At 74.0% G+C, this 57,671-nt stretch carries 43 protein-coding genes (2 of these 43 only partly in view); 22 read left to right on the plus strand and 21 right to left on the minus strand.

Going from position 1 to position 57,671, the window contains the following annotated elements:
* The 4 genes from ACIBST_RS32740 to ACIBST_RS32755 form a co-directional block, all read left to right on the plus strand.
* Positions 1–1,106 carry the 3' portion of an ABC transporter ATP-binding protein gene (locus ACIBST_RS32740; protein WP_397177268.1) on the plus strand. The gene continues 733 nt to the left of window position 1, outside the view, so only the last 1,106 of its 1,839 coding nucleotides appear in the window; the start codon falls outside the window, past its left edge; its stop codon occupies positions 1,104–1,106.
* Positions 1,103–1,483 (plus strand): VOC family protein, encoded by a 381-nt coding sequence (locus tag ACIBST_RS32745; protein WP_397177270.1) that lies wholly within the window; start codon positions 1,103–1,105, stop codon positions 1,481–1,483. Before ACIBST_RS32740 ends, ACIBST_RS32745 begins: the two co-directional genes overlap by 4 nt.
* Positions 1,484–1,565: 82 nt before the next feature.
* Positions 1,566–2,417 carry an NAD-dependent protein deacetylase gene (locus tag ACIBST_RS32750; RefSeq protein WP_397177562.1) on the plus strand — a complete coding sequence of 284 codons (852 nt, stop codon included), beginning with the start codon at positions 1,566–1,568 and terminating at the stop codon, positions 2,415–2,417.
* A gap of 173 nt (positions 2,418–2,590) precedes the next feature.
* Complete coding sequence (locus tag ACIBST_RS32755; RefSeq protein ID WP_397177272.1) at positions 2,591–2,878, plus strand: YchJ family protein; 288 nt, start codon at positions 2,591–2,593, stop codon at positions 2,876–2,878.
* Here the strand turns inward: ACIBST_RS32755 and ACIBST_RS32760 are convergent.
* From ACIBST_RS32760 to ACIBST_RS32780, 5 genes are all read right to left on the minus strand, one after another.
* A complete protein-coding gene (locus ACIBST_RS32760) occupies positions 2,848–3,912 on the minus strand; it encodes a DUF917 domain-containing protein (RefSeq protein WP_397177273.1) in 1,065 nt (354 codons plus the stop codon). The genes ACIBST_RS32755 and ACIBST_RS32760 overlap by 31 nt on opposite strands.
* Complete coding sequence (locus ACIBST_RS32765; RefSeq protein WP_397177275.1) at positions 3,905–5,422, minus strand: hydantoinase/oxoprolinase N-terminal domain-containing protein; 1,518 nt, start codon at positions 5,420–5,422, stop codon at positions 3,905–3,907. Before ACIBST_RS32765 ends, ACIBST_RS32760 begins: the two co-directional genes overlap by 8 nt.
* Positions 5,423–5,468: 46 nt before the next feature.
* On the minus strand, positions 5,469–6,788 hold the full coding sequence (locus tag ACIBST_RS32770; RefSeq protein ID WP_397177276.1) for a purine-cytosine permease family protein: 1,320 nt from the start codon (positions 6,786–6,788) through the stop codon (positions 5,469–5,471).
* Between the two features lie 175 nt (positions 6,789–6,963).
* Complete coding sequence (locus ACIBST_RS32775) at positions 6,964–8,280, minus strand: hydantoinase/oxoprolinase N-terminal domain-containing protein (protein ID WP_397177278.1); 1,317 nt, start codon at positions 8,278–8,280, stop codon at positions 6,964–6,966.
* Complete coding sequence (locus ACIBST_RS32780) at positions 8,277–9,416, minus strand: DUF917 domain-containing protein (RefSeq protein ID WP_397177280.1); 1,140 nt, start codon at positions 9,414–9,416, stop codon at positions 8,277–8,279. The genes ACIBST_RS32775 and ACIBST_RS32780 overlap by 4 nt, the downstream gene beginning before the upstream one ends.
* A gap of 89 nt (positions 9,417–9,505) precedes the next feature.
* Between ACIBST_RS32780 and ACIBST_RS32785 the strand changes: the two genes are divergently transcribed.
* The 5 genes from ACIBST_RS32785 to ACIBST_RS32805 all read left to right on the plus strand — a co-directional run bounded on the left by ACIBST_RS32785 (position 9,506) and on the right by ACIBST_RS32805 (position 19,299).
* On the plus strand, positions 9,506–10,942 hold the full coding sequence (locus ACIBST_RS32785; protein ID WP_397177282.1) for a PucR family transcriptional regulator: 1,437 nt from the start codon (positions 9,506–9,508) through the stop codon (positions 10,940–10,942).
* 87 nt (positions 10,943–11,029) lie between these two features.
* Positions 11,030–11,959, plus strand: a complete 930-nt coding sequence (locus ACIBST_RS32790) for an alpha/beta fold hydrolase (protein WP_397177283.1) — start codon at positions 11,030–11,032, stop codon at positions 11,957–11,959.
* 78 nt (positions 11,960–12,037) lie between these two features.
* Entirely contained in the window at positions 12,038–14,068 is a 2,031-nt protein-coding gene (locus ACIBST_RS32795) for a M14 family zinc carboxypeptidase (protein ID WP_397177285.1), read from the plus strand.
* Between the two features lie 372 nt (positions 14,069–14,440).
* Positions 14,441–14,998: a hypothetical protein gene (locus ACIBST_RS32800; RefSeq protein WP_397177287.1), complete on the plus strand. Its 558-nt coding sequence runs from the start codon at positions 14,441–14,443 to the stop codon at positions 14,996–14,998.
* Between the two features lie 137 nt (positions 14,999–15,135).
* On the plus strand, positions 15,136–19,299 hold the full coding sequence (locus ACIBST_RS32805) for a trypsin-like peptidase domain-containing protein (protein WP_397177563.1): 4,164 nt from the start codon (positions 15,136–15,138) through the stop codon (positions 19,297–19,299).
* Positions 19,300–19,302: 3 nt separating this feature from the next.
* On the opposite strand, the gene ACIBST_RS32810 is transcribed toward ACIBST_RS32805, so the two are convergent.
* Positions 19,303–20,133 (minus strand): SAM-dependent methyltransferase, encoded by an 831-nt coding sequence (locus ACIBST_RS32810; RefSeq protein ID WP_397177289.1) that lies wholly within the window; start codon positions 20,131–20,133, stop codon positions 19,303–19,305.
* Positions 20,134–20,265: 132 nt separating this feature from the next.
* On the opposite strand from ACIBST_RS32810, the gene ACIBST_RS32815 reads away from it, so the two are divergent.
* Both ACIBST_RS32815 and ACIBST_RS32820 read left to right on the plus strand, forming a co-directional pair.
* A complete protein-coding gene (locus ACIBST_RS32815; protein WP_397177291.1) occupies positions 20,266–20,916 on the plus strand; it encodes a nitroreductase family protein in 651 nt (216 codons plus the stop codon).
* A 93-nt stretch (positions 20,917–21,009) separates the two neighbouring features.
* Complete coding sequence (locus ACIBST_RS32820) at positions 21,010–21,759, plus strand: GNAT family N-acetyltransferase (protein ID WP_397177293.1); 750 nt, start codon at positions 21,010–21,012, stop codon at positions 21,757–21,759.
* Positions 21,760–21,772: 13 nt separating this feature from the next.
* On the opposite strand, the gene ACIBST_RS32825 is transcribed toward ACIBST_RS32820, so the two are convergent.
* From ACIBST_RS32825 to ACIBST_RS32835, 3 genes are read right to left on the minus strand one after another with little or no spacing between them, the layout of a single operon-like run.
* On the minus strand, positions 21,773–22,807 hold the full coding sequence (locus ACIBST_RS32825; RefSeq protein ID WP_397177295.1) for a DUF5685 family protein: 1,035 nt from the start codon (positions 22,805–22,807) through the stop codon (positions 21,773–21,775).
* A 47-nt stretch (positions 22,808–22,854) separates the two neighbouring features.
* On the minus strand, positions 22,855–23,343 hold the full coding sequence (locus ACIBST_RS32830) for a hypothetical protein (RefSeq protein ID WP_397177297.1): 489 nt from the start codon (positions 23,341–23,343) through the stop codon (positions 22,855–22,857).
* A gap of 3 nt (positions 23,344–23,346) precedes the next feature.
* A complete protein-coding gene (locus tag ACIBST_RS32835) occupies positions 23,347–23,877 on the minus strand; it encodes a hypothetical protein (RefSeq protein WP_397177298.1) in 531 nt (176 codons plus the stop codon).
* A 455-nt stretch (positions 23,878–24,332) separates the two neighbouring features.
* On the opposite strand from ACIBST_RS32835, the gene ACIBST_RS32840 reads away from it, so the two are divergent.
* A complete protein-coding gene (locus ACIBST_RS32840) occupies positions 24,333–24,890 on the plus strand; it encodes a hypothetical protein (RefSeq protein WP_397177287.1) in 558 nt (185 codons plus the stop codon).
* A 54-nt stretch (positions 24,891–24,944) separates the two neighbouring features.
* Here ACIBST_RS32840 and ACIBST_RS32845 read toward each other — a convergent pair whose 3' ends face one another.
* The gene (locus ACIBST_RS32845; RefSeq protein WP_397177300.1) at positions 24,945–25,256 is read right to left on the minus strand and encodes an EthD family reductase; all 312 of its coding nucleotides are present in this window, start codon (positions 25,254–25,256) and stop codon (positions 24,945–24,947) included.
* Between the two features lie 77 nt (positions 25,257–25,333).
* Positions 25,334–25,804, minus strand: coding sequence for a ribonuclease E activity regulator RraA (gene rraA / locus ACIBST_RS32850; protein WP_397177302.1), 471 nt, complete (start codon positions 25,802–25,804; stop codon positions 25,334–25,336).
* 189 nt (positions 25,805–25,993) lie between these two features.
* Between rraA and ACIBST_RS32855 the strand changes: the two genes are divergently transcribed.
* The 6 genes from ACIBST_RS32855 (at position 25,994) to ACIBST_RS32880 (ending at position 43,377) form a co-directional block, all read left to right on the plus strand.
* A complete protein-coding gene (locus tag ACIBST_RS32855; RefSeq protein WP_397177304.1) occupies positions 25,994–30,439 on the plus strand; it encodes a LamG-like jellyroll fold domain-containing protein in 4,446 nt (1,481 codons plus the stop codon).
* A gap of 170 nt (positions 30,440–30,609) precedes the next feature.
* A complete protein-coding gene (locus tag ACIBST_RS32860; protein WP_397177306.1) occupies positions 30,610–37,353 on the plus strand; it encodes a polymorphic toxin-type HINT domain-containing protein in 6,744 nt (2,247 codons plus the stop codon).
* Positions 37,353–37,658 (plus strand): hypothetical protein, encoded by a 306-nt coding sequence (locus ACIBST_RS32865; protein ID WP_397177308.1) that lies wholly within the window; start codon positions 37,353–37,355, stop codon positions 37,656–37,658. The genes ACIBST_RS32860 and ACIBST_RS32865 overlap by 1 nt, the downstream gene beginning before the upstream one ends.
* Before the next feature lie 269 nt (positions 37,659–37,927).
* Complete coding sequence (locus tag ACIBST_RS32870) at positions 37,928–39,601, plus strand: BTAD domain-containing putative transcriptional regulator (RefSeq protein WP_397177310.1); 1,674 nt, start codon at positions 37,928–37,930, stop codon at positions 39,599–39,601.
* Positions 39,602–39,746: 145 nt separating this feature from the next.
* Positions 39,747–42,194 (plus strand): S8 family peptidase, encoded by a 2,448-nt coding sequence (locus ACIBST_RS32875; protein WP_397177312.1) that lies wholly within the window; start codon positions 39,747–39,749, stop codon positions 42,192–42,194.
* Positions 42,195–42,228: 34 nt separating this feature from the next.
* The gene (locus ACIBST_RS32880) at positions 42,229–43,377 is read left to right on the plus strand and encodes a helix-turn-helix domain-containing protein (protein ID WP_397177314.1); all 1,149 of its coding nucleotides are present in this window, start codon (positions 42,229–42,231) and stop codon (positions 43,375–43,377) included.
* Positions 43,378–43,431: 54 nt separating this feature from the next.
* Here ACIBST_RS32880 and ACIBST_RS32885 read toward each other — a convergent pair whose 3' ends face one another.
* Complete coding sequence (locus ACIBST_RS32885) at positions 43,432–44,400, minus strand: NAD-dependent epimerase/dehydratase family protein (protein ID WP_397177316.1); 969 nt, start codon at positions 44,398–44,400, stop codon at positions 43,432–43,434.
* A gap of 201 nt (positions 44,401–44,601) precedes the next feature.
* On the opposite strand from ACIBST_RS32885, the gene ACIBST_RS32890 reads away from it, so the two are divergent.
* Entirely contained in the window at positions 44,602–46,119 is a 1,518-nt protein-coding gene (locus tag ACIBST_RS32890) for a serine/threonine-protein kinase (protein WP_397177317.1), read from the plus strand.
* 60 nt (positions 46,120–46,179) lie between these two features.
* Here the strand turns inward: ACIBST_RS32890 and ACIBST_RS32895 are convergent, their stop codons facing one another.
* Positions 46,180–46,758, minus strand: coding sequence for a hypothetical protein (locus ACIBST_RS32895; protein ID WP_397177319.1), 579 nt, complete (start codon positions 46,756–46,758; stop codon positions 46,180–46,182).
* Between the two features lie 236 nt (positions 46,759–46,994).
* Between ACIBST_RS32895 and ACIBST_RS32900 the strand changes: the two genes are divergently transcribed.
* Positions 46,995–48,575, plus strand: coding sequence for a glycoside hydrolase family 27 protein (locus ACIBST_RS32900; protein WP_397177321.1), 1,581 nt, complete (start codon positions 46,995–46,997; stop codon positions 48,573–48,575).
* A gap of 38 nt (positions 48,576–48,613) precedes the next feature.
* On the opposite strand, the gene ACIBST_RS32905 is transcribed toward ACIBST_RS32900, so the two are convergent.
* A complete protein-coding gene (locus tag ACIBST_RS32905; protein WP_397177323.1) occupies positions 48,614–49,576 on the minus strand; it encodes an NADP-dependent oxidoreductase in 963 nt (320 codons plus the stop codon).
* Positions 49,577–49,676: 100 nt separating this feature from the next.
* Between ACIBST_RS32905 and ACIBST_RS32910 the strand changes: the two genes are divergently transcribed.
* Positions 49,677–50,288 carry a TetR/AcrR family transcriptional regulator gene (locus ACIBST_RS32910; RefSeq protein ID WP_397177324.1) on the plus strand — a complete coding sequence of 204 codons (612 nt, stop codon included), beginning with the start codon at positions 49,677–49,679 and terminating at the stop codon, positions 50,286–50,288.
* Here the strand turns inward: ACIBST_RS32910 and ACIBST_RS32915 are convergent.
* The 4 genes from ACIBST_RS32915 to ACIBST_RS32930 all read right to left on the minus strand — a co-directional run bounded on the left by ACIBST_RS32915 (position 50,251) and on the right by ACIBST_RS32930 (position 53,519).
* Positions 50,251–50,775 (minus strand): dioxygenase, encoded by a 525-nt coding sequence (locus tag ACIBST_RS32915; protein WP_397177326.1) that lies wholly within the window; start codon positions 50,773–50,775, stop codon positions 50,251–50,253. The genes ACIBST_RS32910 and ACIBST_RS32915 overlap by 38 nt on opposite strands.
* 65 nt (positions 50,776–50,840) lie before the next feature.
* Positions 50,841–51,854, minus strand: a complete 1,014-nt coding sequence (locus ACIBST_RS32920; protein ID WP_397177327.1) for an NAD(P)/FAD-dependent oxidoreductase — start codon at positions 51,852–51,854, stop codon at positions 50,841–50,843.
* A 45-nt stretch (positions 51,855–51,899) separates the two neighbouring features.
* Positions 51,900–52,421, minus strand: coding sequence for an isoprenylcysteine carboxyl methyltransferase family protein (locus ACIBST_RS32925; protein WP_397177329.1), 522 nt, complete (start codon positions 52,419–52,421; stop codon positions 51,900–51,902).
* 33 nt (positions 52,422–52,454) lie between these two features.
* On the minus strand, positions 52,455–53,519 hold the full coding sequence (locus ACIBST_RS32930; RefSeq protein ID WP_397177331.1) for a type III polyketide synthase: 1,065 nt from the start codon (positions 53,517–53,519) through the stop codon (positions 52,455–52,457).
* A gap of 126 nt (positions 53,520–53,645) precedes the next feature.
* On the opposite strand from ACIBST_RS32930, the gene ACIBST_RS32935 reads away from it, so the two are divergent.
* The gene (locus ACIBST_RS32935; RefSeq protein ID WP_397177333.1) at positions 53,646–54,518 is read left to right on the plus strand and encodes a UbiA family prenyltransferase; all 873 of its coding nucleotides are present in this window, start codon (positions 53,646–53,648) and stop codon (positions 54,516–54,518) included.
* 33 nt (positions 54,519–54,551) lie between these two features.
* Here ACIBST_RS32935 and ACIBST_RS32940 read toward each other — a convergent pair whose 3' ends face one another.
* From ACIBST_RS32940 to ACIBST_RS32950, 3 genes are all read right to left on the minus strand, one after another.
* Positions 54,552–55,739 carry an NAD(P)/FAD-dependent oxidoreductase gene (locus ACIBST_RS32940; RefSeq protein ID WP_397177335.1) on the minus strand — a complete coding sequence of 396 codons (1,188 nt, stop codon included), beginning with the start codon at positions 55,737–55,739 and terminating at the stop codon, positions 54,552–54,554.
* Positions 55,740–55,789: 50 nt separating this feature from the next.
* Entirely contained in the window at positions 55,790–57,550 is a 1,761-nt protein-coding gene (locus ACIBST_RS32945; RefSeq protein ID WP_397177336.1) for a glycoside hydrolase family 15 protein, read from the minus strand.
* Between the two features lie 76 nt (positions 57,551–57,626).
* A protein-coding gene (locus tag ACIBST_RS32950) for a YitT family protein (RefSeq protein WP_397177338.1) crosses the window boundary here: on the minus strand, positions 57,627–57,671 show its final stretch. Its footprint extends 558 nt past the window's final position; 45 of the gene's 603 nt are visible here — the last part of the coding sequence; its start codon lies off the right edge, out of view; the stop codon is at positions 57,627–57,629.

Consider the following 57,671-nt stretch of genomic DNA (forward strand, 5'->3'; position numbering starts at 1 on the left):
CCGACCTGCTGGAGGCCGCCACAGGCACCACGGTCGAGCTGGGCGTCGGCGTCGTGCTGCTGCTGGCCGCCGGGGCGATGCGGCGCGGCGAGTTCACCGTGGGCGACCTCGCGCTGTTCACCAGCTACGTCGGCTGGCTGACCGCGCTGCCGCGCACCGTCGGCTCCGTCCTGTACCGCCTGCCCCGAGCGGACGTCTCCGCCGGACGCCTGACCGCCCTGCTCGCCCCCCACCAGGGCACCTCCGACCTGACCCGCGTCCACCCCGCCCCGCTCGCGCCTGCGGAAGGGGCGCCCGCGAGCCCCGCTCCCCGCCTCCCCCCTCCGGCTGAGCCGTCGCGGCGCGGCGAGGGGGCGGCCGGGCCGACGGCGCTGGAGGTGCTGGAAGCGCGCGGGCTGAGCGTGCGGCACCCCGGTGGGCGCGGGCTGCACGACGTGGACCTGACGCTGCGGCGCGGCACGTTCACCGTCGTCACCGGGGCCGTCGGCGCGGGCAAGACCACGCTCGTGCGCGCCCTGCTCGGCCTGCTGCCCCTGGACGCCGGGACGATCACCTGGAACGGCCGCCCGGTGACCGACCCCGGCGCGTTCCTCGTGCCGGGACGGGCGGCGTACGCGAGCCAGATCCCGCGCCTGTTCTCCGAGACCCTGCGCGAGAACCTGCTCCTCGGCCTGCCCGCGGACGACGCCGACCTGGCCCGCGCCCTGGAGCTGGCCGCCTTCGAGGACGACCTGGCCGCCATGCCGGACGGCCTGGAGACCGTCGTCGGCCCCCGGGGCGTGCGCCTGTCGGGCGGCCAGGTGCAGCGCGCCACCGCCGCCCGCGCCCTGGTCCGCGCCCCGGACCTGCTCGTCGTGGACGACGTGTCGTCCGCCCTGGACGTCGGGACCGAGAACCTGCTGTGGGAGCGCGTCGCCCGGCACGGCCCCGCCACGCTGCTGGTGGTCTCCTCCCGCCGGGCCGCGCTCGAACGCGCCGACCAGGTGGTCGTCCTCGACCGCGGCCGCGTCGCGGGCCGCGGGCCGCTGGGGGAGCTGCTGGGGACGTGTCCCGAGATGCGCAGAATATGGAACGCAGAACCGATCGAGGAACGAGGGACCACATGAGGATCGACCGCCTGGACCACCTGGTGCTGACCGTCGCCGACGTCGAGGCCGCGGTGCGCTTCTACACCACGGTGCTGGGGATGGAGGCGGTGACGTTCGGCGAGGGGCGGCGGGCGCTGGCGTTCGGGCAGAGCAAGATCAACCTGCACCAGGCGGGACGCGAGTTCGAGCCGAAGGCGGCCCGGCCCGTGCCGGGCAGCGCCGACCTGTGCCTGATCACCGCCGACCCCGTCGAGACGGTCATGGACGAGCTGGCCCGCCACGGCGTCGGGATCGAGGAGGGCCAGGTGGAGCGGACCGGAGCGCTCGGCCCCATCAGGAGCGTCTACCTGCGGGACCCCGACGGGAACCTGGTCGAGCTCAGCAACTACCTCTGAGCGGCCCCACCTGGCCGAGCTGCGTCACCACCTCTGAGCGGGCGGCCTCGGCGAGCTCGGCCACTGCCTCTGAGCGGGCATGATGGAGGGTGTGGGAGAGACTGCGGCCGTTCTGGCCGGTGTGTCCGGCGTCGCCCGGCTGGCCGAGCTGGTGGCCGGGGGCGGTGTCGTGGTGCTCAGCGGGGCCGGGCTGTCCACCGAGTCGGGCATTCCCGACTACCGGGGCCCGACCGGGCGGGCCCGGCGCGCCGAGCCGATGACGTACCAGCGCTTCACCGGCAGCGCCGAGGCGCGGCGGCGCTACTGGGCGCGCAGCCACGTCGGCTGGCGGCAGATCGGCCGGGCCGCACCCAACGCCGGCCACCGCGCGGTGGCCGAGCTGGAGCGGCGCGGCCTGCTGGCCGGCATCGTCACCCAGAACGTCGACGGCCTCCACCAGGCCGCCGGGGCGCGCCGGGTGATCGAGCTGCACGGCGGCCTCGACCGCGTCGTGTGCCTGTCGTGCCGCGAACGCACCCCGCGCGCCGAGCTGGAGCGCCGCCTCAGCGCGGCCAACCCGCGCTGGGCCGCCGAGGGCCGCGTCAACCCCGACGGCGACGCCGCCCTCACCGACGCCCAGGTCGCCGGGTTCCAGGTGGTCGACTGCCGCTCCTGCGGCGGCCTGCTCAAACCTGACGTGATCTTCTTCGGCGAGAACGTGCCGAGGGATCGGGTGGCGGAGTGCTTCGCGCTCGTGGGCGGGGCGCGCTCGCTGCTCGTGCTGGGGTCGTCGCTGGCGATCAGGTCGGGGCTGCGCTTCGTCACCAGGGCCGCCGAGCTGGGGCTGCCCGTCGCCATCGTCAACCAGGGCCCGACCGGCGCCGACGCCGACGCCGCGCTCCTGCTCGACGCCCCGCTCGGGGCGACCCTGACCGCGCTGGCCGCCCGCCTCTGACCCCACAGCGTGCACCCCCGGGGGCCGCAAGGGCGGCACGGGACCGGCATCGGGGCGGCACAATGGGGGGCATGCCTCCTCGTCCATGCCCCTGCGGTCTGCCCGCGTCCTACGCGGACTGCTGCGGGAGATACCACCGCGGTGAGGGGTCGGCCCCCACCGCGGAGTCGCTCATGCGGTCCAGGTTCAGCGCGTTCGCCGTGGGCGACGAGGCCTACCTCATGGCCACCTGGCATCCCGCCGACCGCCCCGCCCGCCTCGACCTCGACAGGAAGGTCGCGTGGACGGAGCTGGAGGTGCTGGAGAGCACCGGCGGCAGCCCCGTCCACACCGAGGGCACCGTGCGGTTCCGCGCCCACTTCGTCAACCGGCGGGTGCCGGGCGTGCTCGACGAGCACAGCAGGTTCGTCCGGCTCGCCGGACGCTGGGTCTACGCCGGGGTCGTGGCCAGCGGCCGGTAGTCGCAGTCGTAGCCGAAGTACCGCGGCCCGGCCAGCTCCAGCCCGCCCGGCGAGGCCCAGCGCGGGTCGCACGGCACGCCGATGACCGTGACGCGCAGGCCGTAGCGCATGGCCTCGGTGGTGACCGGCTCGCCCGAGTCGGTGTCCAGCACGCAGATCAGGTCGGGCGTGGTGGCCACGATCTCGCCGTCCCGGCGGGCCAGCAGGTGCTCGTTCTGGAAGCTGAGCTCCAGCGTGCCGGTGCCCTCCAGGCGGGCCTGGCCGCGGGCGAAGCCGCCGGTGGTGCGGCGCTCGACGTCCACCACCTTGCCGGTGAACAGCTTCAGGCCGCCCAGCACGTCCAGGGCCGCCGCCACCGGGTCGGCGTGCCCGGCGCGGGCCAGCCGCACGGCCCGGCCCAGGTCCTCGGCCAGCGTCAGCGTGGCCGGCACGAGACCGTCGCGCAGCTGGTCGCCGCGCATGACGGTGTCGGCGCAGGAGACCTGGCAGCCCATCTGCACGCACGCCGCCCTGGCCAGGCGCTCGGCCCACACGTTGGACACCGTCTCCAGCACCAGCGTGTTGCCCTTGTCGTCGGCCAGCGCCATCGGCGTGTTCGGCACGCCGATCAGCGTCGGCAGCACCATCTGCGCCTCGGGGAAGGCGCGGCCCATCGCGTCGCCGTCCACGATCGGCAGGCCCGCCTGGGCGGCGGCGGCGATCGGGATCATCGAGTTCACCCCGCCGACCTCGATGGGCACGATGTGCGTGGCCGGACGGCCGAGCACCGCCTCCAGGGCGCGCAGCGCGGTCAGCTCCTCGGTGCCCGCCGGCAGCTTCTCCAGCAGCACGGTCGGCGCCCCCATGCCCGAGACGGCCACGACGGTCGCGTCCGCGGGCACCTCGTCGATGGCCACCAGCGGCACCGGACCGTGCCTGCGGATGGCCTCGCGGGCCAGCAGCTTGCCCACGTACGGGTCGCCGCCGCCGCCGGTGCCGAGGATCCCGGCGCCGCGCGCCATGTCGTCCAGCCGGTCGATTCCGATCTCACGCATCGATCTTCTCCAGGTCCAGGTCGCCGACGGCCTTCACCCTGATCCGGGTGGCGTCGCCGGGCAGGTAGGCGAGCGGCAGCTCCTCCACGTCCACGATCCGCACGCTGCCCGCGCGGGCGCCGCCGCGCTCGGCGCGGATGATCGCCTCGCTCTTGGCCTCCTCCAGGATGCGCTCGCGCGGGCCGGAGAAGACCCGGTCCACCTCGCCGCCGACCTGGGCGATGGCCGCGCCGACCGCGTTGGCCACCTCGAAGTGCGCCGGGCGGCGCACGTCGTCGAAGCCGGGCAGCTCCTGGATGAGCACGCTGCCGCCGCCGACCAGCACGACGGGCAGCGGCGCGGACGAGGTGCGCATGCGGTCGACCGCCTCCGAGACGCGCTCGGCGATGAGCTTGAGCGGGCGCTGCGGGTCGACGTGCGCGACCCTGTCGCGGTCGCCGATGTCGGCCAGCCCGGCGGCCACGGCCAGGTCGGTGGCGGTCAGCGTGCCGCCGCCGAACACCAGCGCCTCCTCGGTCAGCCGGTAGCCGACGCTGCGCGGGCCGGTGGTGCCGTCCTCGGCGACCAGGGAGCCGCCGCCGATGCCGATCGACAGCACGTCGGGGATGCGGAAGTTGGTGCGCACCTCGGCGACCAGCGCCTCCCCTGCGGCCTCGCGCGGGAACCCGCCGACCAGGATGCCCACGTCGGACGTGGTGCCGCCGATGTCCACCACCGCGCAGTCGGTCAGCCCCGACAGGTACGCCGCGCCGCGCATCGAGTTCGTCGGCCCCGACGCGAAGGTGGCCACCGGGTAGCGGCGGGCCTGGTCCACGTCCATGAGGGTGCCGTCGTTCTGGGACAGGAACAGCGGCGCCTCGATCCCGGCCACCCGCAGCGCCTCGCCGAAGGCGGCCACGGTCCGGCCGGCCAGCGGGCGCAGGGCGGCGTTCACGATCGTGGCGTTCTCCCTGGCCAGCAGGCCGACCCGGCCGATCTCGCAGGACAGCGACAGGTGCACCTCGGGGCCCAGCTCGGCGGCCAGGATCCGCGCGGCCTCGCGCTCGTGGGCGTCGCTGACCGGGGAGAACACCGAGGAGATCGCGACCGTGCGCAGGCCGCGCCGCCTGATGTCGGCGGCGACGCCGCGCAGCTCGTCCGGGTCGAGGGGGGAGACGGGGGCGCCGTCGTACTCGCAGCCGCCGTGGCACAGGTAGACCGCGCCCTCGACCGCCCGGCGCAGGCGGTCGGGCCAGTCCACCAGCGGCGGCAGCGCGGCGGTGGCGGGCAGGCCGAGCCGGACGGCCGCGACGGGCTCCAGCCGGGCGGCCTCCACCAGGGCGTTGACGAAGTGGGTGGTGCCGATCATCACCGCGGACACCCGGGTGGCGCCCAGGCCGGCCAGGGCCGCGGCGACGCCGCCCGTGACGTCCGCGGTGGTGGGGGACTTGACGGTGGCCAGCACCTGGCCGTCGTCGCCGATGAGGGCGGCGTCGGTGTTGGTGCCGCCCACGTCGATGCCGATACGCATGAAGGAGGACTCTCTTCTCAGACGGTGAGCGCGGGCCGCGCGACTCTCAGACGGTGAGCGCGGGCCGCTCGACGGGGACCTCGCGGGTGCCGCGGACCAGGCCGAGCCGGCCCGCGACGACGTAGCCGAGGCCCGCGAGGATCAGGGAGTTCAGGGCGGGGATGCCGATCCACTGGTAGTGGTCGCTGAGCCAGCCGACCAGCGCGGCGGCGGCCCAGATGACCAGCGTGGCGGGCACCCACGTCGGCTCGGTCTCGGGCAGCGTGCCGGTGGCGCGGGAGGCGTCCAGCACCGGACGCCAGCGCCGCACGATGAAGTACTCGGCGACCATGATCCCGGCCACCGGCGGCGTGATGACGCCGAGGATCAGCAGGAAGTCGGTGAAGCGCTCCAGGATCCCGGCGGCGGCCAGCACGCTGCCCAGCACGCCGATGCCCACGGTGACGGCGACCCGGTTCAGCCGCACGCCGATCGTCGACTCCACGGCGTTGAGCAGGCCGAGCGCGGCGGAGTACAGGTTCCAGTTGTTGATCTTCACGGTGGCCGAGATGAGGACGATGACGCCGATCACGCCGGAGGAGGCCGTGATGATCGCGATGACGTCCGAGGACTTGACCGCGTAGGCCAGCAGCACGCCGGCCAGGCCGAGCACGTACTCGCCGAGGGAGATGCCGACGAGGGTCTGCTTGACGACGTCGCCGGTGTTGCGGTTGAACCTGGTCATGTCGGGCGTGGTCACCGCGCCGATGATGTAGGAGCCGGCCACGATGGTGGCGCCGGTCGCGATGCTGATCGGCTCGCCGAACGGCGGCGAGGCCACCAGCGACCCCAGGTCATGTCGCGAAATTTCCACCCACATCGCCCAGCCGGCCAGGCCCAGGAACGCCGGCACGGTGATGAACGCCGTCATCCCCATCGCCTTGAACCCCCGGATGACCAGCAGCGTCACGCCGATGCCCGCGATCATGGCCCACACCCAGAGCGGCAGCCAGGACATGATCGAGTGCAGGCCCGAGGCGAAGACCGCGGTCTGCACGCCGAACCAGCCGAACAGGCTCAGGGCGATGATCACGCCGATGATCGTGGAGCCGTACCGGCCGAAGCCCGTCCAGCGGGCCAGCATGGAGGTGGACAGGCCCTCGCGCATCCCGGCGATGCCGACGAAGATGCACACCACCTCCAGGATCACCGAGCCGAGCGTGAACGCCCAGAACGCCCCCCAGAACGACAGCCCGGCGCCGAGCGTGGCGCCCAGCAGGAACTGCGTCAGGTCGGAGAGCTGGCCGAACCGCTGCACGGCCACGTTGAACCAGGAGTAGCGGGCGGCCTGCGGCACCCGCTCCAGCGGGTAGTCGGAGTCGGTCATGGTGGTCTTCCTTCGCGTCGGGGGGTCGTGGCGGGGGCTCACGAGCGGGGGCTCACGAGCAGGCGGTCAGAGCTGGTCACGGGGCTGGTCACGGGTCTGATCTCAGGGCTGGTCACGGGGCTGGTCACGGGTCTGATCTCAGGGCTGGTCACGAGGCTGGCCTCAGGGCGGGGGGTCACAGGAGGGAGGGCGGCCCGGCGGCGCGGGCGCGCAGCCGGACGAACGGGCCGGGCAGGTAGGCGAGCGGGATCTCCTCCACGCCGATGACCCGCACCCGCCGCGGATCGGCCCCGGCGCGCACGGCCGCCGCCCTGGCCTCCTCCGCGACGGGTTCGAGCGCCGCCGCCAGCTCCGAGCGGTCGGGCAGGCGGACGATGCGCTCGTACTGGCCGCCGACCGGGCTGACCGCCGCGCCGATGGCGCCGGCCGCCGGCCCGTGCTCGGGATGCAGCCCCTCCGGCACGGCGTGCTCCCCGCCGCCCACGACCACGAGCGGCAGCAGCCCGGCGCCCGGCTGCAGCCGGTCCACGGCCTCGGCCAGCTCGGTCGGATCGACCGGCCGCGGCACCCTGATCAGCCCGGGGATGCGCAGCCCGACGGGCACGCCGCCGATGTCCGCGCCGCCCACGGCCTCCTCCGGATACCCGCCGGCCAGCACGCCGACGCGGACGCGGGTGGCGCCCACGTCGGCGACCACCGCGTCACCGAGCCCGGTCAGCGCGCCGGCGCCGCGCAGCACGCTCGCCGGGCCGCTGCCCAGGCTGAGGCCGGGATGGCGGGCCAGGTGCTCCAGGCTCATCAGCGTGCCGTCGCCGCGCGTCACGAACACCGCCGCCCCCGGGCACAGGCCGGACAGCGCGGTGGCCAGCCCGCCGGAGACCGCGCCCGCGAACCCCGACAGGGCGGCGTCCAGCACGGTCGCGTTCTCGCGTTCCAGCAGGCCGAGCGAGCCGAGATCGGCCGACAGCGCGATCGGCACGCCCTCGCCCAGCTCCGCCCGGACGATCTCGGCCGCCTCGCGCTCCTGCTCGCCGTCCAGGGGCGAGAACAGGCCCGCGACGGCGACGGCCTGCGCGGTGCCGGCCACGCCCGCGGCGAAGCGGGCCACGGCGTCGCGGTCGAGAGGCGTGCGGTCCTCGCGGTCGAGTCCGCCGCCGCCGTCCACGACGGCGGTGCCGGCGTTCACCGCGGCGCGCAGGTCGGGCGGCCAGCCGGACAGCGGGCGCACCGCGGTCGCCGACACGCCCGCGATGCGCAGCACGGCCACCTTGCGCAGCCCGGACCGCCTGGTCACGGCGGTGGCGGCGCCCCGCAGGCCGACGGCGACCTGGGCCGGCTCGCCGTCCATCGGCAGGCGTTCCAGCGCGGCGCGCACGCCGGCCACCGGGTCGCCGGGGATCGACGCGATCTTGACGGTGGCCAGCACCCGGCCGTCGTCGGCGACGACGGCCGCGTCGGTGTTGGTCGGCCCGACGTCCACCCCGGCCCTCACGCCCCCGCCTCCCGCCCGGCGGGCCCGGAAGGCCGGGTGGATGCGGTGGACTCGGTGGACCCGATGGACCCCGTGGACCCCGTGGATTCGGTGGGGGAGGGGCTGAAGGCCGTGCCCGCCGGGGTTCCCGGCGTCGCGGGGGCAGGGGGCGCCTGCGGTGGGGGAGGGGCGGGAAGGCCCGTGAGACCGAACGCGGCGGGCCCGGCCAGCCGCAGCCCCTCCGGGGTGTGCCAGACCGGGTCGCAGGGGACGCGCACCAGGCTGACCCGCAGCCCGTACCGGACCTGCTCGGCCTGCACGACCTCGCCCGTACGCGTGTCCAGCATCGCGATCACGTCGGGCACCACGGCCAGCGGCACGCCGTCCTCGACGACGGCCAGGAACTCGCTGCCCGCCTGGACGCGGACCAGCCGCCCCTGGTCGTACCCGAGCCCTTCGACCAGGATCGACCCGGACGTCTCCGCGACCTTGCCGGTGACCAGCGGGTCGGGCAGCCGCGTCCCGAGGCGCACGGCGCGGGTGACCGACCCGAGCGCGGTGGCGCCGGCCACCTGGTCGCCGCGCATGATGTACTCGCTGGTCGCGACCTGGCCGCCGAACGCCTCCAGCGACGCCCGTACCAGCCGTTCCAGCCAGCCGCCGGTCACCCGGTCGACGACGACGGTCCGGCCGCGCTCGTCGCACAGCACGGCCGGGGTGGGCGCGATGCCGCGCAGCTGCATCACCGTCTGGTCCATGCGGGGGAAGGCGCGGCTCATGCCGTCGGCGTCCACCAGCGGCAGGCCGACGCGGGCCGCCCAGGCCACCGCCAGGCAGCCGTTCGCGCCGCCGATCTCGCTGGCCAGCACCGCGCCGACGGGCGCGCCGTACAGCTCCTCGATCTTGTCGCGCAGGTAGACGGGCTCGTCGGTGCCGCCGACGCGCTCGGACATGACGGCCGAGGAGCCCGCGGTGCCCACGGGCATGACCAGCAGCTCGGGGTCCAGCTCGGCGGGCTGCACGACGCGTACCGGCCCGTGGTCCTCCAGCGCCTGCAGCGCCGCGGCGCGGGCGATGGTCACGGGACCGCCGCCGCCCGAGCCCAGCACGGCGCAGCCGCGGGCGAAGGCGGGCAGCAGCCCGGTGTCGATGTCCATGCTGTCGAGGTTACGAAGCCGCAGGTCGAGAGGGATGTTCCCGCCGCACCTTTTTGCCGGGCTTCGTGTGCCGATGGCACACTGATGGCATGTTTCTGCTGGAAGAGCTGCGTCCCGCCGTACGCCGGCTGGCCGGGCCGGCGGTGCCGGCGGCGGCCTCGGGCGTGCGCCTGGTGGAGGACCTGGGCGGGATCGCGGGCCAGCCGCCGGGGTCGGTGCTGGTCCTGACCGGCGCGGCCGCGCGGCAGGCGGCCGGCTACCGGCTCGACGTCGCGCTGCGCGACGCCGCCGCGGCCGGCGCCGTGGCGCTCGTGCTCACCGCGGAGTCCGGGCCGGCACTGGAGGCCCTGGAGGCCGCGGTCGACCGGAGCGCCGCCGCGCTGGCCGAGCGGGGCGGGGTCGCGCTGCTGGCGGCCGGCGGGGACCTGGCGGAGCTGGTGGTGGCCATCGACCGGGCCATCGCGGGCGACGCCGCCGAGGCGCTGGTCCGTACGGCGCGCGCCGCCGAGGCCGTGACGGCGGCGGGCGGCGTCCCCGAGCGCATCGCCGAGGCGGCCGGCGCCGCGCTGGGCCGTCCCGTCCGGGCCGACGGCGGCGCGTTCACCGTCCAGGACGGCGGGCCCGCCGGCACGCACTTCGACCTGGCCGCCGGGATCGTGCTCAGGGTCGCCGCCCTGGCCGCCGCCGCTGGCCCCTCCGACGAGCTGCCCGGACGGTCCCGCGCCCAGCTCCTCACCGAGCTGCTGGTCGCCCCCGAGAACCAGGCCCAGGAGCTGGCCCCCCGCGCCAGGGCCCTCGGCCTGCCGATCGACGACTGGCACGTCGTCCTGCGCCTGGAACCCGCGAAGGACCCCGCCAAGACCCAGGACGCCGCCGCCGACGGCGCGGCCGACGGCGGCCAGGAACGCTACGCCCTGCTGGAGACCGCCGCCTCGCGGGCCGTGCGCGCGGCCCGCGAGCTGAGTGGCGCCGCCTGGAACGCCGCGCTCGCCGGCGACGCGCTCGTCGTGGTCCGCAGCCAGCGGCGCGACCAGGGCAGGGCGGGCCTGCGCGAGGCCGTGCGCGACGCCGCCCGCCTGCTGGAACGGGTCCGCCCGGCGGGCGCCGAGCTGCGTTGCGGGGTCAGCACCGCCCACCAGGGCCTGCTCGGCCTGCGCACCTCCGCCTCCGAGGCGCGTACGGCCCTGCGCCGCAGCACCCTGCCGCTGGCCACCTACGACCTGGCCGGCCTCGACCGCATGCTGGAGGAGTGGTACGCCTCCGACGCCGCCCAGCACGCCGTCAGGGAGCTGCTGCAGCCGATCCTCGACCTCGGCGGCGAGCGGGCCGCCCACCTGCTGGCCATCCTGCGCGCCTACCTCGACCACAACGGCTCGCCCGCCCGCGCCGCCGAGGAGCTGCACCTGCACCGCAACGCCGTCAGCAGGAACGTGCGGCGCATCGAGACCCTGCTCCAGGCCGACCTCGCCGACCCGCGGCAGCGCCTGGCCCTCCAGCTTGCCTGCCGGGCGGCCTCCTCCCGCTGAAGGACCGCCTTCCGGTACCCCGCTCCCATCCCGCGTTCGCCCGCCAGGACGAGGAAACCGGGCGGCCGGGTCCCTAGATTCGACGGCATGACGAGAGTGCGGCGGCTGGCCGCCTGGTGCGCGTCGCTGGTGCTGGTGGCAGCCTGCGCGGGGCTCGGCTACGAGACGGCCGCCCGGCGCGGCGACGCCACCCGCCACCCGCCCCCGGGCCGCCTGGTGGACGTCGGCGGCCACCGCCTGCACCTGCGCTGCACGGGTTCCGGCGGCCCGGTGGTGGTGCTGGAGGCGGGCCTGGTCGAGTCCAGCGCGAGCTGGGAGGAGGTCCAGCGGCGGCTGTCGTCCGGGCTGCGCGTGTGCTCCTACGACCGGGCCGGCTACGCCTGGAGCGAGGAGGGGCCTGGGCCGCGCACGGCGGGCCGGGCGGCGGGGGAGCTGCGCGCGCTGCTCGCCGCCGCGGGCGAGCCCGGCCCGTACGTCCTGGCCGGGCACTCCTACGGCGGCCAGATCGTCCGCCTGTTCGCCGCGCGGTACCCCGACGTGACGGCGGGCCTGGTGCTGATCGACGCCACCGACGAGGAGGCGGTGGCGGCCATGCGGGTGTCCCGGCCGCTGATGGCCGCCCAGCTCACCGTCAACCAGGCGCTGGCCAGGATCGGTCTGCTCCGGCTGGCCGGCGGTCTCCTGGTGCCCGGCGACGCCACCCCGGCGGCCCGCGCCGCCGCCCCCGTCGTCTACGGGCCGGGCAGCATGGCCGCGGCCAGGGCCGAGGCGTGGGCCTCGCTGGACAGCGCGGCGGAGGTCGCCGGGACGGCGCAGGAGGCGGGCGGCCCGCCGGTCGTGGTCGTCATCCCGTCCGGCGGGCCGCGCGGCGCCCTGGACCAGGCCCGGCGGGTGGCCGCCCGGTCCACGCGCGGGCGGGTGGTGGTGGCCGGCACCTCCGAGCACTACATCCAGTACCGGCAGCCCGACCTGATCGTCACGGCGATTCGGGACGTCGCCGCCTCCACAGAAAGGTGAAACTGGGTCTTGCCGGTTGGGTCAAGTCGGCTTTCAATGATCGGGATACCGGTGATCCTGGAGGAGCCGATGCGTGGCTTGAGGGCGTCCGCAGTCATCCTGATGATCGTCGCCTCGACGTTCCTCGCCTCCGGGCCGTCGTCGCTGCCGGCGGTGGCGGGGCCGGCCGATCCCGAGCCGGCGTCGCTGGTCACGCTCTCCGTGCCCGACAGGGCCGCGATGGAGCGGCTGGTCGCCTCCGGCGCGGACCTGACCGAGCGGGTGCGTCCGCAGGCCGACGGCAGCGTCCAGGTGGACGCCGTGGTCACGGCCGGCAAGCTCGCCGAGCTGAGGGCGATCGGCGTGGGCCTGGCCGCCGGCACGCCGCCCGCCGCCCGGCAGGCGCCGTCCGCCACCGCCGCGCAGGACCAGATCGTCATCGAACGGGCCGTCTGGTACAGGTCGCGGGACGGGTACTTCCTGTCGGTCGAGGCCGGCAGCAGCGCGGGCGAGAGCGCCGCCCTCACCGCCACCTGGACGGGCCGACGCGGCGCCACCGGCCAGGTCGCGATGGTCCCGTACGTCGACGCCGGCGCCTACCTGGGCCACCAGTTCAGCACGCCGGCCCCGGTGCCGGCCGAGCCGCAGCGCGTCACGGTCACCTCGGCGACCGGCGGCAAGGCCGAGGCCCGCGTCCGGGAATGGCCCGGCGGGGAGCGCCCCGACCGCCGGGCGCCGGGCTACCAGACGGACTTCGTCAGCCAGTACATGCCGCCCGCCCAGCTCAACGAGCGGATCCAGGCGCTGCACCGGCGTTACCCGTCGCTCACCGACGTCATCCCGCTGCCCAACCTCACCAACGGCTACCGCCGCCGCGCCCAGGCGCTGATCGGCACGCCGCCCGGCGCCGCGATCGTGGTCACCTCCGACGCCTACGGCTCCGAGGGCGGCAACGACCTGTCCGTCGAGCTGGCCGCCCCCGGCGCGCCGGACCGGCCGCTCCAGGTGAGCGTGGCCGGCAAGCAGGTCACGGTGAGCCTGGCCACCGACGGCTCCGGCACGCCGGTCAGCACCGCAGCCCAGGTCGTCGCCGCGATCAACGCCACCGCGGGCGCCGGGCTGAAGGCCGCCGCCTACCGCACCGACCCCGGCGCCGGCGTCATGGCCGCGGCCCCCGCCACCCGGCTCACCGACTCGCTCAAGGCGCCCGCCGACGTCTCCCGCAAGCCCATGCGGGTGCTGGCGCTGCGCGTCGGCGTCCACCGTGACGGCTCGCGCACCGGCGTGCTGGCCTACGCCCAGGAGCACGCCAGGGAATGGGTGGCGCCGCTGGTCACCGTGGAGGCCGCCGAGCGGCTGCTGCGCAACTACGCCCGCGACCCCGCCACCCGCAGGCTGCTGCAGCGCACCGACATCTTCATCGTCCCCACCGTCAACCCCGACGGCGCGAACTACAGCTTCTACGACTTCAACGGCCAGCGGAAGAACATGACCAATCACTGCCCGGCCGCCCAGTCCGACCCGGCGCAGCGCAACACCTGGGGCGTGGACGTCAACCGCAACTACGCCGTCGGCTCCCTGTCGGACGGCTACTTCGGCGCCTCGGCCAACTGCCAGAGCGGCACGTACGCCGGTCCGGCCGAGCACTCGGAGCCGGAGAGCCGCAACGTGATGTGGCTGGCCGAGACGTACCGCAACATCCGCTTCGCCATGAACGTGCACAGCTACGGCGGCTACTTCATGTGGCCGCCCGGGGCGTACAAGCTCGACGGCCGGGTGGCGCTGCCCAGGCCGAGCGCCCAGGAGGAGGCGTACTTCATGCGCTCGGCCCGCACCATCGAGCAGGCCATCGCCGCCGAGCGCGGCACGGTCATCTGGCCCCAGCAGACCGGGCCGGTGACCGACGTGCTCTACTCGGCGGCCGGCAACTCCGCCGACGAGCTCTGGTACGACCACGGCGTCTACGGCTGGGACTTCGAGGTCGGCGCCGACCTGTGGAACCCGGCGGCGCGGACGTGGGAGGGCGTCGGCTTCCAGCCGCCGTTCGAGGAGGGGCACGCCGAGGCGATGGAGTTCGCCGCGGGCCTGATCTCGCTGGTGGGGGTGGCGGCCGACTACCGCAGGCCGTGACCGCCGCGCAGCTCATGCCCAGGTCATGGCGTCCGCGGGGGGCGGGAATGCCCGCGCGTTGCCCGGGGTTTGCATACGGACACCCCGCGACAGTGACCTGGGCTTTTGCCCATGCTGGGGTGACTTGCCCGGGGTTTACGGTTCAGCGGTAGGTCTTTGCCCGTTTTGGGGTGTTAGGTTTGCGTTTGTCCGTTTCTTGGGTTAGTGTTGTACCTATCGGCGGGTGAGAGACCCTTCCTTTCCCGGGTCCGCCCCCCTTTGCGCTCCACGTAGCGACCGATGGCGTTGGTGCCCGGCTACGGCCTTCATGTCTTGTCTGAGTCAAGCGAGCGCATGCCGCCCTGATGATCGATGTCACCAAGGAGACTGCTGATGACTGCTCGCCTGCGTTCTTTCGCCATGCTTTCCGCCGCTGCCCTGTCGGCGCTGACGATCGGTGCCGCCGCCCATCCGGCGCATGCCGATGCGGATGTGAACGGCCGGGGTGTGCTGGCCGGTTCGACGACGGCGTCCTATTTCTGGGACGACTCCTCCGGTCGTGCGGGTGACACGGGTCTGCCTGCGGCCGGCAAGCCGATGCAGAAGGGTCTGGCGGCTTCGCCGTCGTGGCCGCTGATGACCGAGGGTTACGTGGTCTATCAGGGTAAGAAGCTGCCGTTCTTCGTGGGTGACCGTGGTCCTGGTGACCCCTCCAGTCGTGGGGTGATGCTGGACCTGGACGCCAAGACGTTCGCCGAGCTGACCGGCGGCCGCTTCAACCCCGACACGCTGGGTGTGGACGGGGTGAAGGGCGAGGGCCACATCAAGATCCAGTACGTGGTCACCAAGTGGGGTGACGGCGTGGGCAGGAAGGCTGCTCCGGTGGCGTTCGAGACGGGCGCCTGGCGTCAGCAGGACACCGGCACGGCTCCGGTGTCGGTCAAGAAGTAGCGCGCGCGAACAGCAGAAGGGCGTCTCCCGCCGAGGGACGCCCTTCTCGCATGTCAAGGAACGGCAAACACCGCCCGCGTCCAGCGGCCATACTGGCTCCGCTGACGACCTGGAGTGACGGGCGGTGACCGTAAGTGATGGATGCAGGGCCCGACGAGGCGCTGAACCTGGCCGTCCTGCGCGTGCGCGGCCCCGAGGGGGCCGTGGCGGGCGCGGGCTTCCTCATCGCGCCCGACCGCGCCCTGACCTGCGCGCACGTCGTCTCCGGCGCCCTGGGCCACGCCGACGGGCCGCCCCCGCCGGACGCCTGGGTCACCGTCGAGCTGCCCTTCGCCGGCGACCCCGCCCCCGTGCGCGCCCGCGTCGAGCACTGGGTCCACACCGCCGCCGACGGCTCGGGCGACATCGCCGTCCTGCGCCTGGACGCCGCGCCCCCGGGCGGACGCCCGCTTCGCATGGCCGAGCCGCGCAGCCTGTGGGGCCACCGGGTCGTCGTGGCCGGGTTCCCGCCCGGCCTGCATGGCGGCGGCTGGCACACCGGGCGGCTGCTCGGCGGCACCCAGCAGGGCTGGCTCCAGTGCGCCCCCGACGACCCCCATGGCGTGCCGATCGAGAGCGGCTTCAGCGGCAGCCCCGTCTGGGACGCCGAGCTCGGCGACGTCGTCGGCATGGTGGTCGCGGCCCAGCCCGGCGGGCCCCGCCAGGCGTTCGTGATCCCCACCCGCTCGCTCACCCGCGCCGTCCCCGCCCTGGCCGCGACCGTACGGCCGGCCTCGCCGTTCCGCGGGCTGTCGGCCTTCCGCGAGGGCGACGCCGCCGTCTTCTTCGGCCGCGACGTGGAGACCGCCCGGATCGCCCGCCTCCTCCAGGCCCACCCCGAGCTCACGCTCACCGGCCCGTCCGGCTGCGGCAAGTCCTCGCTGGCGCTGGCCGGGGTCGTGCCCGCCATGCGCCGGCAGGGCTGCCAGGTCGTCGTCCTGCGGCCCTCGGCCGTGCGGTCCTGGCCCGGCGCGCTCGCCGCCGAACTGGCCGCCCTGTCGCACCCGGGCCTGACCGGGGCCGACGCGCTGGCCAGGGCCGACGCGCTGCGCGAGCCGCTGCGCAACGGCCGGCTGCCCGATGTCGTCGACCAGGTCCTGCGCGACACCGGCGCGACCGGCCTGCTGATCGTCGTCGACCAGGCCGAGGAGCTGCTGGTTGGCGACCCCGGGCAGGCGGACGACGCGGCCGGGGTGCTGGCCGCGGCCCGCGCCTGCCCGGCCGTGCGGGTGCTGTTCACGCTGCGCGCCGACTTCCTGCCCGCCGCCCTGTCCCACCCGGCGCTCGGCGGCGCGCTCGGCCGCGAGACCTACGGGCTCACCCCCATGACCCGCGACCAGCTCCGGCAGGCCATAGAGGCGCCGCTGGACGCCGTCCCCGCCGTGACCTACGACCCCGGCCTGGTCGACCGCATCCTGGTCGACGCCGGCGGCGCGCCCGGCGCCCTGCCGCTCATCGGCTTCCTGCTGGACCGCCTCTGGCACGAGCAGGAGGGCGGCCGCATCACCCACACCTCCTACGAGGCGTGCCGCGGCGTACGCGGGGCTCTGGGCGAGCAGGCCGAGCAGGTGTGGGCGGCGTGCGTGCCCGAGGAGGACACCGCGGCCGGGGAGGAGCTGCTGTCCAGGCTCGTCCGGGTCGCCGCCGGGGCGCACGCCCCGCTGCGCCGCCGGGTCACCCGCGAGGAGGCGGGGGAGCGGCGCTGGCGGACGGCCGGCCGGCTGGCCGCCGGACGGCTGCTCGTCATGGACACCGGCGAGGACGGCCGCCAGACCGTCGAGCTGGCCCACGAGGCGCTGATCACCGAATGGCCGAGGCTGGCCCGGATCGTCGCCGCCGACCTGCAGTTCCTCGAATGGCGCGACCTGCTCCACCAGGACATGGGCCGCTGGCGGCAGGCCGGGCGCGCCCCCGACCGGCTCCCCGGCCCGCTCGAGCTGGCCGCCGCCGCCCGCTGGCTCGCCGAACGGCCCGGCGACCTGACCGAGGACGAGCACGACTACCTGCGCCAGGGCCGCCGCCGCCGGCAGCGCCGCACGCTGCGCCGCCGGGGCGCGATCACCGGCGCGGGGGTGGCGCTGCTGACGGTCCTCTCGCTGGTCGCCTGGACGCTCTACCAGGGCCGGATCGGCGAGCAGCGGGCCGCCGAGTCCCGCTCCCGCGCCCTGGCGGGGGCCTCGGCCGACCTGGCCGAACGCGACCCCGAGCTGTCGTCGCTGCTCGCCGTCGGCGCCTACCGCGCGGCCCCCACCCAGGAGGCCAGGGTCCAGCTCCTGCAGCGCTACGTCGAACACCGGTACACCAAGGGCGTGGCCACGGGCGCGCTCGGCTCGATCACCGCCGCCGACGCCAGCGACGACGCCCGCGTCCTGCTGGCCACCACCACCTCCGCCTCCGGCCGCGCCACGCTGTTCACCCGCGGCCCCGACGGCCGCTACCGGCCCGCCCACCTGCCCGACCGGGGCGGCACCAGCCGGCCCGCCGTCTCCGCCGACGGCGGCCTGATCGCCTACGCCCTCGACGACGGCGGCATGGTCTGGCACCGCGTCGACCCGCGCGACGGCGAGCTGCTCGACCAGGGCCACGTCCTGGCCCGCCAGGACCGGCCGGCCCCGGCGCTGCCCGCCGACGAGCCCGTCGCCGACGTCAGGGCGGACGGCGACGACGGCTGGATCGTCACCGCGGGCCCGAAGAAGCTCGTGCTCCAGTCGCTCGGCGCCGCCGGCACCGCCCGCACCTGGGTCTACGACCTGCCCGCCGACCTGGTCCGGTTCGGCCCCGACGCCACCACCCTGGTCGTCCGGGAGAAGGGCGTGGCCAAGGTGTACAGCAGCAAGGGCAGCCCGGTGTGGCGGCAGCTGACCATCCGCGAGCTCGGCCCGGCCGACGGACTTGCCGTCTCCGGCGACGGCGCCACCGCCGTGACCTGCCGGACCAGCGACGACGGCCGCGCCGCCACGTACACGGGGTTCGCGGTGCGCGACGGGAAGCGGCTGGGCGGCTTCCCGGCCGGACGCCCGTGCGGCGCGTTCGTCGTCGACCGCGAGGGAAGGCGCGTGGCCGAGCAGGGCGCCTCCGGCTGGGAGCTGGTCGACCTGGCCGCCGGCCGCACCCTGTCGCGCGCCTGGATCGACGCCCAGCCGAGCGCCGCCCCCGTCGCGCTGGTGGGCGCGCCCGGCGCGCAGGAGCTGCTCACCAGGTCGCCCGACACGCTGGTGCTGACCGCGCTGCGCGACGGCGAGCAGCTCATCGGCAACCCGGCGCTGCTCCAGGGCGGCGCCCGGATGGTCGCCCAGGCCGACGGCGGGGCCCGGCTGCGCCTCATGGAGACCGGCGAGCCGCAGCGCACCCTGGCCGACGTCGTCCGCGCCGAGAGCCCGAAGGGCCTCGACACCGACGGCGACCCCGTCGTGGACGAGTCGGGACGCCTGCTCGCCGACGCTGTCGCCCCCGCGAAGGTCGCCGTCCGCGCGCTGCCCTCGCTGTCCCCCCTCACCGAGGTCACCACCGCCCGGCCGCCCGAGGGCACGCACCTGACCTGCTTCTTCAAGGACGGCGACCTGTTCACCCTCGCCGGCCGCCGCCTGGAGCGCTGGGAGCCCGCCACGGGCCGCCGCAAGAGCGCCTTCGACGTCGCCGGCCCCGGCGCGGTCGTCACGGAGGTGCAGGTCAGCCCGTGGAGCGCCGGCCACCTGATGGTCGCCGTGCAGGGCGCCGACCACCTGCGCACGATCGACCTGCGCACCGGCGAGGAGGTCAAGGACCGGCGGCTGACCGTGGGCACCGACGTCGTCAGCGGGTTCGTCTTCGACCACACCGGCACCCACCTGCTGCTGTTCCGCAACGGCATGCTGCCCGAGGTGTGGCTCACCCACCCGCTCAGGAAGGTGCTCGGCCCGCTGCGCTCGTCGGGCGAGAACATCCGCGGCGGCGAGCGCATGACCTCGATCATGCCGCGGAACGCGGGCCGGCTGTTCCTGTTCCGCGAGCGGGAGATCAGCGTCTTCGGGCTCGGCGAGAGCGGGGTGTCCTACGCGGAGGGCTACACCTTCCGCCAGCCCCAGGACTTCCTCGACATCTCGCCCGACGGCTCGCTGCTGCTGCGCCTCAAGGGCGGCGACGGCGCCACCGGCTACTCCACCGATCTGCTCCGGCTCGACCCCGGCACCTGGCGGGCGCGGCTGTGCGAGGTGTTCGGCCGCCGCTTCACGCCCGGCGACCGGCAGCAGGTGCCGATCGCCCTGCCGGACGCGGTCTGCTGACCGTCACGGCTTGCGCCCGACCCCGCCCAGGAAGGTGTGGTACGTGATGCCCAGGGCCGGGTGGTAACCCGGCTCCGGCCGCCACTCGGCCAGCGGCACCAGACCGGGCTCCAGCAGCTCCAGGCCGTCGAAGAAGCCGAGGATCTCCGCGCGGGTGCGCCACCGCCCGGTGCCCATGGTGTCGTTGAACAGCCGCTCGGCCTCGAACGCCTGCCGCGACACCTCCGGGCGTTCCTCCATCGGGTTGTGGAAGTGGGAGACGGCGACGTGGCTGCCCGGCGCGAGCCGTCCGATCAGGCGGGCGGCGATGCCGGCCGGGTCCTCCTCGTCCGGCAGGTGGTGCAGGATCCCGAACAGCAGCAGGCCCACCGGCTCGTCGAGGTCGAGGAGCTGCCTGGTCTCGGGATGGTCGAGGATGTCGTCGGGGCGGCGGATGTCGGCCTCGATGACGGTGGTTCCGTCGTCGACGGCGAGCAGGGCCCGGCCGTGGACCAGCACGATCGGGTCGTGGTCGACGTAGACCACCCGGCAGCCCGGGGCGGCGGCCTGGGCGATCTCGTGCACGTTGCCCTGCGTGGGCAGCCCCGACCCGATGTCCAGGAACTGGCGGATACCGGCCTCGACGACCAGGTCGCGGACGACGCGCGCCAGGAAGTCCCGGTTCGACCGGGCCGCCTGCGGGGCGTCCGGGGCGATCCGCAGCGCCATCTGGGCCACCTCGCGGTCGATCTCGAAGTTGTCCTTGCCGCCGAGCATGTAGTCGTAGACCCGGGCGACGCTGGGCTTGGTGGTGTCCACGTCGAGGGCGGGGGAGCCCTGCTCGTCGTCGGCCACGGTCGGCTCCTTCGGTTGCGTCGGGCGAGTCCGGCTGGCGTGATCATACGTCCCGGAGGGCGGAAAAATCAGGCCCGGGCCGGGCCGTACGGGCTACGGGATTCCGGCGGCCCGCGTTGACATGATGACCCCATGACGATCGAACCACTGGCCCCGGACACCCTGCTCACCACCACCCGCAGCGTGCGCAGGCGCCTCGACCTGTCCCGCCCGGTCCCGGCGGAGCTGGTCCGCCAGAGCCTGGAGGTCGCGCTCCAGGCGCCCAGCGGCGGCAACCGGCAGGGATGGCACTGGATCGTGGTCACCGACCCCGAGCGGCGCAAGGTGATCGGCGAGTACTACCGGCGCTCATGGAACAGCTACTCCACCTCCGGCGGCTCGGCCCGCTCGATGTTCCGGGACGACCCGGCGCGCGCGGCGGCCCAGGAGCGCGTCAGCGGCAGCGCCGCCTATCTGGCCGAGCACATGGGCGACGTCCCGGTGCTGGTGATCGGCGCGATCGAGCTGCCCGGCGGCCGCCTGCCCGAGGGCAACCAGGCCGGGCTGTGGGGCTCGCTGCTGCCCGCCGCGTGGAGCTACATGCTCGCCGCCCGCGCCCGCGGCCTGGGCAGCGCGTGGACCACCCTGCACCTGGAGTACGAGAGCGAGATCGCCGAGCTGCTCGGCATCCCGGCCGAGGTGCGCCAGGGCGTGCTGCTGCCCACCGCGTACTTCACGGGGGAGACCTTCCGGCCCGCCGCGCGGCAGCCGCTCGACGAGGTGCTGCATCTCGACCGCTGGTGACCCGGCGCCCCTGCGGGGCACCGGGAAATCCGCTTGTCCGGCGGTGGGCGCGGCCCTACCTTGTGACGGTCACGTCAACCGAGAGGACTTCACTTGCTGGGCGCCCGTGTGCACGCATACCTTCGAGCGGCGGCCGGAACCCGGGCACACCGGGCCGGGCCGTTCCTGATCCGCTTCGACGAGCACGACGACGCGCCGCCGTTCAACTACGCCATCCCCGACGACGACCTCGCGCCTGCCGGCGAGCAGGTGGCCGCGCTGGCCGCCGCCTTCCGCGAGCGCGGCAGGACACCCCGGCTGGAGTACGTGCCGCAGGTCGCGCCCAAGGTGGAGCAGGCCCTGCTGGCCGCCGGGTTCGCCGTCGAGGGGCGCTTCCCGCTGCTGGTGTGCCCGGCCGGGGAGCTGGCCGAGCCGCCCGCCGACGCCGCCGTCCGCCTCGCGCTGGTGACCGACGACCCGGGCCTGTGGCAGGTCGCGCGGGTGATGAACGCGGCCTTCGACGCGCCCGAGGCCAACGAGCACGACGTCGCGCGGCTGCGCGGCGTGCTCGGCCGCGGCGGCCTGGTGGCCGCGGCCACCGACGCCGCCACCGGCGAGGTCGTCGGCGCCGGCCAGCTCGGCGGCCCGCAGGAGGGCGTGGCCGAGGTCGCCGGCATCGCCGTGCGCGACACGCACCGGCGGCGCGGCATCGGCGGAGCCGTCACCGCCCTGCTGACCAGGGCGGGCCTCGACGCCGGCGTCACCATGCCGTTCCTCACCCCGGCCGACGACGCGGCGGGCCGGGTCTACGCCCGCGTCGGCTACCGCAAGGCGGGCGAGGTCCTGCACATCTCGGTCCCCTGACCCTCTCGCCGGCTCAGCCGCAGTCGCAGCAGCCGCCGCAGTCGGGGCAGTCGCAGTTGCTGCAGTTGTCCAGGTAGCAGCGCTCGCAGCAGGGCCGTCCCGCCTTCTTGCTCCACCTCGGCCGCCAGAGCCCGCAGGTCAGGAACGTCGCCACCCCGGCCCCCGACCTGCGGATCCAGCCGGGACGCCGGTAGGAGGCCGCGCCGAACGCGCGCTCGACCGCCCGGCGCACCTCGGCGCCGAGCAGCCGTTCCACCAGGTGCCGCTCGTCCAGCTCCAGGTCGGCCACGGCCAGGGCGAGCCCGTGGGCGGCGTCGTCGCACAGTTGCCGCGCCCGCTCGCGGCCGGTGCCGGTGGCGGTCAGCGGGTTGAACGCGCCCCGCTCGTCGTCGGCCGCCTGGTCCTCGACGGCGTCCAGGAGGTGCGCGACGCGGCCGAAGAAGCGGCCGGCCTCGGCCAGCGGCGCCGCGTTCCCCGGCCGCCCGGCCAGCACCGCGGTGTGGGCGAAGGCCGCCGCCACCGCCTCCTCGGCGGGCGCCGTGAGGTCGAGCAGGTCCATCGGTGCGGCCAGGGCCCGGCGCTCGCGTTCGAGCTGCCGGTCCACCGTCGCCGACAACACGGCGGTGTCGAAGCCGACGCCCGACGCCAGCCGGGCGCCGCCGGCCTCCCAGCGGGCCGCGAGCAGGCGGCGGGCCGGAGCCGTGGCCGGGGCGGCGTCCCCGTCGGCCACCTGGTCGCGCAGCCTGCCCGCGGCCAGGACGAGCGACACCCCCGCCGCCAGGCGGGCGCCGCGGCCGCGGGCGTCCACCACGTCGGCGGAGCGGAACCCGCGCAACGCGCACGGCCCGGCCGTCCGGTGCGGCACGGCGGCCGGGAGCTGGGCCTCGGTCAGCACCGAGAGGATCAGCGTGTCGTAGTTGGTGGTCAGCCGGGCGGCGTGCCCCTGCCCGTCCCGCAGTGTCAGGCAGAGCCCGCACAAATGCGCCCGCCACGCCGCGCGTACCGCCGCGCACCCGTGCTCGCCGCACGGACGGATGATCCCGAACACACCGACCTCACAAGATCCGGAAAACGCTGGAGGAATCGTACGGGCGATCATCCGTCCGCGGCACCGCGGGGTTCAGGCGCGGGTTCAGGCGCGGGTTCGGGCGCGGGTTCGGGCGCGGGGCGGCGTGCCCGTCCGGCCGCCACCGCCAGCACGGCCGCCCCGGCCAGCGTGAGCAGCGCGGTGAACAGCCACTCGTCCGAGCCCTCCGGCCCGTAGACGCGGGTCAGGCGGCCCGTGTCCACGGCCGCGGTGGCCTGTCCCGCCGCCAGGGTGCCGCGGTCGCTGCCGTACAGCTCGACGTCGCGCCGCCGGATCCGTCCGTCGCCGGAGGTGAAGTCCCCGGCCCAGACGCAGGACTCGTGCCCGGGATGTCGTACGCACCGCAGCTCCCGGGCGGTGAACGCGCCGCTCACCCCGTCGGCGCGGGCGGCGCGTACGACGGGGCCGAACTCCGGCACGGAGACCGACAGCAGCAACAGCCCCACGACGGCCAGCGCCACCGTGAACCCGCCCGGACGTCGTCTGGTGACCGCCATGAGCTAGTGCGCCACCGCGCAGGTGCAGGCGGCCCCGCCGTGCTCGGCGGCCCGGCGGTGGAGCAGCATCGCCACCACCATCGGCGCGAAGACGACCGCGTTGTAGAACAGGTGCAGCTCCATCCGGGGCAGGAAGATCTGCAGGACGCTGGTCGGGACCGGCCGTCCGAGCAGGTAGAGCCCGGTGATCTTCTGTACGAGCAGCAGCAGGTGCTCCATGTGGTGCCAGACCTGGATGCCCAGGGAGATGTTCCACCAGGTTCGCGAACGGCCGGCGAACCCCTTGCGCAGCATGATCAGGCCCACGAGCATGAGCAGCGCGTACCCGTAGTGCATCCACTCCGAGGTCACCAGCCACGGGAACGGCAGGCCGAGCACCCCGCGGGCCTCGCTCAGCGGCCACCCCCAGACGTAGACCTGCACGGCCTGCACCAGGTGCTCGGCCCAGTGGGCCACCACGATGAGCATGAAGAGCGTGAGTGCCGCCTTGTGGTGCCGTCCGTTGAGCGTGGACGCGCTGATCGTCGTCGCCATTCCTCACCTCGTGTCTGTCGCGCTGACGCTGGCGCGATGATCTCGGACGGCACTGGGAACGGGCTTGCATCCTCTTTGCAGTTGGCTGGGAGCCCGGGGGGCGGCGCCGGCCCCCTGACGAACGCGCAGGTCATGGGGGAATGCCGGGAGCTTGCCCGTGGTTTACCTACTCATACCCCGTGGGCTTTGGCAGTGGTTGATGCTGTTTGCCCGGGGTTTACGGTTCAGCGGTAGATCTTTGCCCGTTTTGGGGTGTTAGGTTTGCGTTTGTCCGTTTCTTGGGTTAGTGTTGTACCTATCGGCGGGTGAGAGACCCTTCCTTTTCCCGGGTCCGCCCCCCTTTGCGCTCCACGTAGCGACCGATGGCGTTGGTGCCCGGCTACGGCCTTCATGTCTTGTCTGAGTCAAGCGAGCGCATGCCGCCCTGATGATCGATGTCACCAAGGAGACTGCTGATGACTGCTCGCCTGCGTTCTTTCGCCATGCTTTCCGCCGCTGCCCTGTCGGCGCTGACGATCGGTGCCGCCGCCCATCCGGCGCATGCCGATGCCGATGTGAACGGCCGGGGTGTGCTGGCCGGTTCGACGACGGCGTCCTATTTCTGGGACGACTCCTCCGGTCGTGCGGGTGACACGGGTCTGCCCGCGGCCGGCAAGCCGATGCAGAAGGGTCTGGCGGCTTCGCCGTCGTGGCCGCTGATGACCGAGGGTTACGTGGTCTATCAGGGTAAGAAGCTGCCGTTCTTCGTGGGTGACCGTGGTCCTGGTGACCCCTCCAGTCGTGGGGTGATGCTGGACCTGGACGCCAAGACGTTCGCCGAGCTGACCGGCGGCCGCTTCAACCCCGACACGCTGGGTGTGGACGGGGTGAAGGGCGAGGGCCACATCAAGATCCAGTACGTGGTCACCAAGTGGGGTGACGGCGTGGGCAGGAAGGCCGCTCCGGTGGCGTTCGAGACGGGCGCCTGGCGTCAGCAGGACACCGGCACGGCTCCGGTGTCGGTCAAGAAGTAACACGCGCGAACAGCAGAAGGGCGTCTCCCGCCGGGGGACGCCCTTCTCGCATGCTCAGAGCATCGAGCTCGACGGCCCGGTCGTCATCGTGACCCCCGACCCGGCGAACTCGCCCACGTCGGCGACCGCCGCCTGCCCCTCCTCGCTGCTCATCGCCGCGATGAACGCCTGCTCGTCGTCCCAGGTCAGCACCGCCACCAGGTGGTAGGCGGGCCGCTGGCCGCCGCCGGCCACCGGCCGCTGGACGGTGTAGGCCCGCAGGCCGGGCAGCTTGGCCGCCAGGGGCGCGTGGATCTCGTCGTAGTGCCGGTCGAAGGCCGCGACGTCCTCGGGGTGGTGGTAGAGAACGATGAGCTGGAATGCCATGGTCCGCCTCCGGATCGTGATGTCCTGTCACGAAACCACACCCCGGCGTCCGCGTGGAAGCCCGCGCGGCGGCCCGGTCAGCCCGGTACGCGGGTGACCAGGATGCCGTCGTCGTCGCCGAACAGCTCGGCCCCCGGCGAGAACGTGGCGCCGCCGAACGTCACCGGCACGTCCCGCTCGCCCGCGCCCGTCTTGCCGCTCTTGCGCGGGTTGGAACCCAGGGCCTTGACGCCGAGGTCGAGCTCGCGCAGCGCGGTCACGTCCCGGACAGCTCCGTGGATCACCACGCCCGCCCATCCGGCCGCCACCGCCGCGCCCGCGATCATGTCGCCCATCAGCGCGGCGTGCAGCGAGCCGCCGCCGTCCACCACCAGGACCCGGCCCTCGCCGGGCTCCGACAGGACCGCCTTGAGCAGGGCGTTGTCCTGGTGGCAGCGCACGGTGGCGATCGTGCCGTGGAAGGCGCGGCGGCCGCCGTACTGGCGCAGCTGCAGGTCGCAGGAGTCGAGCTCGTCGCCGCGCTCGTCGTACAGGTCCGCGGTGTTCATGGGGGCCCTTCCCGGCGGGGGTGTCAGCGGTCGCGTTCATGCTGCCACGCCGGGCCCGCCGGAGAGGGGCCGGGCGGGAAGCGTTTCCCACGTTTTCCCAACCGGTCGCCGCGGCCTACCCCGGCGGCTCGGCCCGATCGATGCTGTGGCGGAACGCAGGCCACGTGATCGTGCACCAGGGGAGTACGCATGGGGTTACGAAGGTGGACGGCCGTCCTGGCAGCGGCGTCGCTGGCCGTGGGCGGCCTGGCCGGCACGGTGTGGACGCCGCCGCGGGCGGTCGCCGAAGCGGCGGACGCCGAAGCGGTGGACGCCGCCACCGCGTGGATGGTCAAACCCCTGTTCCGGCTACGGGGCACCACCGGCACCGACAACACGCTGTTCACCTCCTGGGAGACGGAGTACGACAGCGCGGTGACGAAGTGGGGTTACACCCCTGAGGGCCAGGTGCTGCACGTCTCCCGCGAGGCGGTCTCCGGGCTGTCGCCGGTCTCCGGCCTGCGCAAGGCGGGCGGCGACCGCATCTTCACCCTCGACCAGGGCGAGCGCGACCAGGCCGTCGCGCAGGGCTACGTGGACGAGGGCGTCCGCTTCCACGCGCAGGCCGCGGGCGGCGACGGGCTGCTCCCGGTCCACCAGCTCATCAAGGGCCCCTCCCACCGGTACGCGGTCGGCGAGGCGGAGAAGGCGCGCGCGCTCGCCGAAGGCTGGACGTACCAGAAGGTCGCCTTCTACGGACGGGGCTCGTTCAGCAAGAAGCTGCTGCTCAACGGGGAGTTCACCACGGACGCCACGTCATGGGAGGCCGCCGGGCCGGCCACGGCGGCGGTCGAGGACGGCGTGCTCAAGGTCACCGTGGCCGACGGCACCACCGAACCGGGGCAGGCCCACCTGCGCCAGCTCGGGCGCACGTTGCAGGCCAAGAAGACGTACACGCTCTCCTTCGACGCCCACGCCACCGCCGCGGCGACCATCAGGGCCGTGCTCTGCGAGGACGCCGAGACCTGCCCGGAGATCTTCGCCACGGACGTGGAGCTGCCCGACCAGCCGCAGCACTTCTCCTACACCTTCGACTCCACCGCCGACACCACCACGGGGGCGCTCACCTTCCAGCTCGGCGGCCAGGGCGCGCTGACGGCCTTCCTGGACAACGTCTCGCTGACCGAGCAGAAGTGGACCGTTTCCACCGACCCCAAGCAGAGCGAGGCCGAGGCGCTGGCCGCCGCCGAGGCCACGGGGCAACTGGTGGAGGTGCTGGCCGAGCGGGGCGAGACGCGCGAGGTGTACGCCACCCCCGAAGGCACGATGTACGTCAACGACCGGCTCGCCCCGATCAGGCGGAAGCAGGGCGACACGTGGGTCCCCCTGTACAACGGCCTGCGGTTCCAGGACGGGACGGTCCGGCCGTACTCCTCGCTGGTGGACCTCAGGCTGTCGGCCGGCGGGACGGGGCCGATGGCCACGCTCACCCGCTCCGGCCACACCATGTCGCTGACCTGGCCGGCCGCGCTGCCCACGCCCAGCCTGGACGGCGACACCGCCGTGTACGCCGGCGTGCTCGGGCCGGACGTCGACCTGCGCGTGCGGGCCACCGCGGACGGCTTCGCGCACACCCTGGTGGTGAAGACCCCCGCCGCCGCCCAGGACCCCCGGCTGGCCAGGCTGACCCTCGGCCTGTCCGCGCCGACGCTGACGGTGAGCACCGGCGCCGACGGCACGCAGGAGGCGGTCGACCCCGACAACGGCGCGGTGATCTTCGAGGCGCCCAAGCCCGTCATGTGGGACTCGGCGGCCGCGCCCCCCGCGGCGGGCACGGGCATGGTGGGCGAGGACGGCCCCGTCGACCCGCCGACCACCCACGCCACGGACGGCGCCCCCGGCGACGCGTCGAAGATCGCCACGATCGGCGCCGACCTGGCTCAGGGACAGCTCACGCTGACCCCGGACCCGGCCATGCTGACCGCGGCCGACACGACGTTCCCCGTCTACATCGACCCGATGTACCGCACGCCGATGAGCTCGGCGAACCTCATGGTGGCCAGCAGCGGGTTCGAGATCTACAACTTCACCAAGGACCAGGGCATGGGCCGGTGCCCGATCGGCCTGCCCTCCAGCGGCAAGAGCTGCGGCTCCCCGCACAAGAAGCGGCTGTTCTACCGCATCCCCACCGGCTGGCTGGCCGGCAAGCAGGTCCTGTCCGCCGAGTTCCACGTACGGGAGGTGTGGGCCGCCTCCGGCAGCAAGCGGCCGGTCGACATCCACCTGGCCAAGGCGTTCGGCAAGAACTCCACCTGGAACTCCACCTCCGACAACTGGCTGCGCAAGCTGGACGGCCGCAACGTGGCCAAGGGCTGGTCGGGATGCGCCGCCAAGTCCTGTCCGGCCGGTGACGTGCTGTTCAACGTGACCTCGGGCGTCCGGGAGGCGGCGCAGAAGGGCTGGCGGGACACCACGTTCGGCCTGCGCGCCGCCGACGAGGGCGACCAGCTCGGCTGGAAGCGCTTCGAGTCGCGCGCCTACCTGCGGGTGCACTACAACCGGCCGCCGCTGCAGCCGAGGATGAGCCAGCTGGAGATGGAGCCGGGCGGCCCGTGCAAGGGGCCGGGCAACCCGTCGGTGTTCAACTGGTCCACGCCCAAGCTGATCGCCAAGAACCTGCGCGACCCCGACACCTACAACCGCACGGCCGACAAGGTGCAGGCCGAGTTCCTGGTGTCGTGGAAGAACGCCGCCGGCCAGAACAAGGAATGGCGGTACCTCACGCCGGCCAAGAGCGCCAGGTCCGGCAAGGCGGGCAACAGCTTCATGGCGCAGGTGCCGCGCGGGCTGCTGCCGGAGAACACCGTCGTCAACTGGCAGGTCCGCGCCCAGGACAGCCGCAAGGGCAAGGGGCCGTGGAGCTCGGCCGGGGCGGCGACCGCCTGCTACTTCGTCTTCGACACCAAGGCGCCGCCGCTGCCGGTGATCACCTCGTCGGCGGCCGACGGGTACGTCGCGGAGAACCCCCTCGACCCGGCGCAGACGCCGCAGGACGGCATGGGCCGCCACGGCCGGTTCGTCATCACCTTCGACCCGTCGGTGACCGAGTGGGCGTACGCGGTCAACGACGACCCCACCGTGTTCCGCAAGCGGACCGCGGGCAGCGCCACCGAGACGGTGCAGATCCTGCCCAAGGTCGTCGGCAGCAACAGCCTCTACGTCCGCGTCAGGGACCAGGCGGGCAACTACTCCAAGGGCTCGGCCGTCTACCGGTTCCGGGTCGCGCCCGGCCGCGGGCCGAAGGCCCACTGGAAGCTCAACGACCCGGCCGGCGCCACCACCCTGGCGGAGACCGGCGGCCGTTACCCGGCCCGCGTCGCGGGCGCGCCGCAGCTCGGCGTGGCCGGATCACGCGGCACGGCGATGGCCGGCAACGGCACCACCGCCTACGCCCGCACCGACGCCGCGGTGCTCGACACCACCAAGAGCTTCACGGTGACGGCGTGGGCCAAGCTGCCGGACGTCCTGCCCGCGTCCTACGCCACCGTGCTGGCCCAGGACGGCGCCAACGTGTCCGGCTTCTGCCTGCGCTACGACGCGCCGAACCGCAAATGGGTGTTCTGGCGCATGAACGCCGACTCGACCTCGGCGGCCTCGTCCAGCGCGTGGTCGGCGAAACAGGCCAGACCCGGCGAATGGACGCACCTGATGGGCGTCTTCGACGCGGTGGCCAAGAAGGTGCGCATCTACGTCAACGGCGAGCCCGGCACCGAGATGGACTACACCAGCGCCTGGGCGGCCAACGGCCCGCTCACCATCGGCCGGGTCCTGTGGGGCGCCCAGCAGCTCGACCACTTCCCCGGCAAGATCGACGACGTCCGCGTCTACGACCGGATCGTCAGCGTCGAGGAGGCGGCGGCGCTGTCCAAGGAGATGCTGACGGTGACGCACAAGTGGCACCTCAACAACGTCCCCGACGACAGCGGCGAGGCGCCCAGAACCCCCGTCAAGCTGTACGGCGCGGCCCGCTTCGCGGCCAGGACCCCCATGAGCAACAGCGCCGTGCCCGGCTCCCTGCGCCTGCCGGGCGCGACCGGCGACTACGCGGCCGTCGAGTCGGCCGTGCTGGACCCGAGGGAGAGCTTCACCCTGTCGGCCTGGGTGGAGACCAGCGGCCAGGCGCGCAAGGCGATGACCCTGCTGAACCTGCCCATGGCCACCGGCAGCGCGCTGACGGTCACGTTCGACCCCGCCCGCGGCGACCCGGACATGGGCGAGACCGGCCGGTACGTCGTGGAGCTCCCCGGCGGCGCCGCCGTGGAACACCCCGCCTTCCACACCGGGTTCGGCGACTGGGACCACCTGGCGGTCGTCTACCGGGCCCGCGAGAAGACGCTGGAGTTCTGGGTGAACGGCGCCCTCGAAGCGGCTCCGGAGGCCGAGGTCAAGTCCTACCGCAACGACGTCACCCTGGCGGGCCCCATCACCTCGGCCCAGCTCGGCCGCGGCGGGACGGGCCTGAACTGGGCGGGCCACGTCGACGACGTGTGGGTCCTGCGCGGCCCCGCGGACGAGAGCCTGATCGACCTGTTGTCCCTGTGGTCGGAGATGACGACCGTCTCCGAGGACGCGCTCAACGACAACACCCCTGACTGACCCCGGTGCGGGGGCGTCGCGCCGGCGCCCCCGCCGTCCCTCCTGCCGCTTCCGCTCTCTTCCCTGGGAGGTACGGCATGCGCGTCCATGCCGCACGCCGACGTCGCTCTTCCTGGTCCCGGCCGCTCCGCGCGGCCCTCACGTTGCTGCTCACGGCCGGCCTGATGGTCGTGCCCGCGACGCTCCCCTCCGCGAGCGCCGCCGCCGAGCGAGATCGGCCCAAGCCCGTCGACCGGGAACGGGTCGTGCCCGGCCGGCCCGCGGCGGTGAAACCACGGATCACCGAACGCAAGGCCCCCGACCCCGTGGCGGCCTGGCCTACGCCCGGCACGGTCGAGGTGGATCTGGCGGCGCCGCCGGCGTCCGCCCGCAAGGCGGGCGCCCTGGCGGCCACGTCGGCCGACGCCTCCGCCGCCGGGCGGGCGCGGATCCAGACCCACGACCGCGCGGCCTCGCAGCGCGCGGGGGTCGGCGGCCCGATCTTCACCGCGGCCCGCACGTCGGGACCGCCCGGCAAGGTCACGATGAAGGTGGACTACGCCCCCTTCGCCGAAGCCTACGGAGGCGGCTTCGGTTCCCGGGCGCGCCTGGCGGCCCTGCCCGCATGTGCCCTGACCAGCCCGGACAAGGCCGAGTGCCGCCGGGCCGTGCCGCTGAAGGGCCGCAACGACACCGCGGCCAGGACGCTCAGCGCCGACGTCGACCTCGCCGCCGAGCCGATGGTGCTGGCCGTGACCTCCGGGACGTCGGGGGACAAGGGCGACTTCGGCGTCACCTCGCTGTCGCCGTCGGCGACCTGGCAGGTCAGCCCGCAGACGGGCGACTTCACCTGGTCCTACCCGCTGCGGGTGCCGCCGGTGCCGGGCGGGCTGGTGCCGAACCTGGTGGTCAACTACTCCGCGGCCGCCATCGACGGGCGCACCGCGACCACCAACAACCAGGCGTCCTGGCTCGGCGACGGGTTCGAGCTGTCGCCCGGGTACATCGAGCGCAAGTACAAGTCCTGCAAGGACGACGGCGTCCCCAAGGACCCGACCTACCAGGTCGAGCCGATGGACCAGTGCTGGGCCTACGACAACGCCACGCTCGCCCTCGGCGGGTCGGGCGGCGAGCTCGTCCCGACCGGCCCCGACACCTGGGTCCTGGCCAGGGACGACGGCACCCGGGTCCAGCGCCTCACCGGCACCGCCGCCGACACCGCCAACGGCGACGAGGACAACGAGTACTGGCGCGTGACCACCGCCGACGGCACCCAGTACTACTTCGGCAAGAACCGCCTGCCGGGCTGGACCTCCGGCAGACCCCAGACGAACTCCGCCTGGGACGTCCCGGTGTTCGGCGACGACGCCGGCGAACCCTGCCACAAGGACGCCTTCAAGGACTCCTGGTGCCGTCAGAGCTGGCGGTGGAACCTCGACTACATCGAGGACACCCACGGCAACGCGGTGACCTTCTACTACGCCAAGGAGCAGAACCGCTACGGCCGCAACCTGCGCGCCGCCGACGACACCGCCTACGACCGCGGCGGCTACCTGACCTCCATCCAGTACGGCCTGCGCCGCGGCGACCTCTTCCCGGCCACGCCGCCCGCGCGGGTCGACTTCGCCAACGCCGAGCGCTGCCTGCTGACCGCCGCCGAGTGCGCCGACATCTCCGCCCATCCGGCCCGCTGGCCCGACGTGCCCTGGGACATGAACTGCGACGAGGGCACCGAGTGCAAGGACGGCAAGGGGACGGCCTCGCCGAGCTTCTGGACCCGCAAGCGCCTGACGAAGGTCACCACCAAGGTCGTCAACGCGGCCGGCACCGGCCACCGCGACGTGGACTCCTGGGAGTTCAAGCACCTGTGGGGCATCGCCGACGTGGACCGGCAGCTCAAGCTCACCGACATCGTCCACACCGGGCTCGCCGGGGCGGCGCCGGTCACCATGCCGCCGGTGAGCTTCGTCTACCAGCAGCTGGCCAACCGGGTGGACAAGCTCGGCGACGACGTCGGCCCGTTCGTCAAGGAGCGGGTGGCCTCGATCCAGAACGAGACCGGCGGCAAGCTCGACGTCACGTACTCGGGGATGGACTGCAGCCCCTCCGACCTGCCGCAACCGGCGACCAACCGGCGGCTGTGCTTCCCGACGTTCTGGCAGAACTCCAACGGCGGCGCCGACCCGAGCCTGGACTGGTTCCACAAGTACGTCGTCCGCGAGCTGATCCAGACCGACCTGACCGGCGGCGGGTCGGACATGGTCACCCGCTACGACTACAGCATCGGCAAGCCCGCCTGGCACTACGCCGACGACGACGGCATCACGCCGGAGAAGTTCAAGACGTGGTCGAACTGGCGCGGCTTCGACAAGGTCCGGGTGATCGGCGGGGCCACCAGCGCGGCCAGCGGCGGCACCCCGTCCCAGACCGACTACTGGTACTTCCAGGGCATGAACGGCGACCGCGCGTCGGTCTCCGGCGGCGCCAAGACCGTCACCGTGGACGACGGCGAGGGCGGCACGTACCCCGACCACGAGTCCCTGCACGGCACGACGCTGCGCACCGTGACCTACGACAAGGCCGGCGGCGTGCCGGTGAGCAAGTCGGTCAGCACGCCGTGGTACCACCAGACGGCCTCCAGGTCCCGCCCGTGGGGCACGATCACCGCCAACCTGACCGGCACCAGGTCCACCCGCACCTTCGGCCTGGTCGGCCTGTCCTGGCAGCAGACCCGCTCGACCGTGACCGAGTTCGACCTGACCACCGGCGCCGCGCTGACCACCGACGACGAGGGCGAGGTGGGCGTCGCCGGCGACGAGGAGTGCACCAGGACGGAGCTGACCGCGGACGGGGCGCGGGTGCTGCGCCTGCCGGCCCGGGTGACCACGGTGGCCCGCCGCTGCGCCGACACCCCGAACCTGCTCACCGACCTGATCGCCGACGCCCGCACCTACTACGACGGCAAGGCGTTCAAAGCCGCGCCGGAGCACGGCGACGTGACCAGGACCGAACGCGGGAACGCCGCCTCGGCGACCGCCATCACCGGCTACCAGGTGATCGCCCGGTCGACCTACGACGACCTGGGACGCCCCGAGACCGTCGCCGACGCCGCCGGGCTGACCACCTCCACCGACTACACCGAGGCGCACGGCGTCACCACGCAGGTGGTCACCACCACCCCGCGGGCCCGCGCCGACGACCCCGACTCGGCCATGGTCACGACCCGGGTGCTCGACCCGGCGTGGGGCCTGGCGACCAAGGAGACCAGCGCGGCCGGCAAGGTGACGATCGCCCAGCGGGACGCGCTGGGCCGCACCGCCAAGGTCTGGGGGCCGGGCCGCACGACCAGCATGACGCCCGACAACGAGTACCAGTACCTCGTCGACGCCGGCGCGATCGTGGCCGTGGGCGCGAAGACGCTGACCAACGAGGGCGGCCAGCAGACGTCGTACACGCTGTTCGACGGCTGGCTGCGGCCCAGGCAGTCGCAGGCCCCCGGCAAGAACGGCGACACCAGGGGCCGGATCGTCTCCGACAGCGTCTACAACGGTGCCGGCCAGGTGCACTACACCTTCGCTCCCTACTACGCCGACGGCGATCCCGAGCCCAAGCGGTTCGGGGTGGCGACCGTGGGCGCGGTGGAGTCGCAGCTGTGGAACACCTACGACGGCCGCGGGCGGCTGCTCGCCGAACGGCTGCTGTCCGGCAACAGCGACGGCGACGTCAACGAGCTGTGGAACACCCGCTACGAGTACGGCGGCGACTGGACCAAGGTCGTCCCACCGTCCGGCGGCACCCCGGTCACCACCTACACCGACGTGCACGGGCGTACCCGGGAGATCCGGCAGCAGACGGCCGCCGGGGCGGTCGTCACCACGTTCGCCTACAACCACCGCGGTCAGCAGGAGTCGGTGACCGGCCCCGGCAACCAGGTCTGGTCCTACAGCTACGACCTGCTCGGCCGCCGGGTGCAGTCGAACGACCCCGACCGCGGCGTGGAGAAGACCGCCTACGACAACCTCGACCGGCCGGTCCTGATGACCGACGCCCGCAACCAGAAGATCGGCATCGAGTACGACGGGCTCGACCGCATGGTCGCCAAGTACGACGCGACCACGTCGTCGCCCGGCACCAAGGTCGCCGAGTGGGTGTACGACACCGTCCGCAAGGGCCAGCTCACCAGCTCCACCCGCATCGTCGGCGCCGACCGGTACACCACGCAGGTGGAGGCGTACGACAATCTGGACCGCCCGCAGCGCAGCAGGGTGGTCCTGCCCGCCGTCGAGGGCGGCCTCGCGCCCGCCCAGGGGTACGTCTTCGACACCAGCTACAACCTCGACGGCAGCGTGGCCGCGAGCAGCAGCCCCGCCGTCGGCGGGCTGCCGGCGGAGAACATCGCCTACACCTACGACGACCTCGGCCGCCTGGTCTCCACCAAGTCCCAGCTGTCGACCTACCTCGTCGGCACCGACTACACCAAGACCGGGCGGGTCATCGGCCTGCGCATGCAGTCCGGCGGCGACGGCAAGCAGATCGACCAGACCTTCGACTACGAGTTCGGCACCGGCCGCCTGGCCAAGGCCACCACCTGGCACTTCGGCATGACCGGCACCGACCGCAGCACTCAGTACGCCTACCAGCCCGCCGGGAACATCACCCAGATCAAGGACACCTCCCGCGACGGCGTCGACAACCAGTGCTTCCGCTACGACGAGCTGTCGCGCCTGTCGGAGGCCTGGACCCAGGACGGCGACGCGGCCTGCGCCGCCACCGGCGCGAACGCCACCGTCGGCGGGCCGGCCCCCTACCGGGCCGCCTACACCTACGACGACACGGGCAACCGCCGCAGCGAGTCCCTCTACGGCGCCGGCCCGGCAGGCGGCGTCCAGCAGTCGGACCGCACCTACGTCTACGACCCGGCCAAGGCCCACCGCCTGACCACGGTCCCCGGTGCCGCCTCCTTCGCCTACGACGCCTCCGGCAACACCGTCGAGCGCCGCACCCAGGCGAGCAACCAGACGCTGACCTGGGACGCCGAAGGCGAGCTCGTCAAGGTCAACGACGACAAGAAGGGCGAGACCCGCTTCCTCTACACCGCCGACGGCGAGCGGCTCATCCGGCGCGACAAGGACGGCACCACCCTGTACCTGCCCGGTCTGGAGGTGCACCTGGTCAAGGGGGCCACCAGCCCCACGGCCAGCCGCTACGTCGGCAACGCCATGCGGACCACCACCGGGGTCACCTACGTCCTCGGCGACCACCACGGCACCGCCGAACTGGCCATCAACGCCGAGACCGGCGCCCTCAGCCAGCGCCGCTACACCCCCTTCGGCGCCCTGCGCGGCAGCCAGGGCGCCTGGCCCCAGGACCACCAACGCGGATTCGTCGGCGGCATCAACGACACCAGCACCGACCTGACCACGCTCGGCGCCCGCAGCTACGACCCGCTCACCGGCCGCTTCATCTCCGTCGACCCCCTCATCCAGATGGGCGACTCCCAGCAGATGAACGGCTACAACTACGCCAACAACAATCCCCCCACCCTGGCCGACCCCACCGGCAAGAAACCCTGCTGCACCGGCGTCGGCTGCTTCCACTCCATCGCGCCGCCCTGCGCGCCCGGGGACTACGACAGCCCCGACTGCGAGGGCCCCTGCGATCCGGGCGGAGCCAAGAAGAACCTCGGCAACGCCCGCGACTCGCAACAGAACGAGCGGCAGCAACACCAGCAGACCGCCAAACGGAACGCGGTGCTCGAAGCCTTGAAGGCCGCAGGCATCGGATTCATCAAAGATTTCCTGAAAATAGATGACATAAAAGGCTGTTTAGGCGGCAGCGTCGGCAGTTGCGTCAGCCTGATCCTGGAATTCGTGCCGGCCAAGAAGATCGGCGGCCTGATCTGGAAACTGGCCACCAGGGTCCGGATGGGCATCAAGATCTACAAAAAGGTCCAGGGCGTCATCAAGGCGGCCCGCCGCGCCATCGAAGCCATCGACGCCAAGATCGACGACATCAACAAGAAAATCGCCGCCCTGGACGGCCTGATGGCCCGCGTCGCGAAACGCAGCAAGAACCCCTCGGCGGGCGGCTCCTGTCCCTTGTCCAACAGTTTCGTCCCGGGAACCAAGGTCCTGCTCGCCGGCGGCCTGACCAAACGCATCGACCAGCTGAAACCCGGCGACAAGGTCATGGCCACCGACCCGGAGACCGGCCGTACCGAGGCCAAGGACGTCACCGCCACCATCGCCGGTGAAGGCCCCAAGAACCTGGTCACCGTCACCGTGGACAGCGGCGACGGCAGCACCCGCGACATCGTCGCCACCGACGGTCACCCCTTCTGGGTGGCGGACGCGGGGAGCTGGCGCGAGGCCAAGGACTTACGTCCCGGCCAACTCCTCCGTACGGCCGCCGGCACGTACGTCCAGATCGAGGCGGTCAATGCGTGGACCGCCCACGCCCGCGTCCACAACCTCACCGTCGCCGACCTACACACGTACTATGTGGTGACCGGGGACACCTCGGTCCTCGTTCACAACTGCGGAATCATCGCCGACAACAACCTCATGGTGAAGGCGATAGGGGGTCACGAGCAGGCGCTGGCCGAGATCCAGAACGCCTCGACGGTGTACATCACGCCGAACCAGCGACACGAATTCCTCAACGTCACCAACGGGCTAAACGCAAGGCGTCGTTTCCTCGAGGAGAACAACATTCAGACGATCACCGGTCAGCAGGCCGAGGAGTGGGCTTCCTCCTCGGAATTCCGGACGGCCTTCAACGCCGTGGTGGGCGCGAAGGGACGGGGTGACGCCGCGTTGGTGGGCTTCGCGGCTGCCAGCGGGATGACCGCGGTGACGATGGAGCGGAACCTGACCAATTTCGTCACGCAGACCCTCCGGCTCCCAGGGGTGTCCCTCCGCAGGGTGATGCCCTGATGGGCAGCTACAACCTGCTGTCCTTCACGGAAACGTGTCCCAGGTGCGGATATACCGGCGAGGCCGAGGCGGAGTTCCAGTTCGGACTTCTCGAACTGCGGCCTTACCGGGTGGGGGACCGTGTCGAGTGGGGGACGAAAGGCCTGCGATTTCCCTCGGCACGCCCCGAAGGAGGCGATTTCGAAGGCGCCGGCTATGTCGAGTGCGAGAACTGCCGGAAGGATTACTGGGTCGCCATATCCGTCGAGGCGGACATCATCTCCGGGGTGCGCGTCGATCACGGCAGAAGGGGCTACGTGGATTAGTGCCTGCCCCGCACGCCGGAGGGACCGGCTTCACCCGTGAAGCCGGTCCAGGGTGCCGGGGAAACGACTTCTGGATGTCTCCGAGCCGCGCTGTTCATGTTCGAGGCAGCGTTACGGAATGTGACTTGCCTCCTCTCGGCAGTTGGTTGGTCTCAGTCGGATATCGCTCACGCATCGGAGCCGCCAAGGTTTCTCCGAAGAATGGGGGGATTTGTCTCGGTTGAATATCGGTTGACCGCGAGGTTCGACAGTCGGTCAATCATGGGGGCGTGATCAATTCACCGTACGACGGCATTCGGGTGTTGGGGGCGGTCGAGTTCGGGTGGGCGGGGGCGCCCGTGGTGTTGCGCAGGCGGCAGCAGCGGCTCCTGCTCGGCGTGCTGGCTCTGTCGGCCGGTCGGGTCGTCCCGCTCCAGCGCCTGGTGGAGGTGCTCTGGCCCGAGGGGGCGCCGCAGGGCGCGCGCAGGCAGGTCCAGGTGCTCGTCTCCCGGCTGCGCGGCCTGCTCGCGGACGCCGCCGGGAGCGACGTGGAGGTGCTCGCCACCGGATCCGGCTACGGGTTGCGCATCGATCCCATGGCCGTGGACGCTCACCGGTTCGCCGTGCTGAGGGAGCGGGCCGGGGGCAGCGACGACGACGAGGAGAAGGCCGGGCTGTTGCGGCAGGCGCTGGAGTTGTGGCGTGGGCCGGTGCTCGACGAGGCGGCGGTCGGGGCCGCCCGGGACACGCTGTGCGTCCGGCTGGAGGAGGCGCGGCGAGAGGCGCTGGAGGAGCACGCCGAGGCGTCGTTGCGGCTCGGCCGGCACCGGCAGGTCCTCGGCGCGCTGGCCGAGGAGGTGGCGGCCGCCCCCACGCGGGAACGGCTGGTGGGCCTGCTGATGCTCGCGCTCTACCGCTCCGGGCGCATCGCCGAGGCCCTGGACGTCTTCGAGCGGTCGCGCGCCCGTCTCGGCGAGGAACTGGGGCTCGATCCCGGCCCCGCCCTGGTACGGCTGCGCCTGGACATCCTGCGCGGCGACCCCCGCCTCGGCGGCCGGTCCGGGCCGGGCGGCATCGGGGGCGCCGAGACCGTCAGGAGGTCCGGCGACCTGGAGGGGGAGGGGCTGGTGATGCTCGGGCTCGGCCGGATCCGCTTCGCCCAGGACCGCTTCGCCGAGTCCGTCGCCGCCTACGAGGAGGCCCGGCGGGCCTTCCAGCGGCTCGGCGACCGGCGGCACCTGGCGGCCGCCCTGTCCGGCCTGGGCACCGTACGGGCCGAGGGCGGGTGGTTCGCCGAGGGGGAGACCGACCTGCTGGAGGCGGCCTCGCTCTTCTCCGCCCTCGGCGACCAGGCCGGGCACGCGCACGCCATCTACATGCTGGGCTTCGTGGAACGCGAGCGCGGCGACGACGAGCTGGCGCTGTGGCTGCTCAGCCGGGCGCTGCAGACGTACCAGAAAATCGGTGACCTGCGCTGCCAGGCTCTGCTCCAGCGCAGCATCGGGCTGGTGCACCGGGCGAGGGGCGAGTACGGGCACGCCGCGACCAGGACGCGCGAGTCCCGCCGCCTGTTCACCGTCCTGTCCGACCCGCACGGGACGGCCTACGCCGACCAGTCCCTGGCCAAGATCCGGATCCGCCTGGGCGACCTGCCGCGGGCCGAGCGGGCGCTCCAGGCGAGCCTGCGCGTCTTCACCCGCCAGGACGACCGCTTCGCCCGCGCGCTCGGCCTGCGGACGCTCGGCGAGCTGCGCCTGGAGCAGGACGCGGCGGCCGAGTCCAGAGCCGCCCTGTCCGCCTCCCTCGATCTGTGGGACACGCTGGAGCTGCCGCTGTGGCGCGCCCGCACGCTCTCCGTGCTGGCCCGCCTGGAGTCGCGCAACGGCGAGGCCGCGCACGCCGGCGCCGCCCGCCAGGAGTCGACGGCCATCTTCAGCCGGATCGGCAGCCGCGAGGGCCGCTGACGGCCCTGGCATCCCCTCGGAGTCCTGGATATCCCGGCATCACCGGCATGCCGGGCGGAAGGCGCTGACGTCGCTGGCAAACGGGTGGCAACAGGGGCCGCGTACATTGCGCGGGCGTCTTCGTCCCGCGCCGAAGGAGAGCCTCATGAGGCGATCAGCCACCGTCACGGCGGCCATCCACCACGTGCTCGTCCTGACGGCGATCCTGCTCTCCTCGGTCGCCGTCGCGACCGGCGCATCGGCCGCCTCGGCGGGACAGGGGGCGGCGCGACAGTGGGCGGCGGGGGAGCGGGCGGACGCGGGGCCGTGGGTGGAGCCCGGACTGGCCCGCAAGCTGGACTCCGGAGGCAGGCTCCGGGTCAACGTCGTGACCAGGGACCGCGACGAGCTGGCCGCCGTCTCCGGCGCCGGCGCCGGCCAGGTGCTCCAGACGCTGTCCCGCCTGCCCGTGGTCACCCTGCGGACCGACCAGGCGGGCCTCCAGCGGCTCGCCGCCAGGCCGGGCGTGCTCAGCGTGTCCGAGGACCGGCCGGTGCCGCCGGCCCTCGGGCAGAGCGTCCCGCTGATCGGCGGCGACCGCACGAGGGCGGCCGGACTGACCGGCGCGGGCACCGCCGTGGCCGTGCTGGACACCGGCGTCGCCACCGGCCACCCCTTCCTCGGCGGCCGCGTCGTGGCCGAGGCGTGCTTCTCGCCCGCCGACCCCGACTACTCCGCCACCAGCCTGTGCCCGGACGGCGCCCCCAAGCAGGACGGCCCCGGCTCGGCCGACGCCGAGAGCGGCGGCTGCTCCGACGAGCTGCTGGACTGCTCCCACGGGACGCACGTGGCCGGGATCATCGCCGGCGACGGCGAAGGGATCGACGGTGACGGCGGGAGCGGGGTCGCGCCGGGCGCCGGCCTGGTGGCCATCCAGATCTTCAGCCGCTTCGACTCCGACGACTTCTGCGGCTCCGGCGGCGCGCCCTGTCTGCTCAGCTTCTCCAGCGCCCAGCTGGCCGCGCTGGAGAAGGTCCAGACGCTGAAGGCGACCCTGCCCATCGTGGCGGTGAACCTGAGCCTGGGCAGCGGCATGCACACCGCGTCCTGCGACACCGACCCGCGCAAGGCCGCCATCGACGCCCTGCTGGCGGCCGGGGTCGCCACCGTCGTCGCGGCCGGCAACGACGGCTACACCAACGCGGTGGCCGCCCCCGCCTGCGTCTCGTCGGCCGTCGCCGTGGGCAGCACCACCGACGCCGACGTCCTGTCCTCCTTCAGCGACCGCGGCCCGCTCCTGGACCTCCTGGCCCCCGGCAGCGACATCGTCTCCTCCGTGCCCGGCGACCGGTGGGCGTCGATGAGCGGCACGTCCATGGCCGCGCCGCACGTCGCCGGGGCGTTCGCGGTGCTGAGCCAGGCGTTCCCCGGGCTCGGGCCCGCGGCACTGGAGGCCAAGCTCAAGGAGACCGGGCGCGCGATCGTCTACGCCGGCGCCACCACGCCCCGCGTCCAGCTCGACGCCGCCGCCCTGGACGCGACGCCCCGGCCGGGGCCCGACCAGTACTTCCACTCGCGGGGCAGGGTTCTGGACAACGTCCGGATCAGCGCCAACTCCGCCATGACCGTGCAGGTGGCGGGCGTGGCCGGGCTGCCCGCGCAGGGCGTGCGGGCCGTCGCGCTCAACGTCAGCGCCAAGGGCGACTTCTTCAACACCGGGACGATCACCGTGCACGCCTCCGACGAGCAGGAACCGGACGGCAAGGTGCTCGCCTACGACGCCTCCCGCTACGCCGCCACCATGATCATCGCCAGGGTCGGCGCCGACGGGAAGATCAAGGTGGTCAACCGCGGGACGGGCCCCGTCAAGGTGACGCTCGACGCGCACGGCCACACCCTCGACAAGGCGGGAGCCGCCGTGGGCGGCGCCTACTTCCCCGTCACGCCCGCCCGGGTGGCCGACCACACCGTCATCCCCGCGCTGGGCAACTATGAGCTGTCCGTCGCCGGGATGAACGGCCTGCCCGCCACCGGGGTCGCCCAGGTCGCCCTCACCGTGGTGCTGAAGAGCCCGTCGAGCGGCACCGTACGCGTGTACGCCGCCGGGGACCCCTACCCCGTAGACGCCAACGTCGACTACCCGGCGAACCTCGCCACGCAGTTCCACACGATCGTCAAACCGGGCCAGGACGGCAAGATCAACGTGCACAACCTCGGCTACGACGACGTCGAGATCTCCGTGGACGTCACCGGCTACTTCTCCGCCGAGCGGCGCGGCGCGCTGGTCAAGGCCGTCCGCCCCACATCGGCGGGACGGGCCCTGGCGATCCCGGCGGGCGGCACCAGGACCGTGCGCTTCACCGGCCTGCCCGCCTCCGGCGTCGCCGCGGTCGCGCTGACCGTGGCCGCGCGGGGAGCGGCCGCCGGGACCGTCTCGGTGCTGCCGCAGAGCGGGCCCTCGACCGCCCGCGTCGTCTCCTACCCGCCGGGCAAGGACGCCGTCGGGTCCATCATCGCCGCCGTACGCGCCGACGGGTCGGTGGTGCTCAAGAACGAGGGCACCGGCCAGGTGAGCGTCGACGTCGACCTGTACGCCTACTTCGCCAACGCCTGACCCGCGGGCGAACACCGGAAAAGGAGGCGGGCGAATGAGCCCCGCAGTGGTGAACGGCATCCACGCCCGCATGCTCGCGGCCGAACTCAGCCTGCTCAAGGCCGCCTCCGGCCTCGGGCTGGTGCAACTGGCCGGGCACACGCACTGCAGCAAGTCCTCGCTCCAGCGCTACCTCAGCGGCAAGCTGCTGCCGCCCCGCCAGGCCGTCGAGGCCATCAGCAGGGCGTGCCGCGGCGACACCGCGCGCCTGGTGGCGTTGTGGGAGCTGGCCGTGGCCGGTCCGCCCGAGCGGCCGCGTCCGGCGCAGCTCCCGCACGACGTGCCGGGCTTCACCGGCCGTTCCGCCGAGCTGGCCCGCCTGGCGGGCCTGCTGCCGGGCTCCGGCAACGCCATCGCGATCGCGGTGATCGACGGCGTCGCCGGCGTCGGCAAGAGCGCGCTCGCCGTGCACTTCGCGCACCGGGTGGCCGGCCGGTTCCCGGACGGCCAGCTCCACCTGGACCTGCGCGGCTCCGACGCCGGAGGTGGGCCGCTGCCGCCCGCCGAGGCGCTGGCCCAGCTCGTCCGGGCCCTCGCGCCGGACCTGCGGCGCCTGCCCGGCGACGCGGGGGAGCGGGCGGCCCTGTTCCGCAGCCTGATCGGCGGCCGGCGCATGCTCGTCCTGCTGGACGACGCCGCCTCCACGGACCAGGTCCGCGCGCTGCTGCCGGGCAACCCCGGCTGCCTGGTGCTGGTGACCAGCCGCCACCGGCTGGGCGGGCTGGTCGCCCGTGACGGCGCCCACCATCTCGCCCTCGGCCCCCTGACCGCCGCCGAGTCCGCCGACCTGCTGGCCGCCGCCGCCGGTGCGGACCGCATCGCCGCCGAGCCGGGGGCCGTCGCCGGCATGACGCGGTTGTGCGGATATCTCCCGCTGGCCCTGCGCATCGTGGCCGAGCACCTGGTGGTGAACCCGTCGCTCACCGTGACCGACCTCGCCGGTGACCTCGCCGGTGGCCTCGCCGGTGGCCTCGCCGGTGGCCTCTACGGCGAGCTCCCCGCCGAACACCGCCCGTACGGCGGTGGCCCGGACCGGCCCGCCGCCGTACGGGCGGCGTTCCCCAGGTCCTACCGCGGCCTGCCGCCGCAGGCCGCGCGGGCGTTCCGGCTGCTGGGCAGGCAGGGGTGCCTGGACCGGCGCTGAGCAGCCGCCGGGTGCCACATGCGCCGCGGGGCCGGGCACGGCGGATCGGCCCGGTCAGCGGTCGTGGCCCGCGCGCAGCCAGGAGACGTAGTCGGCGATCCCCGAATCGGTGTCGTAGGCGGGCTCGAAGCCGGTGTCCTCGCGCAGCCGGGTGACGTCGAGGCACAGGTCGCGGCCGGGGCCGGCGGGGTCGCGGCCCTCGCGCAGCTCGACGTCCGCGCCGGGCACGGCCCGCCGGATCGCCGCGGCGACCTCGCCGTTGGCGGTCATCCGGCCGGTGGCGACGTTGTACGTGCGGTGACGCAGCCGCTCGGCCGTCTGCAGCAGGGCGATCGCCCGTCCGCAGTCCTTGGCGTAGCACAGGTCGCCGCCGTCCCCGGCGTACGCGCCCCACGCGGGGCTCGTCAGGTCCGGCGCGGCGCCTCGCACGGCGGCGTGCACGAGCTGCGGCAGCAGGAAGAACGGCGAACGCGCGTGGCCGAGCGGCCCCCAGATCGCGCCGATGCGGAGGTTGACCACCTCCAGCCCGGCGGTCTCGGCCAGATGGCCGGCCACCAGCTCGCCGATCTTCTTGAACGTCGGGATCGGGTGGCCGGCCGACATCGTCAGCGGCAGGTCCTCGGCCAGCGGGCCCGGGGACTCGACGCCGCCGTAGACGCCGATGGTGCTGGCCAGGCCGAGCCGGGACACCTGCCATTCGGTGGCGGCGTGGAAGACGTTGAGCAGGCTCGCGACGGACTTCTCCACCCCCTCGACCGGCTCGTGCGCGCCGACCGGCCAGGGCATCGAGCCCGCCAGGTGCACGATTCCAGTGATCTTGTGCCGGTCGCCCAGGGCGAGCAGCGCCGCCCGGTCGGTGAGGTCGGCCCGCTCGACGACGAGCCGCCCCTCGGCCTCCCCGGCCAGCGACGCCGGCACCTCGGGGGCCCGGCGCTGGACGAGCACGACGGACTCGCCGAGGTCGAGCAGCGCCCGCGCGGTGTGCGTGCCGATGAAACCGAGCCCGCCCGTGATGAGGATCATGACCCCAACTCCTTAATCGTCAGTGCCACCGATCGTCAGTAGCGCTGATGATTACCGTAGTATGCGAACCCGGCGGCTGTCCAACGGGCGCAGGACGGGTCCCGCGCCGAACGGCGAGGTGAACCTGAGGGCGGCGGATCCTGATTCATCCCGCTAAAGTTCATGATTCGGTACCGCTGCTGTCCCAGGAGTCACCGCCTCATGCCGAACGCCGAGCCCTTACGTCCTGGAGATCCCACGTCCTTGGGGGCCCACCGGATCACCGGATGGCTGGCCTCCGGCGGGCAGGGGGTCGTCTACCTCGGCCAGCGGCCGGACGGGCGGCCCGTGGCCGTCAAGGTCCTGCATGGGATCGTGGCCGGTGAACGGTTCGCCGCCCTGACGGAGGCGGCCCGGCGGGTGGACTCGCCGGGCGTCGCGCGGGTGCTCGACGCGGCCTGGGGGCGGCTGTCGTACATCGTGAGCGAGTACGTGGAGGGGCCGTCGCTGGCCGAGGTGGGCCGGCTCGGCGGCGGCAACCTGCGGCACCTGGCGGTCGGCACGGCCACGGGGCTGGCCGCGGTGCACCGGGCGGGGCTCACGCACGGCGACCTCAAGCCGTCCAGCGTGCTGCTCGGCCGGGACGGCGCGCGCCTGGTCGGCTTCGGCACCGCGGGAACCGGCCCCGGTTCCGGCCGCGCCGGCGCGGGCACCGGGCCCGGCCACGGCTCCGACGGCGGCGCGGTGGCGTACATGGCGCCGGAGCAACTGGACGGCCGCACAGCGGGCGCGACGGCTGGGGCGACGGCGGACGTCTTCGCCTGGGCGTCGGTGATGGTGTTCGCGGCCACGGGCCGGCCGCCGTTCGGCGACGACGCCCCGGCCGCGGTCGCCGGACGCATCCTGCGCGGCGAGCCCCAGCTCGGCGACCTGCCGGACCCGCTGCGCGACATCGTCCGCGCCTGCCTGGCCAAGGATCCGCAGGACCGCCCGCCCATGACGGCCGTCCTGCCGCTCGTCCTGGGCGAGCCCCGCCCCGCCGGCCCGGAGCCTGCCGAGGACCACGAGGACCACGAGGACGCCCCGGCGGGGACGGCCGATGATCCGGCCGCCGCGCCGGCGGCCCGGTCCAGGTGGGCGGCGGGACGGCGGTCGCCGGTGCTGGCGCTGGCGGCCGGGGCGGTGGCCGTGTCGGTGGCGGCCGGCGTCGTGGTGTGGAACTCCGGCAAGCGCCAGGCGGACGCCGAGGTGCGGTCCGCCCGCGAACCCGTGCGCACGTCCGCCTCGGCGGGGCCGTCCAGGCACGGCACGGCCGCGTCGCGGCCCACCAGGACGCCGCAGCACCGCGCGACCCGTCCCACCCCCTCCGCCACAGGCCCGTCGGAACGCTCCACGACGCCGCCCGCCACCACCCGCAGGGCCTCCTTCGCGCTGGCGTACGTGCGCGTCCAGGGCCCCTCGACGGTCAACTCGGCCGGGGTCGCCTGCTACACCGGCGCGGTGAACTTCGCCGCCGGGGTGAACGCCACCCGCCCCGGCGCCGTCTACTCCTACCAGTGGCTCTACGACGGCAGGGTGATCGAGCGCGGCTCGTCCCGCTTCCCCGCCGACAGCCGCAGCGGCTACGTGAGCTCCAGGAGGCTCATCACGCCCGCGGCCGGCAGGCACACCGTCACCTACCGGATCCTGACCCCCTCGCCCAGGACGAAGTCGGTCAGGTTCACCAAGTGCGCGCCGTAGGCGGGCACGAGAAGGGCGGGCCCGCATGGTGCGGACCCGCCCTGATGGCAGCCATCGGCATCACAGCCCGTAGCTGACCACCCAGTATCCGTTGTACCGTCCGCCGTAGCAGGACAGCCTGGTCGGGCTGTGCCAGCTGCGCATCACGACGCCACCGCCGATGCGGCAGCGCAGCGAGGTCACGTACCGGTAGTTGTAACCCCAGTCGCGGTCGCCGTCCCGGTAGCGCTCGTCGTCGTCGCGCTCCTCGTCCCGGTAGCGGTCGTCGTCCCGGTAGCGGTCGTCGTCGTCGTAGCGGTCGTCGTCCTTGCAGCGGTCTTCGTCCTCGTACCGGTCGTCTTCCCTGTACCAGGCGTGGTCCCTGCCGTGGTCCCGGTCGTGGTCGTCGTCCTTGCAGCGGTCGTCGTCCTTGTCCCCGTCCCAGGTACGGTCGCCGTCCCAGTGGCGGTCGCCGTGGTGACGGTGGTGGTCGTGCCACCACGGGTTGTCGGCGCCGAGGTACGGACCCCTGATGTCGTAGCCCGGAGCCGTGTACGAGAACGGCTCAGGACGCGGGTCGGCGGCAGCCGGACCGGCGGTGACGAGCGGAAGGGCGCCGGCGGTGGCGCAAGAGACAAGTGTTGCGATGAGTCGTCGCATCACACCGATCCAATCACTGTCGATGATCTAACCGCTACAGATAGTAACCGCAGGTCAGCGACTTGAAACGCGGCCCGGAGGGCTCCGTGTCACCCCGTCGGCAGCCCTTTGCGCGTCGAACGGCAGGCAACAGAATCCCTCAAGACCCCTTGACTCCACACGCAAATCGCCGGACGATCCTGTTTGATTTAGTCGGATCATGTTGGGTCCTCACCCCTCGGTGTTGAAGGAGTCCCATGCGTGCGATCCTTCGGTCAACCCTCGCCCTGGCCCTCGCCGCGACCTGCCTGACCGCCCTCTCACCCCCCGCCGCCGCCCTGGACAACGGCCTGGCCAGAACCCCCCAGATGGGGTGGAACGACTGGAACAGCTTCGGCTGCTCGGTCAGCGACACCCTCGTCAGGCAGACGGCCGACGCCATGGTCTCCTCCGGCATGGCCGCGGCCGGCTACAGCTACGTCAACATCGACGACTGCTGGTCCACCAGGAGCCGCAACGCGGCCGGCGACCTCGTCCCCGACCCCCAGAAGTTCCCCGGGGGCATCAAGGCCGTCGCCGACTACGTGCACGCCAAGGGGCTCAAGCTCGGCATCTACTCCTCGGCCGGCACCACGACCTGCGCCGGCTACCCGGCCAGCCTCGGCAACGAGCGCAGGGACGCGGCCCTGTGGGCGTCCTGGGGCGTGGACTACCTCAAGTACGACAACTGCGGCGACCACCTCGGGCAGAGCGCGCAGCAGCGCTACACCGCCATGCGCGACGCGCTGGCCGCCACCGGCCGGCCCATCCTCTACAGCCTGTGCAACTGGGGCCAGGACGACGTCTGGACCTGGGGCATGCCGGTCGGCAACTCCTGGCGCACCACGGGCGACATCCAGGCGAACTGGGGCTCGGTGATGGGCATCCTGGACAGCCAGGCGGGGCTCGCGGCGTACTCGGGGCCGGGCGGCTGGAACGACCCCGACATGCTGGAGGTCGGCAACGGCGGGCTCACCGCCACCGAGTCGCGGGCCCACTTCAGCCTCTGGGCGCTGCTCAACGCGCCGCTCGTGGCGGGCAACGACCTGCGCTCGATGAGCGCCGAGACCCGGACGATCCTCACCAACGCCGAGGTCATCGCCGTCGACCAGGACTGGGGCGGCCGGCAGGGGCACAAGATCGCCGACAGCGGCGACCTGGAGGTCTGGCGCAAGCCGATGGCCGCGACCGGCACGGGCACGGGCTCGGTCGCCGTCGTCCTGCTCAACCGGGGCGGCGCCGCGGCCACCGTCTCCACCACCGCCTCCGCGCTCGGCCTCGGCGCCGCGGCCGGCTACTCCGTACGCGACCTGTGGGCCCACGCGACCGGCTCCTCGGCGGGCACGATCAGCGCCTCCGTCCCGGCCCACGGAGCCGCCATGTACGTCGTCACCGGCGGCGGCACGCCCCCCGCGGCCACCGCCCTCAAGGGCGCCGGCTCCGGCAGGTGCCTGGACGTGCCCGGCGCGTCCCAGACCAGCGGCACCCAGGTCCAGATCTGGGACTGCAACGGCGGCGCCAACCAGCAGTGGACCCCCACCGCCGCGGGCGAGCTGCGCGTCTACGGCGGCAAGTGCCTCGACGTCTACGACCGCGGCACCGCCGACGGCACCCGCGTGATCATCTGGGACTGCAACGGCCAGACCAACCAGCAGTGGCGGCTCGGCGCCGACGGCACGGTCACGGCCGTCGGCGCGAACAAGTGCCTCGACGTGCCGGGCAACGCCACCGCCAACGGGACCGGGCTGGTCATCTGGACCTGCAACGGCGGCGCCAACCAGCGCTGGACCCGGACCTGACCCGCTCAGGCCGCGTTCGGGCCCCGCTCAGGCCGCGTTCAGGCCACGCGTAGGACGATCTTGCCCTGGATGTGGCCCCGTTCGGCGCGTTTGTGCGCCTTCGGGGCCTCCTCCAGCGGGAAGACGCTGTCGACGCCGACGCGCAGCCGCCCGGCGTCGATCAGCTCGGCCAGCGCGGCCATCTGGGCCCCGTCGGAGTGCACCTGGCCGCCGCGGCGCACGATGCCGCGCCGGGCCAGCTCCTCGTCGTGGTACTCGCCGAAGAAGACCGGGCTGAGCGTGCCGCCGTCCTTGAGTACGGGCAGCAGCGTGTGGCCGCCGGGGCCGCCCACGGTGTCGATCAGGCAGTCCACGTCGCGCACCGCGTCCTGCGGCCGGACCCGGGTGTAGTCGACGAACTCGGCCACGCCCAGGTCCTTCAGGAACGCCTCGTGCCGGCCGGAGGCGACGCCGATGACGTGCGCGCCGAGGTCGGCGGCGAGCTGGACGGCGAAGTGGCCGACGCCGCCGGCCGCGCCGTTGACCAGGACCCGGCTGCCGGGCCGCAGCCCGATGACGTCGTGGACGAACTGGTAGGCGGTCAGCCCGGCCATCGGCACCGCGGCGGCGGTGACGTGGTCCACCGAGGCGGGCTTGCGGGCCAGGTGGCCGGCAGGGGCGGTGGTGTACTCGGCGTACCCCCTGCCGCCCTCGTCGCCGATGCGCGGGAAGCGGACGAGGCCGTACACCTCGTCGCCCTCCCGCCACTCGGTGACGCCGGGGCCGAGGGCCGTGACGACGCCCGACACGTCCGAGCCGGGGGTGAAGGGCAGCGCGACCTGCGGCCGCTTCGACGGCGGGATGTCGGCGAACCCCCGCCGGGCGTACCAGTCGGGCGGGTTGAGCGCGGCGGCGCGCACCTGCACCAGGACCTCGCCCGGCCCCGGCGCCGGCCGGGGCACCTCCTCCAGGCGCAGGACCTCGGGGCCGCCGACCTCGTGCACGCGGATGGCCTTCATCATCGATTCTCCTCGGGGAGACGGGCGCCGCTATGATGCGGAGCAGTGTTCCGGATCATAACCGGAGCACTGCTCCGATTGTCAATCGCCCGGAAGGTATCGGATGACCTCCACACCCCGGAACCAGCGCGCGGACGCCCAGCGCAACCGGGAGCGCATCCTGGCCGTGGCCGCCGCCGTCATCGAGGAGCAGGGCACGGAGGCGTCCCTGCGCGACGTCGCGCGCCGCGCCGAGGTCGGGCTGGGCACCCTCTACCGGCACTTCCCGACCAGGGAGGCGCTGCTGGAGGCGCTGCTGCGGCAGCGCTTCGACTCGCTCGCCGAGCGCGCCAGGACGCTGGCCGGCGCCGCCGCGCCGCACGAGGCGCTGCTGGAATGGCTGCGCTCGTTCGTCGCGGGCGCGGGCGCCTACCGGGGGCTGGCCGCCTCGATGATGGCCACGATCAACGACGAGGGCTCGCCGCTGCACGCCTCCTGCCACGCCATGCGCCAGGCGGGCGGACGGCTGCTGGAACGCGCCCAGGCCGCCGGCGAGGTGCGCTCCGACGTGACCGGGCTCGACCTGTTCGCGCTGGCCAGCGCGCTGAGCTGGATCGCCGACCAGGCCCCCTCGCTGGCCGCCCGCGGCGACCACCTCTTCGGCCTGGTCATGGACGGCCTGCGCCCCCCGGAGCGGCTCACCGGCCCGGCGCCCACCCCAGCGGCACCAGCCTGAGGTCGAACTCGACCTCCTCGTACGGCCCCTCCATCCCCCAGCCGCGGGCGCCCGGCACAGGCCGCCGCGCCAGCTCCTCCTTGACCGCGAACGCGGCGTCGGAGCCCAGGTAGGGGTCGCCGGCCAGGAGGTCGCGTTCGGGCCCCTCGCTGATCCACGCGCCGGGCTCGCGCCCGGGAGCGGGGGAGTGGAAGGGGCCCTCGACCGAGGACGGCGTCATGTTCTCCGGGCCGGCGTGGTTGACGTCGTCCACGGCGGAGGTGAGGCCGAGCATGTCCGACAGCGGCACGAACTCGTCGCGGTCCGGCGTGCACCACCTGCCGGTCTCGGCGAGGAAGGCCGGCCCGGCCCGCCACTCGGCCTCGGTGGGGCGCACCTCGTCCACGAACGCGTGCGGGTGGGCGATCAGCGCGCGGACGAGTTCGCCGACCCGCGGGTCGGGGGCGTCCACCTGGTCGAGCACCTGCCGCACGAGCTTGTCTGTCATGGCGACCGTCCTTGGGGGGACCGTGGGGGTTCATCGTCGGCGTGCGGCCGGGGCCCGGGGAAGGCTCAGGCCAGCACGCGGACCACGCCGGCGAACAGGCGGGGCAGCCGGCGCGCCGCCGGGACCACCAGGCGGGCCGTGCCGGGACGGCGGGCGGCCTGCACCAGCGCCGCCGTCAGCAGCCGGTGGGTGCGCGACAGGCGCAGCCACGCGCCGTCGTAGTCCTGCGGACGGTCCGCCGCCAGGCAGCCGACCAGCAGCTCCGCCGAGCGCACGGCCAGCGAGACGCCCTCGCCGGTGAGCGCGTCCACGTAACCGGCGGCGTCGCCGACCAGCAGCACGCGTCCGGCGCGGCGGGAGCGCACCGCCTGGCGCAGCGGGCCCGCGCCGCGCACCGGGGTGACGGCCGGGCCGCTCAGGCGGCGGGCCAGCCCGGGGAAGCCGCGCAGGTGCTCATCGAAGCCGCGCCGCGCCGAGCTGAGCACCGCGACGCCCACCAGGTCCTCGCCGACCGGCGTGACGTACGCCTCGCCCGCCCCCGACCAGTGGACCTCGACGAAGTCGCTCCACGGCTCGATCCGGTAGTGCCTGCGCAGGCCGTACCGGCGGGGGCCGCGTACCGGCAGGTCGAGGCCGAGCGAGCGGCGCAGCGGCGAGTGCAGGCCGTCGGCGGCCACCAGCCAGCGGGCCCGCAGCCCGATCGCGCTCACGCCGTCGCGGTCCTGGTCGGCGCGCGTGATCCGGCCGGTGACCGTCTTGACGCCCAGCTCGGCGGCCCGCTGCCAGAGCGCGGCGTGCAGGCTCGTGCGCCGGACGCCGAGCCCCGGCCCGGCGGCGAACGCGGCCCGCGCCTCCCGCCGCCCGTCGAGGTAGTGGATGCCGCGGAACCCCCGCCCCTCGACCGGCGCGCCCATCGCCGCCAGCGCGGCCACCCCGCCCGGCATGACGCCCTCGCCGCACGCCTTGTCCACCGGCGCGGCCCGCGGCTCGACGACGACCGCCTCCATCCCGGCCAGCGCCGCGTGGATCGCCGTGGCCAGCCCCGCCGGCCCGCCCCCCGCCACCAGCACGTCGATCACCGGCCCGCCTCCCGGCCACTCGTCGCGAGCACGTCGATCACCGGGTCATCCCCTGGTCGCGAGGGCGAGCGCGGCGTTCTCGCAGCGGATGCGCACCACCATCAGCGCGGCGTTGAGCAGCGTGAACGCCAGCGCCGTCAGCCACGCCGTGTGCACCAGCGGCAGCGCCAGCCCCTCGGCCGCCACCGCCACGTAGTTGGGGTGCCGCAACCACCCCAGCCGGTACGGCCCCCGCCGCACCAGCGGCAGCCCCGGCACCACGATCACCTGGGTGTTCCAGCGTGGCCCGAGCGCGGCGATGCACCACCACCGCAGCGCCTGGGCCGCCACGACCACCGCGAGCATCGGCCAGCCGAGCGCGGGCACGAACGGCCGCCCGGCCAGGGCCACCTCCAGCGGCGCGCACACCAGCAGCCCGGTGTGCAGGGCCACCATCCACGGATAGTGCCCCCGCCCGGTCACCACGCCGCCGCGCGCCATGCTCCACGCGGCGTTCCGCCTGGCGACGACCAGCTCGGCCAGACGTTCCAGGCCGACGAGCACGATGAGCACCAGATACCAGGTCACAGGCCAACCACCAGCCGATCGCAGGGACGGGGACTACCAGCGCAGCAGCACGAGCTCGGAGCAGAAACCGGGGCCCATCGCGATGAGCAGCCCCCAGCTCCCCGGCGCGGGCGGCTCCCCGGCCAGGGTGTCGCCGAGCACGTGCAGGACCGAGGACGACGACAGGTTGCCGTTGGCCGCCAGCGAGCGCCACGTCACGTCGAGCGCGCCCACGGGCAGCTCCAGCACCTCCGAGACCGCCTCCAGCACCTTCGGCCCGCCCGGATGGCACACCCACGCCGTCACCTCCCCGGCCGTGATCCCGTGCTCGGCCAGGAAGCCGTGCACGTCGTCGGCCAGGTAGCGGCGCACCACGGCGGGGACGCTGGCGTCCAGCATGACCCGGAACCCGGTGTCGCCCACCTGCCAGCCCATGACGTGCTCGGAGCCGGGATACAGGTGGCTGCGGGTGGCGACGACCGTGGGCCCGGCGGCGGGCCCGGCCGGGCCCCGCCCGCCGCCGCTGGCCACCACGGCCGCCGCGCCGTCGCCGAACAGCGCGCTGGCGACCAGGTTCGCGGGCGAGGAGTCGCCGCGCTGCAGGGTCAGCGAGCACAGCTCCACCGACAGCAGCACGGCCACGTGGTCCGGCCAGCCGCGCAGGTAGTCGTGCAGCCTGGCGATGCCCGCCGCGCCCGCCACGCAGCCCAGGCCGAAGACGGGCACCCGCTTGACGTCGGGACGCAGCCCGAGCGCGGCGGCCAGCCGGGCGTCCACGGACGGCGCGGCGATGCCCGTCACCGACGTGAACATGATCAGGTCGACGTCGGTCGGTTCCAGCCCGGCGGCGTCCAGGGCGGCCTTCACGCTCTCCAGCCCCAGCTCGACCGCGACGGAGACGAAGGCGTCGTTGGCCGCGCCGAAGCCGTTCAGCTTCTCGTAGCGGTCGATGGGGAGGGCCAGGTTGCGGTGCTCCACGCGGGCGCTGCGGTGCAGGCGGTCGAGGAGGCGGCGGTCGGCGCCGTCGGGCAGGCACAGGCGGGCGGCCATGTCGGTGAGCTCGGACTGCGGGTAGCGGTGGGGAGGGAACGCACAACGGACTGCGGCGATTCGGGTCATGCAGTGCTCCCTCGACAGGTCGCCCACAACACTCACTCCCCGCACGCTTCCCGCAAGGATGGTCATCTAAGCCATATGCGGCGCGTGGGAATTCTCCTTCCGGATCTGCCGGTCTACGATCACCGTGTGACCGACCCGGATCCCACGGCCGCCGCCGTCGCGCGCGGCGGGCCGGTCCGCACGGCCGTCGCGCTGGCGCTGGCCTGCCATCCGGGCCCCACCGTGGCCGTGACCGCGCTGGTCACCGCGCTGGCCGTGGCAGCCGGCCGGGACCCGGCCGGCTGCGTCCTGGTGGCCGCCGCGGTGCTGGCCGGGCAGTTGTCGATCGGCTGGTGCAACGACGCGCTCGACGCCGGGCGCGACGCCGCGGCCGGGCGCACCGGCAAACCGGCCGCCGACGGCACGGTGAGCGTGACCGCCGTGCGGGTGGCCGCGCTGGCGGCGCTGGCCCTGTGCGTGCCGCTCTCGCTGGCCTCGGGCCGTACGGCGGGGCTGGCGCACCTGGCGGGCGTGCTGGGGGCCTGGGGGTACGACTTCGGCCTGAAGGCCACCGTCCTGTCGTGGGCGCCGTACGCCGTCGGGTTCGGGGTGCTGCCGGCGTTCGTGACGCTGGGCCTGCCCGGGGAGCCGTGGCCGGCGTGGTGGGCGGTCGCGGCGGCGGCGCTGCTGGGCGTGGGCGCGCACCTGGCCAACGTGCTGCCCGACATCGAGGGCGACCTGGCGACCGGCGTGCGCGGGTGGCCGCAGCGGCTGGGGGCGGCGCGCGTACGGGTGCTGGCGCCGGTGCCGCTGCTGGCCGCCACCTGCCTGCTCGTCCTCGGGCCACCGGGCGCGCCCGGGGTGGCGGGGTGGGCGGCCATGGCGGCCGCGGCGCTGCTCGCGGCCGGGGGAGCGCTGCTGGCCGGCCGGTCCGCGCGGGCGCCCTTCGTCACCGCCGTCGCCGTGGCGGCCGTGGACGTGCTCCTCCTGCTCGCCAACGGCGCGGTCCTCACGGCCTGAGCCACGGTCCTGCCCTGACGGCCCGTCCCTGGGTCAGCCGCGGCGGGGGAGGCGTGCCGTGCCGCGCAGCCAGCGCAGGCCGACCGCCAGGGCCAGCGGTGCGGGCACCGTCCCGGCGCCGAGCCCGACCTCCACCAGCAGGTCGAACACCTCCTTGCGGCGCGCGGCGGTCGCGATGGCCGCGTCGATGAACCCCGGCGACTGCGCCAGCCGGGCCAGCACGTCGGTCGTGCGCAGGTGCCGCCCCAGCGCGCCGCGCAGCTTGGCCCGGTACCGGGCCAGCGGGTCGCCCGCCGCCGCACCTCCCGCCGAGGCCCCCTCGGCCGCCTCGACCACCGCCTCGGCCGCCAGCCGCCCCGACAGCAGCGCGTAGTAGATGCCCTCGCCGGTCAGCGGGTTGATCAGCCCCGCCGCGTCCCCGGCCAGCAGCACCCGCCCGCGGCCCGGCGCGGGCCGCCCGGTCGACAGCGGCAGGTGATGGGCGCGCAGGTCGCGCGCGGGCCGGTCGGGCAGCAGCTCGGCCAGCCAGCCGTGCAGCACCTGGCGGCCCGGCGCACCCGCCGCCCGCAGCCGGGGCAGCAGCATGCCGAACCCGACGTTCGCGGTGCCGTCGCCGATCGGGAACGACCACGCGTAGGCCGGCCAGCCCGCCCGCTGCATCGCGATGAGCTGCACGTCGTCGGCTTCGGGCACGTCGGCGTAGCCGCGCACGGCCAGGGCGGTGTGCCGCTCGCCCGCTGCGGGCAGCCCGATCAGCCGGCGCACCGCCGAGTAGGCACCGTCGGCCGCCACCACCGCGCGGGCCCGCAGCCGCCCGTCCAGGACGACCCAGGACCCGTCCTGGGCCAGCTCCCTGACGCGGTGGCGGCGCACCTCGACGCCCCTGGCCCCGGCCGCCGCCACCAGGCGCGCGTCGAACACCCGGCGCGGCACGACGTGGTTGGGCCGGGCCGCCTCGGCCGAGACGCGCAGCCCGCCCGGCGAGACCACGGTCAGCCGGGGCGTGGGCCGGTAGTCGTCGATGAGGCCGGGCAGGCCAAGCCGGTCCAGCTCGTCGCGGCCGTGCGCGGCGATGCCGTCGCCGCACGGCTTGTCGCGGGGGAAGCCGGCCCGGTCGAGCAGCACCACGCGCAGGTCCGGCCGGAGCTGGACGGCCCGCAGCGCCGCCGCCGAGCCGGCCGGTCCCGCGCCCACGACCGCCAGGTCCCATTCCTCACCCATGCGAGGTCTTGTCCCACTCGGCGCGGGAGCGGAAACCCGTTCCCGCCGGGTCAGGCCCGCGACAGCGCGCGGGCGGCGTGGATCAGGGGCACGTGGCTGAACGCCTGCGGGAAGTTGCCCACCAGGCGCCCGTAGCGCGGGTCGTACTCCTCGGCCAGCAGCCCGACGTCGTTGCGCAGCTCCAGCAGGCGTTCGAACAGCTCCCGCGCCTCCTCCTTGCGGCCCTGCATCGCCATCACCTCCACCAGCCAGAAGCTGCACGCCAGGAACGCGCCCTCACCGCCGGGCAGGCCGTCGACGTCGTTGTCGGCGGCCAGCGGATAACGTAGGACGAACCCGTCGGACATGAGCTCCTTCTCGATCGCCGCCACCGTGCCGGTCACGCGGGGGTCGTCGGGCGGCAGGAAGCCCACGACCGGGATCATCAGCAGCGCCGCGTCCAGCTCCGACGACCCGTACGACTGGGTGAAGGTGTTGCGGTGGGGGTCGAAGCCCTTGTCGCAGATCTCGGCGTGGATCGTGTCGCGCAGCTCGCGCCACTTGTCGACCGGGCCGGTGCGGCCGAAGCTCTCGACGTACTTGACGGCCCGGTCGAGGGCGACCCAGCACATCACCTTGGAGTGCACGAAGTGCCGGCGCGGGCCGCGCACCTCCCACAGGCCCTCGTCGGGCTCGTCCCAGTGCTCCTCCACGTAGTCCAGGAGCTGGCGCTGGATCGACCAGGCGCGTTCGTCGGCGGCCAGGCCGCGGGCGCGGGAGACGTACAGGCAGTTCATCACCTCGCCGTAGACGTCGAGCTGGAGCTGCTGGACCGCCTCGTTGCCGATGCGGACCGGGCGGGAGCCCTCGTAGCCGTCCAGCCAGTCGAGGCGCAGCTCGGGCAGGCGGCGCTCGCCGGCGACGCCGTACATGATCTGCAGGTCCTGGGGACGCCCGGCGATGGTGCGCAGCAGCCAGGACCGCCAGTCGGCGGCCTCGTCGAGGTAGCCGGAGCTGATCAGCGCGTCGAGCGTCATCGTGGCGTCGCGCAGCCAGCAGAACCGGTAGTCCCAGTTGCGCACGCCGCCGATGTCCTCGGGCAGGGACGTGGTGGGCGCGGCCACGATGCCGCCGGTCGGCGCGTACGTCAGCCCCTTCAGCGTGATCAGCGACCGGGTCACCGCCTCCCGGTAGGGGCCCTCGTAGGCGCACTTGCCGACCCACTCGGTCCACATGGTCTCGGTCTCGGCGAGCTGCTCCTCGGCGTCGATGCGCGGCGGCATCGGCTCGTGGGAGGGGTGCCAGGTGAACACGAACGGCAGCCGGTCGCCCGCCTTGACGGTGAACGTGGCCCGGTGGGCGTAGTCGCCGCCCTTGAGCGGGACGGGGGAGTGCAGCCACACCGAGTCGGGGCCGCCGACGGCCTGGAGGTGGCCGTTCGTCCGGCGCACCCACGGCACGATGCGCCCGTAGTCGAAGCGCACGCGCAGCTGGGTGGAGACCTCGACGCTGCCCGAGACCCCCTCGACGATGCGCACGACGTCGGGGTTCCGGTCGCGCGGGGGCATGAAGTCGATCACCCGGACGGTGCCGGTCGGGGTGTCCCACTCGCTCTCCAGGATGAGCGTGTCGGGCCGGTAGCGGCGCCGGGTGGCCGGCCGGCGGGCCGTCGGCCCCAGCCACCAGTGGCCGTTGCGCTCGCTGCCCAGCAGGGCCGCGAAGCACGAGGGGGAGTCGAACCTGGGCAGGCAGAGCCAGTCGATGGAACCGTCCCTCGCCACCAGTGCGGCCGACTGCATGTCTCCGATCAGCGCGTAGTCCTCAATCCGCATGCGCAAGACGCTACTCGCGCGCGGGCGATCCCGCGCCGGGCCGGGCCTGTCGCGTCAGGACGGACCCGGCGCGGGATCACGACAAGGGGAACCAGCGGGTGAACAGCTGGGTCAGCGGGCC

The sequence above is a fragment of the Nonomuraea sp. NPDC049684 genome (assembly GCF_044465345.1).
GTDB lineage: Bacteria > Actinomycetota > Actinomycetes > Streptosporangiales > Streptosporangiaceae > Nonomuraea.

Excerpts from the sequence above, each read along its gene's own strand:
- ACIBST_RS32745 (WP_397177270.1), top strand. The coding sequence starts at position 1,103 with ATGAGGATCGACCGCCTGGACCACCTGGTGCTGACCGTCGCCGACGTC.
- ACIBST_RS32750 (WP_397177562.1), top strand. The coding sequence starts at position 1,566 with ATGGAGGGTGTGGGAGAGACTGCGGCCGTTCTGGCCGGTGTGTCCGGC.
- ACIBST_RS32755 (WP_397177272.1), top strand. The coding sequence starts at position 2,591 with ATGCGGTCCAGGTTCAGCGCGTTCGCCGTGGGCGACGAGGCCTACCTC.
- ACIBST_RS32760 (WP_397177273.1), bottom strand. The coding sequence starts at position 3,912 with ATGCGTGAGATCGGAATCGACCGGCTGGACGACATGGCGCGCGGCGCC.
- ACIBST_RS32765 (WP_397177275.1), bottom strand. The coding sequence starts at position 5,422 with ATGCGTATCGGCATCGACGTGGGCGGCACCAACACCGACGCCGCCCTC.
- ACIBST_RS32770 (WP_397177276.1), bottom strand. The coding sequence starts at position 6,788 with ATGACCGACTCCGACTACCCGCTGGAGCGGGTGCCGCAGGCCGCCCGC.
- ACIBST_RS32780 (WP_397177280.1), bottom strand. The coding sequence starts at position 9,416 with ATGGACATCGACACCGGGCTGCTGCCCGCCTTCGCCCGCGGCTGCGCC.
- ACIBST_RS32785 (WP_397177282.1), top strand. The coding sequence starts at position 9,506 with ATGTTTCTGCTGGAAGAGCTGCGTCCCGCCGTACGCCGGCTGGCCGGG.
- ACIBST_RS32790 (WP_397177283.1), top strand. The coding sequence starts at position 11,030 with ATGACGAGAGTGCGGCGGCTGGCCGCCTGGTGCGCGTCGCTGGTGCTG.
- ACIBST_RS32800 (WP_397177287.1), top strand. The coding sequence starts at position 14,441 with ATGACTGCTCGCCTGCGTTCTTTCGCCATGCTTTCCGCCGCTGCCCTG.
- ACIBST_RS32805 (WP_397177563.1), top strand. The coding sequence starts at position 15,136 with ATGGATGCAGGGCCCGACGAGGCGCTGAACCTGGCCGTCCTGCGCGTG.
- ACIBST_RS32815 (WP_397177291.1), top strand. The coding sequence starts at position 20,266 with ATGACGATCGAACCACTGGCCCCGGACACCCTGCTCACCACCACCCGC.
- ACIBST_RS32830 (WP_397177297.1), bottom strand. The coding sequence starts at position 23,343 with ATGGCGGTCACCAGACGACGTCCGGGCGGGTTCACGGTGGCGCTGGCC.
- ACIBST_RS32835 (WP_397177298.1), bottom strand. The coding sequence starts at position 23,877 with ATGGCGACGACGATCAGCGCGTCCACGCTCAACGGACGGCACCACAAG.
- ACIBST_RS32840 (WP_397177287.1), top strand. The coding sequence starts at position 24,333 with ATGACTGCTCGCCTGCGTTCTTTCGCCATGCTTTCCGCCGCTGCCCTG.
- ACIBST_RS32845 (WP_397177300.1), bottom strand. The coding sequence starts at position 25,256 with ATGGCATTCCAGCTCATCGTTCTCTACCACCACCCCGAGGACGTCGCG.
- rraA (WP_397177302.1), bottom strand. The coding sequence starts at position 25,804 with ATGAACACCGCGGACCTGTACGACGAGCGCGGCGACGAGCTCGACTCC.
- ACIBST_RS32855 (WP_397177304.1), top strand. The coding sequence starts at position 25,994 with ATGGGGTTACGAAGGTGGACGGCCGTCCTGGCAGCGGCGTCGCTGGCC.
- ACIBST_RS32865 (WP_397177308.1), top strand. The coding sequence starts at position 37,353 with ATGGGCAGCTACAACCTGCTGTCCTTCACGGAAACGTGTCCCAGGTGC.
- ACIBST_RS32875 (WP_397177312.1), top strand. The coding sequence starts at position 39,747 with ATGAGGCGATCAGCCACCGTCACGGCGGCCATCCACCACGTGCTCGTC.
- ACIBST_RS32880 (WP_397177314.1), top strand. The coding sequence starts at position 42,229 with ATGAGCCCCGCAGTGGTGAACGGCATCCACGCCCGCATGCTCGCGGCC.
- ACIBST_RS32885 (WP_397177316.1), bottom strand. The coding sequence starts at position 44,400 with ATGATCCTCATCACGGGCGGGCTCGGTTTCATCGGCACGCACACCGCG.
- ACIBST_RS32890 (WP_397177317.1), top strand. The coding sequence starts at position 44,602 with ATGCCGAACGCCGAGCCCTTACGTCCTGGAGATCCCACGTCCTTGGGG.
- ACIBST_RS32895 (WP_397177319.1), bottom strand. The coding sequence starts at position 46,758 with ATGCGACGACTCATCGCAACACTTGTCTCTTGCGCCACCGCCGGCGCC.
- ACIBST_RS32900 (WP_397177321.1), top strand. The coding sequence starts at position 46,995 with ATGCGTGCGATCCTTCGGTCAACCCTCGCCCTGGCCCTCGCCGCGACC.
- ACIBST_RS32905 (WP_397177323.1), bottom strand. The coding sequence starts at position 49,576 with ATGATGAAGGCCATCCGCGTGCACGAGGTCGGCGGCCCCGAGGTCCTG.
- ACIBST_RS32910 (WP_397177324.1), top strand. The coding sequence starts at position 49,677 with ATGACCTCCACACCCCGGAACCAGCGCGCGGACGCCCAGCGCAACCGG.
- ACIBST_RS32915 (WP_397177326.1), bottom strand. The coding sequence starts at position 50,775 with ATGACAGACAAGCTCGTGCGGCAGGTGCTCGACCAGGTGGACGCCCCC.
- ACIBST_RS32930 (WP_397177331.1), bottom strand. The coding sequence starts at position 53,519 with ATGACCCGAATCGCCGCAGTCCGTTGTGCGTTCCCTCCCCACCGCTAC.
- ACIBST_RS32940 (WP_397177335.1), bottom strand. The coding sequence starts at position 55,739 with ATGGGTGAGGAATGGGACCTGGCGGTCGTGGGCGCGGGACCGGCCGGC.
- ACIBST_RS32945 (WP_397177336.1), bottom strand. The coding sequence starts at position 57,550 with ATGCGGATTGAGGACTACGCGCTGATCGGAGACATGCAGTCGGCCGCA.